The organism is Paraburkholderia sp. BL6665CI2N2 (genome assembly GCF_004366535.1).
Lineage (GTDB): Bacteria > Pseudomonadota > Gammaproteobacteria > Burkholderiales > Burkholderiaceae > Paraburkholderia.
Map to the genome: position 1 here is coordinate 1894746 of NZ_SORC01000001.1, position 57671 is coordinate 1952416.

Consider the following 57671-nt stretch of genomic DNA (forward strand, 5'->3'; position numbering starts at 1 on the left):
GATCCACCGTGGTCGAGAGACCGGATGTCGGATGCGGCGCGCCTGCAATTGGGGATGCTTTGACATGTCCGACTGGGTCGATGTCGCCGCGCTCGGGGATTTTCCGGCCGGGTCTGTTCGCAGCGTCGAGGTCGATGGCGCGCAGGTGGCTGTGTTCAACGTCGACGGCACCTGTTACGGAATCGAGGATGTCTGCCCGCACGACGGCGGCATCCTGACGGGCGGTGTGGTGGAAGGCGGCGTGGTCGTCTGTCCGCGCCACGGTGCACGATTTTGCATCAGGACCGGAAAGGTGCTGGCGCCGCCGGCATATGAGGATGTGGTGGCGTTTCCGGTGCGGATCGAGGCGGGCGTCGTTCAGGTGCGTGACGAGCGGTGGGATTGAGGTGCGCTGTCGACCGGCTCTCGCTCTCACGACAGCGCCGTCACGACGCGCCAGCCTGCTGATGCAGCTCGCCGCCTTGCATCAAGCGTCGGGCGATGTCGGCCGTTTGCAGCGTCCCGCGTTCAGTCGGCGAATGGGCGGCGAGATAGCGGGCGACCGCAATGAGAATGTGCCGGCCTTCGCCAGTATCGCTCCACACAGCAAACTGCCGGACTCCTGCCTCCAGCATCTGATAGACGTGGAAGCCTGCATCTTCGCGCAGCACAGCAAGCGCAAGCGTGGCGATAAGCGCCTGTGGCGGATGGCCGAGCGTGAGATGCCGCGCTACCAGCCGTGCTGCAAGATCAACCTGTCGCTGCCGGTCGAAGGCGTCGAGCAAGGCGGTGCGGATCGTCTCCGCATCGGCGGGGAGGTCGTCGAGCTGGTCGTTGCCATCGCCCGGGATGCGGGCCGCTGGCACATTCAGATAGCGGGCAAGGTAGAGCGCCATGGCTGCGTGCAATATGCCTCGAACGGGCGCGACGTCACTGTCGAAACCCGCAGTCCCAATGCGCCTGAGCATCTGATGGAGCGCGTTGGCATGGGTAAAGACGTGATGCGCCGTCTCCCAGTCGGCGTGCTCGTTGGCATTGCCAAAGCGGGCCACGCGCAGCGCCGCTCCATACGCGAGGGATTGTCCCAGGTCAGCAGGAGCGGCGCCGGCGACGATAGCCGCCTTCAGCGCGTCAATGATCTTCGCTGGATCGTCTCCAAGCAGCTCCCCGGCGAGCGCGGCGTGCTGCGACCAGCCTTGCAAGCTGCGCCCGGCGGCGAAAAGGTTCGCCATCTGGCTGGCTGCTTCATCACACAGCGCAACAAGATCAACGGGCTGGCGCCAGGCGGTCGACTCCTCGGCGCCCCGGGCCGCCACCATCTGAGCGACGATAGTAGGCAGCAAAGCTGGCGCGTGCTCCCAGCCGATCAGGTCGAGGCACTCGAAGGCCTTGTTGATGAAGTCGAGCGAATGACCGGCATCGGCGAACGCCCGTTCGGTCCCGGCCGAAAGCAGGGCATCGGCGAGCACAGCCGGTGAGGCACCCGCGGCGATTGCCGTCAGCAGCGTGCGCTCGGCCGCCTCGCGATGGCGCACGTTTGTCCAAAGGCGCAGCCAGCGCTTGAGCGCGGCTGACTCCGGCTGGCTCCCAAGCGGCGCACGTTCCCGCCGTGGCGCCTCGCCTTCGCAGTCCGCCGCCACACGGCGCGCACCCTGGAACAGGGCGAGATAGGTTTCGTCCTGTGGCAGCACGGGCAACAGATTGGTGAGCGCCGTCAGTATCGTGAGACCGACGCCCCAGCCGTCCCGGTTCTGCGCGCCGAACAGCGCCACCTGCTGCACGATATCGGCCACCGGTACCTCGGCCGCGAGTTGACCATGCACAGCCTTGGCGATGACGAGTCCGAGGTCGTGCGCGAGGCCGTCCGCAAGCCGCTGATGCCAGTGCGCCGCGGGATCGGGATGACCGAACGTAGTCGTCACCCAGACGTCGCCATTGCGCACCTCGACCGCGCAGATCGGTACATCGTCCGCCCACAGGTCGAAGGTGCAGCCGCTTTCGAGATCGAAGCGGGCGTGGTGCCAATGACAGGTCAGGATGCCGTCCCCGACGGTGCCGCGCTCGAGCGGGAAGCCCATGTGTGGGCAACGATTGTCGAGGGCGAAGACGCGCCCGCGGTCGTAGACGACGAGGATCGGACGATGGTCACCTTGCACAACGAGCCGCCCCTTCGCCTGCAACTCTTCAAGGCTCCCCGCGAGCACGAATTCCCTGTTCGACGCGTCCATGTATATACCCTCCGGCACTCGTCCCTTCAGGGACGTTGTCGACATAAGCATACTCTTGTGCAAAACGTGAAAAGCCGCCGTGAATTTCGTGCAAGTCCTCAGACGAGACTCACTCGTTCGTGATAACGAGGCGCGCGCTGAACGGCTGTGCTATCTGGTCGTCGCCGGGCTCGTCGCGACGGCGCGACGTGGCGAACGGCTGCGAACGGACCATCTTGTAGAGTCATCTGGCATCGGGTTGAAGGCAAATGGCGCGACGTGCGATTAGCAGGACCGCGTTGCACTCGCAGGCGCTGCGGCTAGTCGCGATCCACCACCTGTTTCGCCGATGTTTTGGGATTCGAGCTTTCGCGCATTTCGAACTCGACAGCCAGGCTATTATCGACTCATGCCAACTGTCTTGATGGCGTGGGCATTGGGATGCTGCCCTCAGAGCCAGTTGACGGCGCTTGTTTCTGAAAGGAGATTGCGATGGCTGAGTTCGTAACATGCCTGTGGTTCGATCAAGGTAGAGCGCGCGAGGCGGCGGAGTTTTACGCCGCCACCTTTCCCGACAGCCGTGTCGGTGCAGGTCATGTATCTCCGATACCGGGGATTGGGCAGGGTCCGGAGTTGACGGTCGAGTTTACCGTGCTCGGCCGACGCTTCGTAGGGCTGAACGGCGGCCCCAATTTCAAGGCAAACGAGGCGGTAAGTTTCATGGTAGAGACGGATAGCCAGGAAGAGACCGACCGATATTGGAACGCCATTATCGGCAATGGCGGAGCGGAAGCGCCTTGCGGCTGGTGCAAGGACCGCTGGGGCTTTTCGTGGCAGATCACGCCCAAGCGGCTGCTCGAACTCGTCAACGGGCCCGGTCGTGATGCCGCAAGGCGTGCGATGGACGCGATGATGAAAATGAAGAAGATCGATATAACCGCGATAGAGCGTGCAGCGGCAGCAGCTGATTGACACGCAGACGCGGCCGGTTGGCCAATCGATCAGTCAATCGATGTCGCTCGCCAGGAAGCCTTGACGATGTTGGCTATCGCGTCAGCGATCGAATGATCGCCAGCCATGTGTTTTCCTGGTCCCACGTCACGTGGCGTGTCAAATCCTTCAAAGGCGATCAGATGGAACGTTCCGATTACGCACATGACGACACAGGCAATCTGGTGCTGCTCGAGCATGTGAACCTCATGACACCGGACCAGCGTCTCCCGACAGCGTTTTATGTCAGCGGACTCGGACTCACGCGCGATCGCTATCTAATGACCGGCGTGACCAATATGTGGATCAACATCGGTCGTTCACAGATTCACTTGCCGCACGGCGACGCGCAGCGCCTGCGCGGCCACGTCGCGCTGGTCGTGGGCAGGCGTCAACCGCTGATCGCACGGCTGCGCGCGGTTCAGCCCCTGCTCGATGGAACCGCGTTCGGATGGACCGAGCGGGCCGACCGCGTAGCGCTCACCTGTCCATGGGGAAACCGTTACGACTGCCTCGATCCGGATGCGTACCAGGTGGATGCTCCGTGGTCGGGCATCGATCTCGGCATCGCTTATGTGCAACTTGTTGTGCCGGTCAGTTGCGCCCCTCGATTGCCGCTTTTTACCACGACGTGTTCAATGCGTCCGTCGAGATCCGCGATTGCAACGGTTCGCAGCAGGCGCTACTTGCCGGTGTGGGAGATTGTGAGCCTCATCTTGGGCAACTGTTTGCGCTGTGAGTTTGTACTTTAAACGCGACGCCGCGAGGCGGGGCGACAGCGTGCCGGGTTGAATAGATGCCCCTTTGGATTTCACTCAGGTCACTTCTGGTCCTCGGAACCGCCAGCACCGAGCGCTTCGAGCAACGGCCGCAGAGCATCCAGTTCCGTGCCGAAGCCGGTCCAGTCTCCCGCCTTCAGTCGCTCGATGGCTCGGTCATAGTGGGCAAGTGCCTCGCTGGCGCGCGCGTCCACCGTGCCTCGGGCCGGCGATGCCGCTCCCACTCGCGCGGTCTCCTTGAACAGCGCCGCCAGGGCTTCACCCAACGTTTCCTCCATCACCACACGGTCACCGTAGGCGGCAATCACCCGCTTCAATTCAGGTAACTGCCCGGACGCCGCGCGCAAATAGAGTGGAGAAACGTAAAGGATCGAGTTCTCGATTGGCACGACCACAAGATGACCGCGAATCACGCGTGAGCCCATCTGGTTCCACAGCGAGATCTGCTGCGAGATCTCGGTGTTTTGCTGTATACGCGCTTCGATCTGAAACGGCCCATAGACCAGCTTGTCCTTGGGAAACGTATAGACGATGAGTCTGCCATATCCGGACGGATCGCAGCGCGCCGCCAGCCACGCAATCATGTTCTCCCGCTGGCTCGGCACCATCGGCAGCATGAGGATGAACTCGGCGCGGGCGTCGCCGGGGAGTCGCATGATCGTGTAGTACGGCGGCATGGTGCTGGCGGCGCTTCCGCCATCCATTCCGACCAGCTCCCGGGGAAACTGCCACAGATCCTCGCGATTGTAGAAGACCTCCGGCGCATCCATATGATAAGCGCGGTAGACCTGTGCCTGGATCAGGAACAGGTCTTCGGGGTAGCGAATATGCTGCCGAAGCTCCAGTGGCATCGCGTCCAAGGGCTTGAACAAACCGGGGAAGGCGCGCTCGTATGTGCGCAGGAGCGGATCGGCGGGATCGCTGACGTAGAAATCGACCGTGCCGTTGTACGCGTCGATCACGACCTTGACCGCGTTGCGGATGTAATTGGCGCCGTCGCCGAAACCCGGCCGGGAGTAAGGAAACCACTGGCTGACGGTGTAGGTGTCCTGTATCCAGAAGAGGCGCCCATTGCTTGCGACAACATAGGGGTCGTGATCAAGAGTCAGGAACGGCGCGATCGTACGCACGCGGTCCTGAATGTTGCGGTGAAGCAGGATCCGGCTCTGGTCTGTGATATAGCCGCTCAACAGGATGTTGGGGTCGTCGAGCTGCCAGGCGAAGAGACTACGTCGCGCCACGCTGCCGACGGTGACGCCGTCGCGCCCGTTATACGTCGTGTAGGCATTGTCCGCCCCTTTTGGATAGTCGAATTCAGCTACATTGCCCGTCACGATGACGTAATCCTGCCGGCCTTCACTGAAATAGAGACGTGGTTCGCGAATGGCCGGGCCGCCTTGGGAGGCGGGCGGAATATCCCGCAGATAAAAGGAGGGCAAGCCCTCGGTGGATTTCTCGGTGACCGGTGACATCACGACGCCGATGCCGTGAGTGAAGATCAGATGCTGGTTCACCCAGGTTTGGGCGTTCGGCGGAAGCATCGCCGGTTCCAGTTCGCGCGCTGACAGCATCACCTGCCTGTAACCGGTGTCAAGCTGGTAGCGGTCGATGTCCACCGATAGAAATTTGTAGTAAGTCCTGATCTCCTGCAATTGTGCGTAGGTGTCCATCAGCGGCTGCACATCCCATAGCCGGATGTTGTCGATGGTCGCGCGATTGGTCTGCAGCGAGTCGAGAGTCAGTTCCTCCCCGGCCGCGAACGGTTGTACCGCAATCTGCGCGAGGCCGTAAGCCTGTCGCGTTAGCGCGATATTGTGCTCGATATAGGGAGTTTCCAGTCGCAACTCGCTCGGTTTGACATAGAAGCGCTGAAACAGTGCCGGATAGATCACGGCGGACGCAAACGAACTGCCGAACACGAGCAGCGCAACAATGGCCGGCAGCCGGTAGCTCCGCCGGCGCATGTTGATCCAAAGGGCGACGGATGAGGTCGCGGCAAGGCCGACAAGCACCCACAGGACCGGCAACTCAACATGGACATCGGTATAACTGGCGCCGACTACGACACCGTTGTCGCCATAGAGCAGGAGAAAGCGGCCGAGCCACCATGACCAGGCCTTCACCGCAAAGAACAAGCCGAGCAGTGCCGAACCGTGAGTGATGGCGGCGGGCGAGAGCGTCCGTGGTGGCCGCTCCAGTGCGATGTCGCCGCGCAATCCGTAGACAGCACCTGCTGCGATCGCGCTGCAGAAGACCACTCGCAGCAGCCAGTTCTTGAGCGTGACATACGCGGGTAGCGAAAAGAGATAGAAACTGATGTCCTTGCCGAAGATCGGATCGCGCTCGCCATAAGGTACCTGATAAACGAAGCGAAGCGCGATGTCCCAGCTCGAGATTTCGGTGGCAGCGATAACCAGCCCGAAGATGACACCAGCGCAGGCAATACTAAGGCGCCAGCGAACGCGAGGCCCGGCCAGTTCGGACAGATCGCGGGTGGTTTCCGTGGTACCCGACTGACTGGCCGTCGCGTAACGATGCGCGAGGATCCCCGACAGCCATATCGCGCCCGTCGAGACTGCGAACACGACGGTAAACAGCAGCGCCCTGGCCGAAAGGATTGTCCGGAAAACGCTGCCATAGCCGATCGAATTGAACCACAGCCAGTCGGCCAGGATGCCGGTGATGCGTCCGACGACAATCAGACCGGCGATGATGGCCATCGCCGTGATCGCATAACGTCTCAGGCGCACGCCGGACTTCATCTCCGAGCGCATAGTCCCTCCTTGATTGGCTCTTCGCACATGCCCTGCTACGATCGGATCAATTGCGCACCGCGGGCCTGCCGCGAGCGAGGCTGAACGATTTGTCAACGCAGCCTTGTTGACCCGCGGATAGCCGCTCAGTGACCTGCGCGACGCGAGCCCGGATGAGGCGGGTCCACACCAGTTGAATTATTGTAGTCCGGTGTGAGATGCGGCATTGGCGAAGGTAGGCGAGACGCGGTTGTCACCACGCATCGCAGTGAGGACGCTCACGTGTTTCGCCGGTTTGCTTTCTTGCGGCAGGCCGCCATGGCTTTTAATACACGGCGTGCGGCGCGCCGTGTCCCATCATCACAGACCTGGACACTTTGCCGGCTTGCGATTCGCACTCAACTCGTCGCCGGCAACGATTTCCCGCTCGACATCCTCGACCGTCTTGCGGCGGTTTCCGGCCCGACTGCGATCACGAGCAGGCATGACAGCAGCTGGGCGCTCGCGAGCATCACGAATACGGCAAACGACCGAGCCCGTGTGAAAACGCAAAAGCACTCGGTTTGCAGGTGTCGCTTTACCCTTCTCGAGTTGCTACCAAGCCGATACAGCGCGATCTGAACGGCCGTTTTTTAAAGCGCCACATTCAACGGGAGTTTTCGCACAGCCTCGGCCCGAAGCCGTCCAGCACGTCGTTTCGATGATCGTTGCTGCTATCGCGTCGTGAAATTCAAATGATTTCGGCCCTGTGCTGGCCACGATGTAAAGCGAATGTATTGCATACTAGAATTCCTCTAGGACACCGACGGAGGCCGCTATGTGGACCTGTCGAAACTGCAATGCGTCGTTCGACTTTGGACAGGTCGAACCGGAACTGGATGAACAAGGATTCTTTTTCCTCTGTCCGGCCTGTGACTACCGGAACAATCTGGTAGACACAGGTCGAGACGCGACGGGGCGTCCGAAACTTGTCCAGAGCGACGACGAGTAGAGCAATCTTTTAGAGACAGCCATGCAGTTGGACTACAAGGGGTTCGACATCAACGCGTCGCCGCTCGAACGAAGAGTGGAGCTTCGCGGCACTGTATCTAACGCTGTCGACTGGTATGTCATGGATGGTGTCCTGAGATCTGACTCTGCTTTCAGAAACGCGGTGTCATCCGCCTGTGCAGCCTTCATCGACGCCTGTGCCTCCTTGACCAGCTTTGTCGCCTGCGCTGGACGGCCGCTGAATATAGCAAGTCGCGCCTGCTGGATGTCTTCGAATGCCTGACTACCTTTGGGCCGAGAGCCGTCCCATGTCAGACACGGGAGTTCCGGAGCGTTGCACGGCATTCGCGCTTGTGAAGCTGCAGGCGCAAGTTGCAGATGCGGCGACGAGTATTGCCGTGCGTTTCATGCCTGGATTGAACATTTTGCCTCTCCTTGAAGAGTGACGGCGACGAGCGCTTGCGCATGCAAATGCTGAAGGCCCGGGTGAGCACTTCGGTGGACACCGACCGTTGTGCGCTGGTGATGCCGACGGGCGTGATCGACAGTTCAAAGGTAGAGGCAGACTCTTAAGTATCCCTTAAATGCAAATCGAAAATGTCAATCAAAAACCCCGATGGCAGTTCCTGCAGAAGGACGATTTGCACATGGCCGAAGCTCGAATATCTGATTTCAGGGTTCCGCGCCGGTAGTCGGGCGGGAGGTTGCCGTCGTATCACAATGACGGGTGGTTTCCCTCATGGTCGTCCATGCTGCTGGAATGTATCATGGAGTGACATATAGTGAGAATGCGGCCCGACACGTCAGATGACAATGTCCTGACGACACTGTCGTGGCGCCTTCGGGCGCTATGCCGCAATCTGGAGAAAGTCATGGTGATCAACAATGATTTCGAACTTGTCTATCTCGTGATCGCGTTTGCGTTTCTCGGCGTTATCCTTTTAGGCAGTCTCCTGGTCACGCTTCATCTCGACCGATGGCATCCGAAGCTGATCGGCGCCCTGGTTGGCGCGCTGCTGGGCGTCGTACTGATCGAAACAGTTCCGATGTTCACCTGACCGTAGCGATGCAAGGTGCAACACCCTTGAACACCAGAACCGCTCGCGAGGGAGGCGACAATGGCGCCGTTCGACCGGATTCTTCTTTGTTATGACGCGACGCCCGAAGGGCAGCGGGCATTACGTTGCGGCGCTGCACTGGCCAGGCAACTCGATGCGGAGACGCACCTTCTGGCCGTTCTCGATCTGGCATGGTGGTCAGCAGGCTACGACGCGTTTTCGTCCATGAAATTCGACATTGATGAGAATGCCGCGAAGGAAATTCTGCAGGAAGGTATCGCAAAGCTGCAGTCATGGGGGGTGAGCGCAACGGCGCATTCTGCGGTGGGCGACGCAGCCAAACAGATTTCAAATCTTGCCAATTCCCCTAACGCGGATCTGATCGTGATTGGCCACCGACACGGAGGATTTGTGACGCGCTGGCTGGCTGGCGGAAGTCATCTGGCGCTGCTGGACCGTGTATCGTGTGGCGTGCTGTTTGAAGTGATCGACTAGGTGGTGCCATGGCCCTTTCCTGGGACGATGGGTTACCCCGCAAAGCCGGAGGTTCACCTGAATGCGGGCTTGCAATCAGGTCTCAGGCCAGACGAACAGGACATGCTGGCCGCGGGCAGGGTAAAGTTCGTCCTGCTTGACGGGGTGCCATCGGCTGGGGTTCGACTCGACGTGGAAAGGGCGAATATGCCACCGCGGCAGGACAAAGGGCCCTTCCGCCATTATGCCTAGCGCACCCAGTCCATAAGCGCCCACTATTCTGGCTGCAATGCCTGTCGAATAGCGGGGACATCCGGGCATACTGTCATCCGGAAGGGCAGTCCGTTTGATCCATCGGGTAGCGGGCATCGGGCCTGGCGTGGCTGAAGTAACCTCGTTCTGGGACGTGGCGTGTGACTGGTCTGTACAGAGGCAGAATAGCGCGAGTAGAGCCGGGGCAACCGCTGCATGAGGAAGGGAAATCCGGGACATATGTTGGGTGAGGTCCGTTTTGAAGTCAGATCTGAAGGGCAGAAGACGACCGCATCGATGCCCCACGCATCGCGCTACAGAAACCGTCAGGTTGCTCTGAACCCGTCTGGCAACACCTGCGACCGCTAGAGACCCCAGATAATATCTGCATTGTGTCGGCTCGCTTCACGCATCATATCGAGCAGCGGCCACGCCCGCTGAGCAAGGCCACGATGATCTTCGCCTGCCGTGTGGCCATGCGCGTCCGGCACGTGATAGAGCGATTCAAGTGCGACGTCCGCCTGTGCCTCTTCAGAGATCGCGGTCTCCAGCCGATCAATTGCATGGGACAGTTCATCGTGCTGAATGACGCCTATAGTCCCTAGATGCTTGCCGATAAGTCCCAGCAGATACTGGGCGAGATTCTTGAGCATGATGACGTCGGGCGAGGCCGGTGAACGGAAAGTAACCAGCATGATGAGATCTCCCTGTACGTGCGGAAAGCTATGTAGCAGCCTGCCAGTCGGCGCACTCGCCATTCCCACCTGACGCGCTCGCGCAGGAGACCTCCAGCGTGGCTGGAACCGGTTGGCCAGGTAGTGAACGCCACCCCGTGGACGCTCCGCATGCCGCCGATCGTGAGTGCCGGCCTCGATGACTTCGCCTGAGTTCCAGCCGGAGGAGGCCTCATTTACAGTTTATGTCACATTGTGACTAATGCCAATAGCATTCGGCCCGGGCCGGTGCACAGGGACGGAGCAGCGTTTCAGCAGGTGCGGGGGTGATCGTCTCCGTTGTGCCGGTTTTCGCGCAAGGCGGCCGTTCAGGCTACCAGGGGCGGGTCGCTTCTGGCGACCCGGGTGCCGGCGGTGAGCGCCGGCAGACCGGGCGCCGTGGCAGAGCCCGGACGTTTCACGGACGTTGTGGTGCGCGCCGGCATCGCGCCACGCGGACTACTGCCATCCATCGCAAGGAGCCCATCCAGCAGGCCGCTGTGGCGCCGGTGGCCGCCGGTTCAGTATCATCCGGGATGAGGTGACACGGGAGAACAGGATCATGGTTTCAAGAAAACGCCCCGGGCCTGACGAGCTGACCAAAGGGGAACTGCAGGAGTTATCCGATTTCCGCTATCAGCTGCGGCGGTTCCTGCATTTCTCGGAAGAAATAGTGCACGCAGAGGGCATCACACCATTGCAGTATATGTTGCTGTTACATATTGGCGGCTTCGCGGGCCGGGACTGGGCGACCGTCGGGGAACTGGCGGAGCGTCTGCAGGCGTCTCCGCACGGAACAGTCGCGCTCGTTTCCCGTTGTGAGGCGGCCGGCCTGGTTGCGCGCAGGCCAAGCGCAGAAGACCGGCGGCAGGTGGAGGTGCACCTGTTAAAGAAGGGCCGACAGTGTCTGGGAAGGCTCGCGCTGCTGCACAAGACCGAAATCCAGTCCTTTGGATGGGCTTTCAAGTCTGACGCCGACACGCCTTGATGCCGCATTCGGGCGGCCATCATTTCTCTGGTAGCGACGAGTTTCGTGCCCTACGCTGTGTATAGATCAATTCTCGCTTCGACGGGGTCCGGACATGAGCCGTGGACAGGATCAGGCTGAAAGTACAGCGACTATCAATCCACGTCACGTCAGGGTGTCGGCGGTGCAGCCTGAGCAGTCAGCCCAGCTGGAAGACGATTCGGTTGCTCCGGTTGGTCTGCGCTGGCTGTGCGTGCTTGCTTTCGTTGTTGGTATCGTAACCGGCCTGGGCGCCGTTGTATTTCGCGCCCTGATAGGACTCGTCCACAATGCTTTCTTTCTCGGACGATTCTCGTTTGCGTACGACGCGAGTCATTTCACCGCAGCATCACCCTGGGGCGTGTTCGTCATTCTCGTACCTGTCGTGGGTGGCCTCGCCGTCACGTGGATAGTGAGCACATTTGCACCAGAAGCAAAAGGGCATGGTGTGCCAGAAGTAATGGACGCGATTTACTACAAGCGTGGTGTGATCAGACCCGTGGTCGCCGTAGTGAAATCGATTGCGTCGGCTCTCGCGATCGGATCGGGCGCGGCGGTTGGGCGTGAAGGCCCGATCATCCAGATCGGCTCGGCGCTCGGTTCAACATTCGGGCAACTGGTCCGGATGACCGCAGGACAGCGCATTACGCTTGTTGCGGCGGGGGCGGGTGCAGGTATCGCCGCGACCTTCAATACACCAATCGGTGGCGTGCTGTTCGCCACCGAACTCATGATGCCGGAGATCAGTGTCAACACGTTTCTGCCAGTGGCGCTCGCCACAGGCACGGCGACTTTTCTCGGTCGCCTGTTTTTCGGCGCGGCGCCTGCGTTTTTTGTGCCCGCACAGTTGGGCGCGATCCCGAACGAACCGGGTGGCGTCCTGACGCTCGTGCTTTATGCGCTGCTGGGTGCAATCACCGGAGCGGCGGCCGCATTGCTGATCCGTTCGCTGCATTGGGCAGAAGACGCGTTCGACCAGATACCCGGACGTTACCGGCGCCACGCGCTAGGCATGTCGATTGTCGGACTGACGATGTACCTGCTGTGGCGCTACGCGGGACACTACTACGTTGAGGGTGTGGGATATGCGACCATTCAGGCAACCCTTTACGGTCAGCTTCAGGGAGGTGGTTTTCTCCTGTTACTCGCCCTGTGCAAGACATTGGCGACGTCTGTCAGTCTTGGATCTGGCTCCTCAGGTGGTGTCTTCTCGCCGTCGCTTTTTATCGGCGCCGCGCTCGGCGCCGCATTTGCGTCCTTCATTACAATGGCCGTGCCGGCCGCTCCCGTCAGCGTGCCGGCCTTCGCAATGGTGGGCATGGGTGCCATGGTGGGCGGCGGAACGGGGGCGGCAATGACGGCCGTGGCCATGATCTTCGAGATGACGCGAGACTACGATATCGTGCTGCCAATGATCATCGCGGTGGCATTCAGCCTTGGCGCGCGTCGGCTGCTTTCCCCTGAAAGTATCTATACGCTCAAGCTGGTGCGGCGCGGGCATCCGATTCCCAACGCCTTGCACGCCAACATGTTTCTCGTTCAGAACGCCGCCCAGGTCATGGAAACTGATGTACTCGTGCTCGATGGGCGGGTACCTTTTCGTGACCTGATGGCCCATCTTGAAGGGCCCGCATTCCGGCATATTGTCGTGACGAGGCAGCAGGAGATCTACGGCGTATTGCGCATCAATACGGGGCTGCGGCGCGCGGTGAGTCAGAGCGACTCGGATATCGAGTTGGGGACGCTGGCCCAGCGCAATTTCATCGTGGTGCAGGAAAAGGATGTCGCCTTCAGCGTTATCTCCAGGCTCTGGAAACAACACGCGGTGATGGCGGTCGTGCTAGCGCAACGCGACGCGAATGCTCCAGCGCGCGTGCTTGGCGTCATAGCGAAAGAGCACATAGCGGATGCTGTGGCAGGGAGCATCAGGATCTTCCCGGGGTAAGCCTAGGAAGACCCGATATTCGCGTCCGTTTTGCTTTGGTGACAGCAGCCCGCATTGTGCTGCTGTCGAAGGAGGAAAATCGATGAAACTCGTACACGATACAGAGGCAGTGTGCAAACGTCTTGGCAAGGCACTGCATCTCGACATGTTCCGCCGGGCATTGGCCGCCCAGTCAGAGACCGGGACAATCGTGGATTCCGAGTGGGTGATTGTCTACCGGACGGCGCAGGGGTTCTGCTGCATGCATCACGGTGTTGCGGTGGAATTTGGAGAGATGCTTGACGTTCAGGTATGGTCGGAAGAAATGGAAGTGGAAACATATTTCATCGGGCTATGACCGCCGGCGGGTGAGGTCATTGGAATTCAGGGAGACACGACAGCAAGCGACAGTCATTGGAATGCTGGAGCCAGGTTTCGTTGCGCTTAAGCTGCATTTAATAAGGCATCACTAGTCTCGGTGATTCGATGCCGAATCTGCGTACAAGGGCGGGGTCGTGATTCACGTCAGGGCAGTCCCACACAATGTGGGGCAACCTTTCTACGGTCCGGCAGCAATGCCGGGCTTTTTTAACAGCCAGCAGGAACGCACTCCGACGTGGCGTGACGGGCACGGCTGCGCAACCCAGCTCCCGTCCGCTTGCGGCAACACCGGGGGCGTAGGCATCAGTTCTGGAACGCCGGGCGCCGTTTCGGAGATTGCCCCACTGCGCGAAGTGACGCTCCCGGAGCAGTGGCAACGTGAAGCGTGTGGGTTGGGAACGCAAATTCGACGCTTGCATCGGAAAACTCGCTCATCAGGGTGCGATTGATTTTCTGCTGGATGTCCATGTAGAGATTGAACGCCGGATCGGTGACGTAATAGACGACCTCGAAGTCCAGCGAGCTTCCCCCAATCTGCCTGAAGTGAGCACGATCAATGCGTGTATCACCCGTATCCTCTACTGCCTGCCTGACCTTGTCGGGGATCGTACGCAACTGATCCGGAGTCGCGCTATAGGTTACGCCAAACCCGAAGACACTGCGCCGCTCCGTCATGCGCTTGTAATTGTGGATCGTGTTTTTGAGTAATTCGGTGTTGCTGCAAATGATTTCCTCGCCGCTCAGGCTGCGGATGCGTGTGGACTTGAGCCCGATACGTTCAATGCTGCCCGCAATATCGCCGAAAACGCCCGCCACCCACGCCAAGGCGGGCGAGGAAGGCGGTGCTATTGACGCCCATGTTGGCAAGCACGGCGAGCACAGGACGGACCATAATAGTCCCTGAGCATCCAAGACAGCATTGTCGTGATGGCGGGATTATGCGCGGAGGCGCCCTCGGCCGTAAGCCGTCCGGCTGTGCAGATCGTCGCACCCCGGTTGTTCCAGATCGCAATCTGGATTCCCAGTACCCAGAAACCAGCCGTGATTGACGCGCGTGTCCCACCTGTCGTTCAACCCAAGAAATCCGGCGCCGAAAAGCAACGACGGAATCAGGATTGTCGCTTTCCGCGTGCTCTTGAGCTCCTCCACGATCATGTCGTCGAGTGTAGTCGAGGCCTTCCAACCAGTGCTTCGATGCGGGCTGTGACGAAGCGCAGCTGGACCGCCAGGAGGAAATAGCATGTGATTGCCGCAATTGCTGCATAAAGCCAGGCCGTCGCCGGCACCCCCAGAAACGCATTCCGATCCAGCCACTTTTTCATTGGAAAGCCCTCTCACTGGCGAAACTGATCAGCGTCGCAAATTGTTACAACTCCCTGTCCGGAGGCCGCCTCTAGAAAAGTTCCGTATTTTCTCGCTCGCCGTAGCCATCGTCAGTTCCGAGCAGTCCGCAAGTGCGTTTCTGCTCTTGTCAGAAGCGGCCTCTAGGCTCACGATCGGGCCGGCGTGAACGACGTAATCCAAAGTCGCGCGAACGCCGTTGCGCGCAGCGAGGGCTCTGGAGGATCGTCCCGCCCTGAAAAACGGTCAGGCGGACAGTCAGAATTCCGGCACGAGCAGATTGCCCATGCAGCCAGGGACAGGGGTGAAGGTATGCCTGCGGCCCGAAGTTCGCCATTCTCAGGTGACATGATCCAGTGCTTTGTCACTCGGCGCCTCGGGCTTCACGTAAAACTGAAACGCGTTCGCAGCAATTAAAACTGCTGCGGCGCAGACGATTCTGGCGCGCAACTGGGGACAAAAATCCGGGCCGTCGAGGAATTGCATCACATAGTGACATATAATGAGTTGCATGACGCGCGTCTGTCGGCCTCGATGACTGGTCGGTGAGGCGTCTGGCGGGCTGCTGGGCGCAGCGAGATGCGTCGGCGGCGATTTTCGCGGCAATGGATTGGGACAGGGTGTGAATGGTTTGACTGGCGTGATCGACCGGGGGAAATGTGATATCTCTGCCGGGAGACTTGAGAGGTTGACATCGGTCGCCGGTTTCGGGGTTGGGGGCTACATGAAAGACTCAGCTGTCTATGCTGATTTTGAAATCATCAGTGAAACATCAAAGGAAGAGTGCACCGCGGGATGCGTATGGGTCGACACCATGGCAAGGCATGCAGTGTCGGGCGAGACCGTGTATGCCTGCGTCGAACCGTTCACCACGTCGGGCCAATCCGGGGTGACTGAGCGAGTTGCGCTCGACCGGGCGCTCCAACATGCGCGTGCTTCGTTACGTCGCCGTTTAAGCAAACTCTAGGTCAGTGCTCGTAAAGCGATACGGAATGTTGGCAACCCTGTCAGAGCCCACGGGCACTCGACCCCATGTGACGATGATCGAGGCGCATCCGGGTCTTAGGGCATCGGCGTGCGACGGTCTTTGCCTGTTTCGGGCGGTGCGTGCTGGGGCTCACAACGGCGCCTGCGTGGGCAAAGGACGAGCGATGCACCTGCTGGATTTGTTTGAGATGCTGGTCGCGCAGCAATTCAGAGCTGGCCCCAGCTTCACGGCACGATTGAAGATTCGTCGGGCTCCGCGTAACTGAGGAACCCTTTTCGCATCGCATGAAGACGAAGGTGCGAAGCCAGCACAAAGGCTCGATGCGAATCCTGTTCGTGCTGAAAAAAATCTGACAGGCGATATAGTTCGCACAGGACGGGACATGCGCAGCCGGAGGTTACTTATGGAGTTGCTAGTGGCCGTTCAACAGTTGCTTCGTCGTGCTGCCAATGCTCTGGGCGCGGTCCAGGTCTGGCGCAAAAACCCTGTGACTGTAGAGTCCCGGCAGGAGCAAACACGGAATACCGATTACCGAACAGCCGACGGATTTCATTGTATCTATGTGGGAGCGCCTGTTGCGTGGCGAGCGCCCGACTGGACGTTGCCTGCTGGTGAACCAGTGCGATGATCCTTCCTACGCAGGTTCGTCGAGAAAATAGCACTGGTATGCAGCCACGTCGTCGTCAGACGGGGCGAATGGCAATTCACAGGGACGCGCCAAACAGATTCCCCAGATCGTTCTGGATCGAACCTAGAATCGAAACGTTACGCTCAAGGCTGGCCCCTTAAAACGCAGCGATTGAACGAGTTGATCGCTGGAACCGTAGAACGCGAGATAGCGGTACACCAGGGTGACGTCTCCCCATTTCATCGCGTACGCGATACCCGACATTGCCTGCCACGTAAAGTCTGATGTGCCGGTGCCCACATCGAGGTAGAACGGGACGTACCATCGGCCGTCGTCAGTCAGCGAGACACGACCGCGCACTCCCGCAAAACCGTCATAGATATCGGCGTTCTGTGACACATGAATTTCCGGGTTGAAATTCGGTCCGGGGGCTCCAATAGTAGCCTGGAGCGTCGCGTCGAGCGAACTACGTACGGCAAGATAGCGGATGCCGGTAACGGCATCGAGTGCCACCCGCGGCAACTGTACGATCGTGTAGCCGCCACCCAACTGAAACAGTCCACCCTTGAAGCTGGTCTCGCCGCTGCCCTCGGACTGGCGCTCAAGAACACCACTGCCCTTTGTCTGCACGGAAGTGGAGTGATTTCCGAAGTCCAGATAGATTGCGTCGGCGAAGATGCTCCAGTTGCCCTTACGCGCCTCGCCCTGCAGCATCGCGGCGAATCGGAGGTTCTGCCAATAGTTATACGGACCGGTCGATGCATCGGCTTCGCCGTTGCCCGGCAACGAAAAACGTAGCGACCCGTCGACGCTCGGCAACCAGATATAAGGCGTCAGCGCGAATTGCCATTGACTACTGGCGTTCACAAAAGGAGGCGCATCCGCCCACGACGGCGAACTTATGAATACAGCGCTCAAAAGCGCGGCTTGAAGCAGGCGACTGGACATAACAAGCGTCAAAACGTCGATTGACCTGCAAGCGCACTTCGTTCTTTCAACGCGGGCGTGGACATGAAGTTCCCGGAAATGATCCTTGCGCGGATGTAAGCCATCGAACCTCCGGAAGAGATTCGCGGCTATATCTTGTCGGGACGTGCGGAGCACAGTCAAGGTCAGATGCAATCTGCTCGTGCCCTTCTACTCGGAAACCTGTTGGTCGCGAACGACTGTTCGCGGATGCGCAGCAGTCGTTCACTGACATAACATGATAGGCCGTTCGGGGTCGTGAACACCCATTCGACGACGGTGCGAGCTGTCATTCGCCGCCGCCAGTTTGCGAATGTCTGCGACGGAATGTGCAGCAGCCGCACGCCGCCCATCACCGACCGTCAGCTATGGCCGATCAATTGTCCTTGAGCGGCGTTACCAAGCGTCTGCTCGACTCTGATACCCGCCTGCGCCTCAGCAGGAACCGGCAGGGTGGACCGCACCACCTAGGCAGCGTATTTGACCGAAGTATTCGTTATCGCGCAGGCACGGACTGCCGGTTGCGTCCTCGCAGAGCGCAGCGAGACCAACGCGAACGCCCTGGACACGAAAGATTCTCCGCACGGAGGTTCGTCGCTAACGCTTACCTACGCGGGCGGCGATGCCGACCGGTCACGCTACGCTGCAATCTGCGAGTCGGATCGCAGACCTTGCGGTTCGTCAAGTCTCGACGTGTTTTAACGTCCCCGGTATCGGGCGGGTCGGGCAATTGCGGTCAATCATGTTTGAGTGCCGAAACCCTGCGCAACTATCGATTGGCCTCTTCAGTGCGCGTCGATGAACGTTATGACGTCGGCCAGAACCGGCGAGACCGTATTCTGCGCCGCCGAAAACGACTCGACGATCGTATCGTGACCGTAACCCTGATATTTTTTCAGTTCGACGACGTCGTGATGCGCGCGCAGCGCGCCTGCGAAGCGATCACTGTTATGGGGATCGACATCGGTATCCGCCGTGCCGGTGGCGAGCAGCATCGGCGGCTCGTTTCCGGTGACGAATGCGATCGGCAGCGCGCGCTGGCGTAATGCTGCCGGAAAGATCTCGTCCATGTGAGGGTCGCTCGTCGGGATCGCGGCGTACGGACCCGCGAGTCCGATCATCCCGGACAGCGATGAATTCGACATGCCCTGCGCGGCCAGATAGCGCGGATCGGTCGCAAGCATCGCGGCGATATGCGCGCCGGAGGAATGTCCCATCACGAAAATGCGTCCGGAATCGCCCCCAAACTCGCGCACGTGGTCGTGCGTCCAGCGCACGGCGGCAGCAGGATCGTCGAGAAAGCGGGGGAAGACGGTCTCCGGATAGCTGCGGTAGTCCGCTGCGATCGTAACGATGCCTCGCGCGGCAAGCGCTTGCGCCACTCCGCGTGAATCCGAGCGGTCGCCACTCTGCCAGGCTCCGCCGTAGAAATAGACGACCACGGGGTGGTGGGTGCGGCTGCCGGGCTCGGGCATATATACGTCGAGCCGCTGGCAGGGTGCATTGCCGTAGGCGATACCGCCCGGCTCGTCGTGTTTGCGCGCCCGACAAGCGATCACGCCGGCCGCGCATGCGGTCAGTGACAGTGAAATGAAGCTTCGTCGCGCCATTACATGCATGTTGCAATCTGCGGTCGTTATCGAAAATCAAGGCTGCGGCGCGCTCTTCGCAGCGACAGTCCTGCGGTTGCGGATCAACGCGGCATAGGTCTTCGCGCGTGCCCGTGAGTGACGCATCGTCGAGCGGATGGAGCACGGCGTGCGATCTGACCTCAGGACCCGCGCCTGAGCGACGCCAATCGGCAAACGACGCGCCCTGTTCATTATTATCGCGCCAGGCACGTAAGACACGCGATTCGACAGGTGAGGGCAAGCCGTGGGCCGACCCGATCAGGACGCGGTCGATCTGCTTACCCGTTATTGAACAACACCTGCAACTTGCAGTACGTGCGGAAGACATCGTTCGCAACAGTGAGGTCCAGTGGACCAATAGGTCAAGGGCGGCCTCTCTTTATCCGGAATCGAACGCACGCGTCTGTGAAGAAATCCACGGGCCTGACAACCGATTGCCTTCAGAAGGCGGTTGCTCTCCCGTAAAGGCTCACCTTGCGGTCCCACTTGAACGAACTAATGCAACTAACGGTCTGTCGCCGTCGCGTGCCCGCCACACCGCAAACACGGTCTTCCATGAGGCTCGCACTGGGTTACACGGCAGGTCGCCTGTGCGACCACGTGGGAAGCGCTCGAAGCGCAATTCTGGTTCCCCGCCGGTGCTGACCAGGTCCGCATGCTTAAGGCTTTTGCCGCCGGCCGGGGCAGGGGATAGTGGCGCCGGAGTCGACCTCTCGCCGTCATCGTCCGGGTCGCGTCGAGCGTTACCGGTCAATCCGGTGTTTTCTCGTCGGTTTCGCGATGCCGGCGAGTGACTGGCCGACCGGCAGCACCAGCGGCGTGTCCTCACCCGGCGAGGACAGTGCTAGTAGTCCGTGGACCTGCCCGCCGGTACGTGCCAAGTTCCATCACCATTTCCGCAGTAGCCGGTACCAGTCGCTCCTCGCCACCTTTGCCCATCACTTCGAACCACCAGCGATCCTGGCCGTTTTCGTCGCTCCGACAGAAAAACCGGCCCATCGTGTTTGTGCTGACCTCAGTGATACGAAGGCCACCCAGATAGAGCAGGGTAAAAAGCCAGCGCGCGCGGGCGTGATGCTCACGCTCGCGAGCGGTCTGCGTGGGCATGCCGTGAATGTACGTTTTGACCTCAAGCCACAGGTCAGGCGACAGATACCAGACGATGCGTCGCCTGGCCCGACGTGCGCGCTGGCGCGACAGCGACAGGGGATTGCCGGCCAGATACCCCGCCTGCACCAGCCACGCAAACATGACGTTGAGGATCACCATGACCTGCCGCTGGCTCGACGCCGAGAGGAGGCCGTAGAACGGCCGCCAGCGCGAATCGTTGCGCGGGTGCTTGCGTCCGCCATCGGCGGTGCAGCGCGCTGCCGGTTGCGGATTGGCGAGAAAGTGCTGCTAGACAAGCAGGTTCTCGTGCGTGAGCGAGGAGAGCGGTTTGGCCACCTGCAGGGTGGACCACCGTAGCAGCCGTTCGGCTTCCTTGCGGTAGTTGTCGAACGTCGTCTTCGTCTCGACGAAGCGGGCGAGCCATGCGCGGATTGCGTCGAGGTCGGTATCAGCGGCGACCTGCATGTGGCCGGTTGCGCGGTTCGTGCCGTGGCGGCCATCGGGCGCGGCGGGCAGTTCTTCGAGCGTCTCGATCGGGCGCGGGGGCGGGCAGGGTGGTTTTCATGGTCGGGGACGCGGCGGATCTGGCTCAGGGTGTCACGCGATGGTCCATGACGAGACTCGCCTCGCCGTCGAAATCGACCGCCTGAAGGCCGCGTTTCCGAAGACGCGCGAGCTGTACCGCGAGGTCTGCGCGCTGCTATTCTTCCGCTTCGGCATCACGCCGACCGCGAACCGGCTTTACCAACTGGTGAAGCGGGGCAGCATGAGCACGCCCACGCAGGTGCTCGGTGAGTTCTGGACCGAACTGCGCGAAAAAAGCCGTGTGTGCATCGCGCATCCGGACCTGCCCGCCGATCTCGGCGCGGCCGCCGGCGAACTGGTCGTCCCGCTCTGGCAGCGCGCGAGCGCGTCAGCGGAAGCCGCGCTCGGTGCGTTGCGCGAAGGACTCGAGGCACAACGCGTCGAGGCGCAACAGTCGGTCGTCGCCGCCGCGACGAACTGGGTCGTACCGAGACCGCACTCGAGCAGCGCACCGCGGCGCTGCTGGCCGCGCAGGTCGAGGTTCGGGAGCTGGAAAAGGAGCAGGCTGAAGCTCACGGGCAGCGACAGTCACTCGAAGCGGAGCTCGCGCGACTCAGAGACGCGCTGGCGGCCCGCGATCGCGAACTCGTGGAAGTGAGGGAAGGCTTTTCACGGGATCTGGAAAAGCAGCGCGAAGCGGCCGACCGGGCCGAGGATCGGCTCAGGGCGTCCGAGAAACGTGCCCTGCTGGAGATCGACCGCGAGCGGGGCCATGCGGCGAAGCTGCAGAAAGAGATCGACGAAGCCGCGCGCCGCGCGGACCGCAAGGATGCGGACCACCGCCGGGCAGTTGACACCCTGCAGGCGCAACTGGGCGACATGCGTCATCAAACGGGCGTCCTGCAGGGGCGGCTCGATGCGGCTGAGGCGGAGAACACGCGGTTGCAGACGGAGCTCAACGCGGCCCGGGATGCTCAGGCGCGAGCGAGAGACCCGCATCGTTCCGCTGTTCCTTCCAAGAGCAAGAACTCCCCGCGTGCGACGCGCCCGTCGCGCGCTGCGGATGCGGCCAAACCGGGACTACGTCGCAAAAAAGCGGTATAAACAGAGATCACTGCATTCCGGAAAGTCGCTGCATGGCGGATATCTATCTACTCACCGGGCTGGCGCTCCCCGTGGGCATCGCGCATGAGTCGTTGCCTGGACCGTGAAGGCTTTCATCGCTGACTGCTGGCAGGGTATGAGCCGCACGCAGATGATTGCGCGTGCGAAGTCGCGCGGTCTGCGCCTGTCGTTTCGCGCGACAGGGCGGTGCGCGCATGGCGAAACCGGGCTGTTCGAGCTGCGTTTCAGTGATGGGGCAGCGGGCTGCCTGATGCTGGCCCACCTGCAGCGGGTGCGAAATATCCGTGGCCGCAACCGACGGCCTGGCCGTACGCCGCTTCCCGGCCGCCAGAGCGGGACCCCCGTCAGACCAGTCTGTTCTGAACGTAACGGGGCTGTTGCAGTGCCACGCAGCGCCCGATATGCTCGCTGCCATCAAGGAAGCGGGGGTCAGGAAGTGCGGCGTGTGACAGTCAGGAAATCTTCCATTCATGGGCGGGGCGTTTTCGCGCTGCAGGCTATCGCCGCTGGCGAGCGGATCCTCGAATATCGCGGTGAAGTCACCTCCTGGCGGCAAGCCGCTGCCAGGCACAGGCGTTCTGGAACGCCCGGCCACACGTTTCTCTTCGGCCTGGCTGACGGACGCGTGATTGACGGCAGCGCGGGCGGCAATAGTGCTCGCTGGCTGAACCATTCGTGCAGGCTGAACTGTGAGGCGATCGAGGACGAGCGCGGGCGCGTTTTCATCGAGGCAATCAGGAGTGTGAAACCGGGCGACGAGCTGTTTATCGCCTATGGACTCACGATCGATGAGGCGAAGTCCCCAGAAATTGTCGCTGACTACGTGTGTCGCTGTGGGGCGAAGAAGTACACGGACTCGATGCTAGCCTGACCGGGTCGTTGTTGTGAGGCTGAAAGCGCCTTTCCTGGCCGACGCAACGATTATCTCCGCGCTGCGGAGGGAATTTGACGTGCAGCCCGGAAAACACCCCCAGTTTGCCCTTCAGCCCCGGCTCCGGTAACGTATCTTTCTCTCACATTGGGCAACGCGATCGCAGTGCCCGTTTCAAAGGAAACGAAAACCATGAACAAGCAGGAACTCGTTGATACCGTCGCCGCCGCGACCGGAAACAGCAAGGTGGCCGTCGCAGGCACAGTCGATGCGCTCCTCGCGGCAGTGACGGGGGCGGTTGCCAAAGGCGAAGGCGTGCAACTGGTCGGATTCGGTACATTTACGACAGGCGCGCGCGCCGCACGGATTGGTCGTAACCCCGCCACCGGCGCGGAGATGCAGATTCCTGCGGCAACGACCGTGAAGTTCACCGCAGGCAAGGCGTTCAAAAGCGCCGTGAACGCAGTGTGAGTGGCGCGACGATGCATTTTCTCCTGCCAGCGGGCAGTGTACGGCCCGCATGAGTGCGCTGACGGCCGCACCACTGCTGAACGAAGTCCGGCTCCTGATCGATTCGGCACGTGAGCGCACGGCCGCAGCGGTGAACGCCGAGCTCACCCTGCTGTACTGGCGGGTTGGGCGCTGTATCCATGCAGAGGTGCTAGGCGGCGTCCGTGCAGAATACGGGCAGCAGGTAATTGCATCGCTCGCACATGCCCTGACCGCCGAATACGGCCGTGGCTGGAGTGAACAGCAACTGCGGCATTGTCTGCGCGCCGCGGAGATTTTTACGGACGAGGCAATTCTCTCCGCAGCGCGGAGAGAATTGAGCTGGACGCACATCAAGACGCTGATCTATATCGACGACCCATTGAAGCGCGACTTCTACCTTGAGCTCTGCCGGCTCGAGCGCTGGTCGTCCCGGCAACTGCAGGAACGGATGAATTCGATGCTGTTCGAACGCAGCGCGATTTCGCGCAAGCCAGCAGAAGCCATCCAGCATGACCTGGCGCAGTTGCGAAAGGAACAGCGTGTGCAGCCAGACGTTTTGCTGAAAGATCCGTATGTGCTCGATTTCCTCGGCCTGAATGATCACTACCTCGAAAAGGATCTCGAAGACGCCATCCTCCGTGAAATGGAGCAATTCCTGCTTGAACTCGGCGCCGGCTTTACGTTTGTGGCTCGCCAGAAGCGGCTACAGATCGATAGCGACGATTTCTACATCGACCTGTTGTTTTACAACCGGAAGCTGAAGCGGCTGGTGGCCGTCGAACTGAAGCTCGGTGCTTTCAAGGCCGAACACAAAAGCCAGATGGAACTCTATCTTCGCTGGCTCGCAAAGCATGAGCAGGAGCCGGGTGAATTGCCGCCTCTTGGCATTATCCTCTGCGCCGGAAAGAAACAGGAGCAGATAGAACTGCTCGAACTGGGCAAGAGCGGCATTCACGTCGCCGAATATCTGACCGCGCTGCCGTCGCGCGAGACGTTGCAGGCCAAACTTCACCAGTCAATTGAGACGGCACGGCTCAGACTTCCGAACAAGTCGTAGAAGCGATGGCGGCACGCGCTGTGTTTCAGCATGGGGACTAACGGGTTGCCCCGCCAACCGTTGGTGTAGCGGCTCAGCGTGGTTGCGATTTTCGCAGTAGCCGCTGCAATTTTTAGTTCGAAAACGCTCTCAATTTTCCTTCATTGGACGCCAGTGGACGGAACCACATGCCAACCGGATGCGCAGCGTCGGGCCGCTCCGCGGCGAGCGCGGCCGCCTGCTTGACCATCTTGAGGCTGACGGACATGAGCCGTGCGCTGCCGTGTGCGCGCGCCGACGCTTTCAGGTGGTCAGCGAGAACGGGTGAGCCGTGCTCGATGGCGAGGTCCATGAGATCGGCCTGCATCTGTCGCAGGTAAGTCGCGACCCAGCCCGCGCCTGGCGCGTTGCCGTCGCTGTCATCGGTGAAGTACAGACGCGCGGTCGTCGCCGGCGGCACGCGCTGAACGTAGGCGCGCAGCGCGGTGAAGTCGGTGCGGCTATAGGCGCGCGTCATGGCGAGGGGCAGCGACCGGTTGGCCATGATCAGGGACGAAAAGCGGTAGAGAGGTAAGTGGAGAGGCCCGCCGGGCCGGAGGTTGAGTGCAACGACCCCGGATTCCGGCCATTAAATGCAGTTTTGATAATGCAGAGGATTTTTAGCGAAGCGGAAGCGGCACGCCGGGATGGTCGCAGGCACGGCACGAAATCCACGTCCGCTTCGCTAAAAATTCTTTGAGCGAAACCGATGTGCCGGCGCCAGCAGCTATGGGCATTGAATGAGGGTGATGACCGCGATGGTGCAGATGGCGGTGCGGGATGGGTCGTGGAAGACGGTCCGCTGCTGCGCGTGAATTATGCGAGGACGCTGGTGTGATCGTGACGGGCGGTGGGCTGTTGGCGGTGGCGCCGCGACGGCCGCGGTGCGGCCAAAGCGCTGCCGCAACCGGGCGACCGGTTGTCCGGGCTGGTGCGCGGAGAGTGAAGGCGCGGGCGTCACGGCACACCAGCGGGAGGTGCCCGCGGTCGGTCGTGACGCGGGATGAGTTCGATGCATACCATGTGTCCGCGCGCACGCGCTGGACAGTCACACAGGGACCGACCGGTGAGTCTGGCGTAAAGGCCGAACGTCAACGCGTGCTCGGTGGTGGATCGATCGCATCACGGCGGGTGCAATCGCCGCGCTCGGCCCGCGGCTCATCCTGGCGGCGGCAAAGCGGGGCATCCGACATCCCCTTTCCTCGATACGCGACATTCGCACGCGCACGAATGAAGCCTTCCGGTCTTGTATGAACCGCTCCTGATTCGGGCCGAAGCATAAAGTTTTCCGTCAATCTGTCGATAGAACAGCGAAGCAATGCGAGCCGCGCGCCGATGCGCGTGGCTCGCCAGAGCCGGTTCGAAGCGCGGGAGGAAGCAGTCACACAAGACCGATAAGGAACAGGAGAGAGGGCCGATGACTGGTGTCTACAACCCGCTGCTGGTCTGCCTGTCGCTCGTGGTCGCATTCCTCGCGTCCTATACGGCGGTGGAACTGTCCGGCGGCCTGAATGCGCTCGCGAGCGAGAAACGGCGGCCGCTATGGCTCGTCGGTGGTGCCGTGTCGATGGGCGTCGGCATCTGGTCGATGCACTTTATCGGCATGCTCGCGTTTTCGCTGCCAATCGAGATTGGCTACGATTTCTCTACTACCGCGGTATCCCTGTTCCTTGCGATCAGCGTGTCTCTGATTGCGCTTGCCACTGCCAGCCGCGGCGCGCTGTCGCACAGGCGTCTGTGCGTCGCCGGGACAATCATGGGCCTCGGCGTCGCCGCGATGCACTTCACCGGCATGCACGCGATGCAGATGTCACCGGGAATCGGATACACGATCTGGAAAGTCGCGCTTTCGGTGGCCGTGGCGATCGCCGCTTCGGTGGCGGCGCTCTGGCTCGCCTTCACGCTGCGCACATCGGACGCCGAGAACCTCGTCGTTAAGCGGCTGGGCGCGGCCTTCGTCATGGCGATCGCGATTACAGGCATGCACTATCTCGGCATGAGCGCGGCCAACTTCGCCGCCGGCAGCCTTTGCCTGTCCGGCGATAAGCTCGACGCGAACTGGCTTGCGCTCGTGGTGACGGTGACGTCGTTCATCGTGCTGGTCGGCACGCTCGGATTGCTCGGCTTCCATACGAACAGCCTGTCCATCTCCCTCGGGCGCGCGAACCGGCAACTGCATTACCTTGGCACGCACGATGCGCTGACGGATCTGCCGAACCGCCAGCAATTATCGTTGCATATCGCGCAGGCGGTCGCCGAATGCGCGCGCAGAGCATCGCCATTCGCCGTGCTCTTCATCGACCTCGATGGATTCAAGTCGGTCAACGACTCGCTCGGCCACGGCGTGGGCGACGACTTGCTGCAAGTGTGCGCGGAGCGTCTGCGCAAGGACCTGCGCCATACCGATATGGTCGCCCGGCTTGGCGGAGATGAGTTCGTGATCGTGGTCGAGAACGTGGCCGAAGCGTCGTCCGCCGCGGCGGTGGCAAATGGCGTCCTGCGGCGGCTAAGCCAGGAGATCGTCGTCAACGGATTGCCGCTTCGCGTGAGCGCGAGCATCGGCATCGCGTTCTATCCCCGCGACGGCGGCAACGCCGACGAACTGCTGCATAGCGCGGATGCCGCGATGTACGCCGCCAAGCAAAGCGGGCGTAACACGTTTCGCGTGTTCGAACCGCAGATGAACCACACCGCGCTCAGGTCGCTGATCCTGCAACGCGATCTGCATCGCGCCTTGAGCGGCGGCGAACTCAGCATGTCATTCCAGCCGAAGTTTCGCGTCGAATCGCAGTTGGTGACGGGCGTCGAGGCACTGCTCCGCTGGCGTCATCCCGAACTGGGCGACATTCCTCCGCTCGAATTCATCCCCATCGCCGAACGCTCGGGCCTCATCGTCGAGATTGGCGACTGGGTACTGCACGAGGTCTGTCGCAATATTGCGGTATGGGACGCGCAAGGGCTGCCCCCAATTTCCGTGGCCGTGAATCTTTCGCCGATCCAGTTCAACGTGCCGGATCTGGTGGTCCGCATCGATGCGCTGATCGGCGCAGCGGGGGTCGATCCGTGTCGCCTGATGTTCGAGATCACGGAAACGACCGCGATGCAGAACATCGAGAAGACGAGCCGCACGATCGAAGCGCTGCAGTCGCGCGGCTACACCGTCGCCATCGACGATTTCGGCACCGGATATTCGAGCCTTGGCTATCTGCAGCGATTCAGATTCGACCAGATCAAGATCGACGGCTCGTTCATGCACGATCTCGACGCTGGCGGCGAGCGCGGCAGCGCCTTGCTGTCCGCCGTCGTGACACTCGCGCGCGCGTTGCAGATCGAGGTCGTGGCGGAGGGTGTCGAGACGGAGTCGCAATTCCGGACGCTCGGGAAACTTGCCTGCGATCAGGTGCAAGGCTTCCTGTTGAGCCGGCCGTTGCCCGCCGCCGAATTCCTTGCGTTCCTCCGGTGCGCCTCGGACCGGATCATCTGCACCGAGCGCGCCCGCGCCACGCCGACAGGGTGAGGGCGGGCACCGGTGCCGGCCCTGGTTCCGAGCTGGTATCGATAGCCTCAGCCTATGAGCCGCGACCGAGACGATGAGCAGGGCAAGGGACGTGCGCGATTCAGGCAGCGCGGGAAGCGACGCGGAGAGTTTTCGCAGCGCAACAAAGGGCCCGCCAACTGACCTGCCCGAGTGAATGCGCGGCGACCATACGCCAAAAGCTGCGGTCGAGGAGGCCGGGGCCAGAGAGTTCGAAACGGGTCTGGTGCCGCCGGTCGCCGTCAGGCAGAGCGCGGCCAGGAGTTGCCGTTCACTTTCCTCGTCGCTTAGTCATTCGAGTGGCCGCTCGGACTCTGTCAGAGGACCCTCGTAAAAGTCCAATGCTGGGCCGGTCATCGGCCACAGGAAACACTCGGTAAGGCCGGCAGAAATGACCGCATTCAACATCTGACCGGACCATCCGTGGTGGCTGATGGATTCGGAACTGGTCCGGCACCGAAACTTTTGCGTCGGAGATATGCCACGTGAAGTACGAGTGGCAACAGCGCGGCGACAAGTCCGAAGACGCATACTGCCGACCATCCTCCATGTACCCACGCTACGCTTGCAACCGCCGAGCCACATGCGCCACCCATGAAAATTGCCGTCACATACACCGCATTGATCCGGCTTCTCGCGCTTTCGTCTAGCCCGAGAATCTTCGACTTTTAGCTCGGCCTCCGGTCTCAGTTGGTTCAAGCGTTTCATGGCGACACGCAAATTGCGCACGCCAATCAGACACCACGGACAGATGAAATCGAGGAAAACTTCGATCTCCAAAGAAGGTTTTGGGCTATCGGCTAGGTGAATCCCCGAAGTTTGCGGAGGTTCAGCGACATTCACGACGCGCGCCGCTTGCTCTGACTCGCAAGCGATGGAGCGAATCTTTAGACTGGTCACGTCTGCTCCTCAACCGAGTTCTTCAAGTAAATTCCAAAACGCGAAACCATTTATCGCGCTCCGATGCAGGTTGAGACGGTGCTTCGACGCAAACGGCGTCGAGGTCAGCCAAGCGGCGGCTGCACGCGTCCCGGTGCCGCGTCCGATGCGAGCATCGCGGGACCGAGATGATGATGAGAGTTTCATCGAGCGCGCCGATCGTTGCCACGCAACCAGGCTGCCACACTCAAATGACGAAGATGGAGGAACCCGTCGTTTTTCGAGCCTCAAGATCCTGATGTGCCTGCACCGCGTCCTGCAACGCATACCGCTGGTTGATCTCAATGCGGATGCGCCCTGCCGCCACGTGGCCGAATAATTCATCGACCAGTTCTGCCTTTTCGGCTGGATCGGCGATGTAGTCGGCCAGCCCCGGACGTGTCAGGTAAAGAGAGCCCTTGCGCGCCAGAATCTGCGGATCGAATGGCGGAATTTTGCCGGATGCGGTGCCGACGCAGACCATCAGGCCGCGGCGCTTGAGGGAGTCTAACGAAGCCATGAAGGTCGCCTTGCCCACGCTATCGAAGACGACGGACACGCCTACTCCGCCGGTCAGTTCCCGCACACGCGTGGCCACATCCTCGTGGCTGTAGTTAATCGTGTGATCGCAGCCGTGCGCGCGTGTTATTTCAGCTTTGGCGTCGGTCGATACCGTGCCGATCACCGTGAGGCCAAGCAATTTGGCCCACTGTGAGACGATCAGACCTACGCCGCCTGCCGCGGCATGAAGCAGTACGGCGTCGCCAGCCTTGAAAGGGTAGATACGGCGAACCAGATAGGCAGCGGACAAGCCCCGCATGGTCATGGCCGCCGCCGCCTCGCAACTGATGGCCTCGGGCAGCTTGATCAGCAGCGCGGCGGAAATCAGGCGCTCCGTACTGTAGGCGCCGAGCGTGTTGATGAAGCCCGTGTAGGTCACACGGTCGCCGACCACCAGATGCGTCACGCCAGCGCCGATAGCCTCGATTACGCCGGCTGCCTCGTTGCCCAGGCCGCTGGGGAGGGGAACCTCATAGGTGCCTCCGCGAAAGTACGTATCGGCAAAGTTAACGCCCACTGCCACGTGACGGACACGCACCTCTCCGGGTCCTGGCTCTCCAACGTGGGCGTCCTCAAAGCGAAGGACCTCGGGGCCGCCGGTCTCGTAGAATTTGACGACTTTCGCCATGTTGTCTCCTGTCATGTATCGATGCCGCAGACTGCCTGCGACTAGTTCGCCGTTGCTTCACCCCTGATCGCACCAAAACCCTGGTCGATGTTGGGGGCGATTCGGATTGAATCCGTCTCCAGAAAATTCCGGGCGGTTCTTACAGCTTTGATGTCAATTCCCTTAGGACCTTCAGGCCGGCTTGCGCAGGAATCCCTGGTTGCCACCTTTACGATTGGGTGCGAAGCCGTTGGCTTGAAGCGTCTCTTCCGCGGTCTCGTAGAAGACCCCGATTTTCATGATCTCGCGTGCCTGTTGCGCTGTCGCTATAGGGCGACCAAATTCGCCGGCAATACGCACCAATTGCTTGATCTGCTCAACAGAGCTCATCTTGCCCGTGCGGGTCTGATTCCAGAGCACATCCTCGATGCCGCACCGCACATGCAGACCAAGAGCGATGCCGATCATATTGACGGGCAGCACATTCAGCACTGAACTCTCGACTGTAACCACCGCGCCGTCGGGGGCAGCGCGCAGGAAATTGGCGAGGTTATAAATGTTTGCCTGATCCATGCCGCCGCTAATGGCCACCCAGTTCATCACCAGTGGCCCCTTGTAGACGCCGCGGCGAATCATCCGCTCGATCGTTTCAAAGCTGTTGATGTTGTAACACTGAAACTCGCTTTGAATTCCGGCGGCTGTCAGGCGCCGGATGTGCTCTTCGGCCCAACTCGGATTCGAAGGCACGATCATGTCCTTGTAAGTCGCGTAGAGGTGCGGAAACCCTCGCGAAACTCCCTTGAAGTCGTCCATGCCGGCATGCTCTGTCACATTCATCTGCGTCGTGTTGACGGTGACAGTGACCTGGTCGGGCTTCGGATCGAGTTCGGCGAGCATATGCCGCGTGTCATCGCTGAGCCATTGGGCGGCCTGGCCCTCGGATTCCGGCGCGAAGCTGATGGAGCCGCCCACCTGGATGACCATTTCCGGCACGCGTGAGCGCACGCCGGCGATCAGTTCATTGAACATCGACAGGCGCTTGCTGCCCTTGCCATCGGGTTCGCGCACATGCAGATGCAGTACGGTGGCGCCGGCTTCGTAGCAATCCACCGCCTTCTGGATCTGCTCTTCCATCGTGACAGGGATGTCTTCCGGGAAGTCTGAGGGAATCCAGCCCGGCGCATAGGGAGCGGCTGTGATGATCAGGGGCTGTTGGTTCTCAGGATACAGGTGGCCGTCAAGGAAGTTCATGAGGAGTCTCCGGATTGGGATGTGAATATTGAGTATGTCGAACTAGATGAGAAGGCGCGATGTGGCGCCGGCGTGCCGTTGCGATTCGTCGGGAGCGTCTGGAATGAGCAGAGCCGGCTGGCTTTCGGGAAGCAGAGAATCGTCCATTCAATGCATTTACAACTTCTTTAAGCGATTGATGCATGAGTGCCTGAGTCGACCAGTAAATGATCTGGTCCGGCGTCACTTCCTGCTTTACTTTGCATGCCTTGCACTTGACCTTTCATGACAGTGATCCGCTAGCGCGAGGGTGCCGGAGCATCGACTGCCAAATCTCCGATCGCCATCCTGATGAAAATCGGCGTTCCACGAATGATCCTGTACTAAGTCAAGCGCTGCGTGATGAATCGCTCGTCCCTCAGCGCGCTTCCTTGCGGCTTCGCCAATGAGGCACATGCGCCGGCGAGGTCGCGGTCGAGCGGCATCACGATCCCAACCATGCACGCGTAGCAAAGCGCTTCGTGGGTCATTGGAGCGAGATCTCGCCTCGGGACAAACTCTGAAGCAATCCATGCCGCAATGCGTCGAACGGTACGGGCTTTGTTCACCCATTTTCTTGAAAATGGCGGTGCAGGCAACATCGGAATTCCTCCATTCATCCACTTGCATCAGCCGCGGGCAGCAGTGCACGGTGACCGTGATTCGCAGTGTATCTCCTTGAGTTAATAATGTCGACAAAAATAGATTTCGCGAACTCGTGCGCCGACTGCCGCATGTCCGTGCTTTCCGTGTCAGCGCGGTTTGAGGGTCCGAACGTGATCGCCTGCTGTGACGCCTTATACCGTTCTGGCTTGCAGGTCGACTCAGTATAAGTATTAATGTCGACAACAAAAATTTCGGAGGATGATCGGGCTTGTCAGTGTTCAGTCGGTAAGCCGGGCCGTTGCAGAACAGCCAGGAAGTGGCAGCGGACGATCTTCAAGTCCGGTCTCTCGCCACGGAACATACGCAGGCGCCGATTGCGGTGGTAGCGGGGATCGAAGACTCCGCGCCTCCCCTTAACAGGCGGGGCATCTGGCCGGGCTCGTCCAGTCATCATAAAAAGCAGAGGAGACGTCGATGAAACTGAAGTGGAGCGGAGTAGCGGTATTCGCGATATTCGCCGGCGCGGTGCATGCGCAGTCGTCAGTCACGTTTTACGGCGCAATCGATTCGGGCGTTTTCTATCAAAGCACGGCAGCGTCGTCGTTCGCGCCGAAGGCTCGTAACAACGGGCACCAGTTCGGCATCAAGGACGGCAGTCTCTATGGGAGTTTCTGGGGCATGAAGGGAACCGAGGACATCGGCGGCGGCTATAAGGTCAACTTCAGGCTGCAGGGAGTGTTCAACAGTAGCAGCGGCAAGCTCGGATTGCCCGACACGACGGGCGCCGCTGCAGTTTTCAATCAGCAGACGACGGTCGGCCTCTCGGGACCATTCGGCACGTTCGACGCCGGGCGGCAGTACACGCCGATGATCTATGCAATGGCCGACACCGACGTGCGCGCGGCGCAGTACTTCGGCAGCATTTTGGGCGCATGGCTCGGTCTGAACCAGGCTGCGGGCTGGCCCGGAACGAACACGAACGTGCCCATCGGTGCGCTGTACGACAGCAACGCACTCGTCTATCAGACGCCGAAGTTCTACGGCGCGTCGGTGTCGCTCGAGTACGCACCGGGCGGTGTGCCGGGCCAGATTCAAGGTGGCACGCGCGAATCGGCGGTGCTCCGGTATTCGAACTACGGCCTGAATCTGTCCGCCGTCTACTACAACGCCCACGACACGAACCTTGCGGCGGCCGCGCCGAGCGGACTCGACAACAACCGCTTCTACTATTTTGGCGCGAAGTACACGATCCGCGGCGTATCGGTGTCGGCGTCGTACGGTATCGGCAAGAATCCGTCGAACTCGAGCCTATCAGACTACGAAATGATTTCTGGCGGTCTTGGCTATCAGTTCGACCCGTTCCTGAAGATCACGTCCGGTTTCTATTACCTGAAAGACCGCAACCACTCAGCGAACCAGTCGAATGAATACGCTGTGGGCGCGGAATACAGCCTGTCAAAGCGCACGATCGTCTCTGCGCAGGTCGGGTATGTCGCGAACCGCGGAACGATGAATCAGACGATCATGTACGGCCAGATCGTCGCACCGGGCGTATCGACCACGGCCGCGATGATCGGTCTGCGTCACAACTTCTGACGCAACGGAATCGAAACGGAGATCAACAATGAAAGCGATGAATGGACTCAGAATGGCACTCGGCGTTGCAATTGCGGTGGCGTCGATTGGTGTGTGGGCGCAGGGCGGCGCCTCGGCATCGGCAGGCGAGGCAGTGACAGCTTCTGGCGGCACGACGGCCAAAGGCGCGCGGCAAGCGAATCGCGCGCTACGACGCACGGTGTACGCGGCGCTTGCGAAACACAAGGAAATCGACGCGGGCGACATCAGTATTACCGCGAAGGGCGGCGCGGTGATGATCAGCGGCACGGTCCCAGACGCGTCGCAGATCAGTACCGTCACCGAGGTCGCGAAGAGCGTCCCGGGCGTGACGGCGGTAACCAGCAAAGTGACATTGCAGCGGCCTTTCGGCCAGTAGCGTGTCGCTCGCCGCATTCGGAGAAATCTGTCATGAAGGTCATCTCCCACCTCGACAAGGTGCGACGCCTGGCGATGCTTCGACAGCACCTCGACCCCTTGGCTGACTTCGAATTGTGGTTCTGGACGACTCTGACCGCGAGTACCAACGTTTTTAACGCTACGCTTCATCTCGCGGGTCTGACACGTGACGACCCCGTGTTTTCGACCATTCCCGGCGTGCACGTTGCGAAGCAGCCGAATGGCAGCTATGCGCGCGAGTTGCGCGGGCTCGGCGATGTGAGCCACGTCGATTGGCCGGAAATCGAGGGGGACGTACCTCAGGCCATTCGGCAAATCGAGCAAGCGTTGCGTGTCATCGAGAGTCACCGGGACCCATGCATTCGCGGAGATCGTGTTCCAGTGCAAGCGATCGTCGATGAATGTGAGCAAGCATTCGGAGAGATCACGTTCCTATTCGAACAGGCGTTGAAGGGCACCGCGTATGAAAATTGCGAATCATCACCTCAAAGCTGAACGCATTGAGACGTCACTGAATTGCCTCGGCGAAGACGACTGGGAAATGAAAATCGAGGCAGCGATGCTGGCTGGAACACACTGGGCGAACTGCGCGCTGCATCGCCGTGGCGTTACCTCGGAAAGCGAGGACATCGTCCACAACTCGATGCTGGTCGTCAGCATGCTGCGGAAGTATTCCCTTGCGGAGGGTGAACTGCTGGGTGCGCTGACCGAAATCGAAGGGTCTCGCGCCGCAGCGCGTGCGCTGGAGTTGCTTCGGTTTATCGGCGCACTCGCCAAGCGCTCAATCTGACTGTTCCGGTGAACTCGTGCTTCCCAACGGCACGTCACAGCATACATTAAATTAATGTCGACATGAATTGATCGGTCTGCTATCTTGCTTATACAGATGCGAGCCAACATTCTTTTATGGTTTCGTAAAGTTGCGGATACGCAGCGACGGCGGGTGAATTGGCGAAATTCCCGCCAGATACAGAGGAGATATCGCTCATGATTAAGGTGGAAAGACTGACCGCTTGCATTGGGGCCGAAGTGTCCGGTGTGAGTTTGGGGGATGCGTCTCGCGATGCATCGCTGTTCGCAGAAATCAAGGCTCTGTTGCTTCGGCACCGTGTCCTTTTTTTTCGCGATCAGGATATCTCTCGCGAAGAACACATCTCCTTTGCGCGCCGTTTCGGGAGATTGGAAGATCATCCCGTAGCGGGAAGCGATCCGGAACACCCGGGGCTCGTGCGGATCTATCGTTCGGAAGAAAAGAACCCTTACGAGAACAACTATCACAGTGACGGACTTTGGCGGCCGAACCCGTCTATGGGCGCCGTGCTGCGCTGCGTCGAATGTCCAGAAGTCGGGGGAGACACCATTTGGGTGAACATGGTGGAGGCTTATAAGCAACTGCCAGAAGACGTCAAGAAGCGCATCGACGGATTGAGAGCAAAGAGCAGCATTGAGCACTCGTTCGGTGCGGCAATGGATCCTGAAGAGCGAAGAAAATTGGCGGCGCAGAATCCGGAGGTGGAGCACCCCGTCGTGCGGACGCATCCGGAGACTGGGGAAAAGATTCTATACGTCAGCAGTTTCACGACGCATTTCATCAATTACCATAAAGTTGAAAATGTGCGTTACGGCTTGGATAAGACGCCAGGTGCGAGTCTTCTGCTGAGTTATTTGCAGAGTCAGGCATCGATTCCTGAATATCAGGTTCGTTTCCGCTGGAAGCCGAACAGCATCGCAGTCTGGGACAACCGGCCTACGCAGCACTACGCGGTAATGGATTACTGGCCTGCTCCGCGTAAGATGGAGCGAGCAGGAATCGAAGGCGACCAGCCATACTAGGCATTGGCTTCTCCTTGCGAGATTCGAGGTGATCGAATTCCAGCCGGCGGTCACGGTTCGGTTTTATATGGAATATTGTTCGCCTCGATCAGCGCGTCGTCATGGGTGTCATCCTTACTGCCTCCACCGAATGTTCGCTGCGGCCGTCGACCGGGAGTTTTTTGTCGACATTACAATGCCGGAGACTATAATGATCGAAGGATTAAATTCGACCAAAATTGTTTCCGCTATACGCCATGGCCCGAAATAAAACGCAAAACCTTCCCGACCTTTCCGCGCTCCTCACGCCCAAAAATCCGCTGATGCTGGCAGTCGAGCGGGCTGTGTTGCGCGGGCAGGACTGGGCCTATGCCTCGGTGCCCATTGCCGAACAGATTGCTGCACGGCTGGCCGGGGTCATTACGCTCGATCTGGTGAAGTCGGGACAACGCTTGCTGGAGAAAGATATCAGTGAGGTGCTGCACGTCAGCCGCGCTCCGGTCCGCGAAGCAATGCGAATACTGGAACGGGATCGCCTGGTTGAATTTCAGGCGAGACGTGGGGCGATCGTTACGGCACCCGACGAGAATGAACTGCGGGACATTTTCCGCGTGCGTAGCGTTCTTTACGTCACGATGCTTGAGCAGGTGGCGCGCGAAAACCCAGCCGAGCTCGAGGCGTTGCTGACCGCGCATATGCCGAGACTGACCAAGGCGGCCGAGGAGTCGGTAGACGCCTATGCCGTGGAAAGCTTCCTGCTCAATTTCAATACGGTCGACCTGTGCCGCAACCGGCTTCTGGTCGATGTCTTGCATTCCATCTCGTTGCGAACCCTGCGCTACGTCCGGCTAGGATTCGTCGCTAGGCCTCAATCGGTTCGCGCCTCTTTAAAAGTCTGGCACGCGTTGCAGAAGGCCGCGATCAAGCGGGACAACAATTTGCTGCTTTCTCTTGCGGCTTCGCGCCTGGACGATGCCCGAGATGCAGCCGTTCGCGCAATCGTCGCAAAACCGGCGGAGAGTCAGCGGGCACGCACCACAAAGGCAGCGCGAACCGCAGTGTCGGCCGCTTCTACAAAGTAAGTCGGTCCGTACGTGCCTGGAATGTCATGTCGTCGCAATCGACTTTGCTTCCCGCGCATCATCCTCTCCTCGACGTCGGGTAGGCCGACCGAAGAGCAGACACCGCACGCGGGAGCCGCCGGTTGATTGCTGCGCGCCGGCCGCGGGGATCTTGCGCCCAGTCATCCCTCTGCAGGCCGGTACACTGCGGGCAATAGTCCTTCATCTTCTGCGATTCGATGCGTGGCATCAGATCGCACGTCACATATCAAACGTTCATCAGGATCCGACGAAACGGCCTGCGGTGGCCGTGGACCATTTCGTCATAAAACCAATCAATAGTACGAACCATCGCTTCGCCCCGAGTTTACGAAACTTAAGAACGAAGCGTCTGCGCGTCCAGTTATGACGTTCGCTAACACGCATTAATAATTAATGTCGCCAAAAATTGTTGTCAGTGCTATCCTGAAATTAATGCGTGTTGTCTTGAATTCTGCGACCGCAGGGAGGACCTGGACGCAACGCTTATGCAGCGCTTGTTCGTGCTCGCGAGCATCGTTCTTTTTTCAGTGCGGTTCATCGTCCCAAACCCTTCGCGCGGCAGCGACAGTAAGCAACGGACTGATGAACGCCAGTCCTGATCGAGGATCAGACGAGCGACGGTTTGGCGTTACCCTACAAATGATCCGATGCCTGAAATAAGCATCGAAATGCCATGCAGACGGTCAAAATAGACCGCTGCCGGCTCTGACGTAGAAGGAATTGCTTCCCGCAGGCCGGACGGCATCAGGTGGCAAGATTCAATATAAATTTAGCGAAGCATCGGAGGAGACAGAATTGAACCTTTCTACAAGCAACGCAATGCCGGCCGAGCCGGCGGCGGCGACCAGTAGCGCCCGGGTCTACGCGTGGGTCGTATTCGCGCTGATGTTCTGCCTTTTACTGTCCGACTATATGTCGCGGCAGGCGCTCAATGCCTTGTTTCCAATCTTGAAAGTGCAATGGCAGCTTTCAGATACACGGCTTGGTTCGATTAGCGGCGTGGTGCCGTTGGCGGTCGGCGTGCTGACCCTCCCGTTTTCCATCGTCGCGGACCGTTGGGGGCGCGTCAAAAGCATTGCGCTGATGGCAGCGCTGTGGAGTGTTGCCACGCTCGGGTGCGCGATTGCCAGCAGCTACCACGAGATGTTCGTTGCGCGCATTTTCGTCGGTGTTGGTGAAGCTGCGTACGGAAGTGTCGGCCTTGCGATGCTCATGAGCATTTTTCCAAAGCATCTGCGCTCTACGATTGCCGGCGGTTTTACGTCTGCTGCTGCCTTTGGGTCCGTGCTCGGAGTTTCGCTTTCCGGCATCATCGCGACCCACTTTGGCTGGCGCTGGTCGATGGGGCTGATGGCGATCTTCGGCTTTGTACTGGTGATCGTTTACTTCTTTGTAGTCACCGAAAAGAGGCTTGCGCGAGCGCATCCGGACAATTCGAACGGAACGCAGCAGTCCCAGCGGATCAAACTGACGCCCCGCGCGCTTTTCGCTGGCCTGTTCCCGTGCCGTTCCGTCCTTTGTGCATACCTCGGCAGCGCTCTGCAGATTTTTATTCAGGGCACTCTTTTCGTATGGCTACCCAGCTACCTGAATCGATACTGGGACATGCCTGTCAGCAAGGCTGCAGTAGTGGCGGCCGGCCTTGTCCTTGTCAGCGGCATGGGCCAACTCCTGTGCGGTGTGATCACCGACCGGATCAGCGGAGGCTCGTCGCTTAAGCGGTGGAACATGGCGATTGGTTATTGCCTCGTGCTAGGCCTCCTGCTGGAGATCGCGTTCCGCTTGCCGCCGGGCAATCTGCAACTCGCGCTACTTGCACCCGCGGTATTTTTCCTTGCGAGCTCATTCGGCACATGTAGCGCGATTATTGCTGGAGCCACACCGCCAGCTATCCACGGCTCGGCGTTTGCCACACTGACGCTGTTTAACAATATATTAGGCCTCGCTGCGGGCCCTTTTTTCACCGGTGTGATAGCGGACGCCGTTGGTCTTCAAGGCGCGTTGCGCTGGCTTCCGCTTGCGGCCGTTCTGCCCTTGACGGTGTACGTCCTCGGCCGGCGGTGCCACATTGCAGAAGCGCGCCGCTGCTGAGCGTGCTTGCCGCCGCGCACTACGCTACGCGTTTCGTCACGATCGAAGCGATGCTTGCACATCGAGTGGACGCAGGCCGGGTTTTTCGCAGCCGTGCGTCGCGATCCGACTGCTCATTCGCGTCATTAAAAGCATCTTCCTTCGCAATTCACTAAAGACTCCTGCCAATACGGACTTGCCATGGCAACCCTTCATTCTTCGCTGCCGCTCGCGGGCGTGCGCGTGCTCGATCTTTCCCGCGTGCTGGCGGGTCCGTGGTGCGGCATGGTGCTGGGCGATCTAGGTGCGGAAGTCATCAAGATCGAGCACCCGATACGCGGCGACGATACGCGCGATTGGGGCTTGCGCGTCGGATCGACCGAAACGGCCTATTTCAATAGCGTCAACCGCAACAAGCGCTCCGTGAGCCTCCATCTGCAAACCGCCGAGGGCCAGCAGATCGCACGGGATCTCGCTCAGAAGAGCGATGTCGTGATTCAGAACTTCAAGTTGGGCGGGATGGAGAAGCTCGGTCTCGGATACGAGCAACTGAAGCTGAATCACGAGAGCTTGATCTACTGCTCGATCTCCGGTTATGACCGCACGGGCCCGGAAGCCGCACGTCCCGGCTACGATCTGGTTGTTCAGGGTGAGGCCGGGCTGATGGCGCTCAACGGCGAAGCCAGCCAGCCCCCGCTGAAGTTCGGGATCGCCGCGGTCGATATGTTCACGGGCATGTACTCGGCCCAGGCCATTCTGGCGGCCCTCTTTGAACGTCAACGGACCGGCAAGGGACATCACATCGAAATGGCGCTGTTCGATTGCGGGTTGATGATCACCTCGTATTGCGGGATGGAAGCGCTGATCACGGGCGAGGACACACCGCGGTACGGAAATGCGCACCCCTCGATCGTGCCATACGGTGTGTTCGACGCCGCGGACGGTCCGCTCGTCATCACCGTCGGCAACAACAATCAGTTTGTGCGTTTCTGCCGCGAGGTGATCGAACGTCCCGATCTTGCCGAGGACGATCGCTTCCAGACCAATATCGGCCGCGCAGCGAACCGGGAGGTGCTGGTGCGCGAAATCGATCGCGAGATCGGACGTAGAGCGCGCCGCGATCTGCTCGATCGTTTAATGCGGGCCGGCATTCCATGCGGTGAAGTCCTCGGGCTCCACGAAGCGTTGACCTCGAAGCGCGCGACGGATGCCGGACTCGTGACGACGCATCCGCATCCGGAGGTTGGCAGCACACAAGTCCTCGCTCCGCCCTGGCGCTTTGACGGCGCGCGCATGCCGGTGCGAAGCGCGCCGCCTCGATTGGGGGAGGGCACGGAGGACGTGCTCCAGGCGTTGCTCGGGCTATCTGCTGAACGAGTTGCGCGATTGAAGGCTGACGGCGTCATTTGACATTCCGCGCGGACGGAGCATCACGCCCGTCACTACGCGATCCGATGTCGGGATGCTCCGCTACCGGATCGGGCCTCTGCAACGGCACCGAGCGTGCGCTGAGATGTGACCTCTCAGCCGCAGTGATGAATTAACCCTCGTGCCACCGCAAAATGGAGTGCACCGCCATCGTCCGTGACACGCTACTGAATGATCCACATTAACGCTATGACACCAACCATTCTCATTGTCCCCGGCCTGCGCGACCATGTATCGGACCATTGGCAGACCCTGCTGGCGGCGAAGCTGCCCCGTGTATGTAGCGTCGCCCCGCTTGAGCACGACAAGCTCAGTTGCGCGGCCCGCGTCGACGCGATCGACCGTGCTCTTGCCGCCATCGAGGGGCCGGTGATCATCGTGGCGCACAGCGCGGGCGCAATGATGGTCGCCCACTGGGCGGCCAGGAGCGCAACCCGCGAGATACGCGGCGCACTGCTTGCGGCCCCTGCGGATCTCGAGACGCCCATGCCACCAGGTTACCCGACGACCGACACACTCAAAGATCACGGCTGGTTGCCGATCCCGCGCGGGACATTGCCGTTTCCGAGCATCGTCGCGGCAGGCAGCAACGATCCGCTGACGCGTCTTGAGCGCGCCCGCGAGTTCGCGCTCGGCTGGGGCAGTCGCTTCGTCGAACTCGGTGAAGTCGGGCATCTGAATCCAGCCTCGGGGCATGGCGAATGGCTGCAGGCCGAAGAGTTCGTTCGCGAACTCTCGTGGCCGAGCGATGGCAGCGCCCAAGCCTCAAACTATCGAAACGGGTGATCACCAACGGTGAAGATCTTCCCAAGGTGCCTTGGCGCCGTTTCACCTGAGCGCAACAGCGTGGCTGTCGAACTGTCGCCATGCGAGCCACCTGAGCGTTCGCTTATCCGGTGGTACTCGTCAAACCATGCATCCTGTCTGGCGAGTGCGCCCGAGTAAGCGGAGCAAGATCGAACCGCTTGTCGAACGCATCGACGAGATAGGCGCCAATCGGCAACGCTGAAGTTGCCGCTGGAGAAGGCGCGTTGCACACGTGCAGGCTGCGCTGAGACGAGCGGATCAGAAAGTCATGCACCATGCTGCCGTCTGCCATTACGGCCTGCGCGCGGACACCGGACGGATAGGGCTCCAGATCGGACAAGATGAGTTCCGGACAATATCGGCGGCACAGTTCCAGATAGCCACGTTTCCACAGCGAATTGCGCATCTCGATGAGGCCCGACGCACCGTGTTGTCCAAGCATTTTCCAGAAACCCGGGAAGGCTGCCATACCGGCAAGATCCATCAGATTTGCGTCGCGCCAACGGTAACCCTCGCGCGCCAACGCCAGCACGGCGTTTGGGCCGACCGTGATATATCCGCCGATCATGCGCGTCAGATGCACGCCGAGAAAAGGCAGAGCGGGATCCGGTACCGGATAGACCAGATGCTTCACAATGTCGTTCTTCTGCGCTGGCAGCCGATAATATTCGCCCCGAAACGGGACGATCCGAAAGTCAAGATCGACATTGCACATCTTCGCCAGGCGATCCGCCATCAGGCCCGCACAGACGATGGCATGCCTTGCACGGAAACTGCCACCCGAGGTTTGTGCCGTAATGCCGTTCTCATCCTCGTGCAACGCGTCGACACGCTGGCTCAGCAGGATCTGCGCACCTCGCTCCTGCGCGAGCCGTGCCATCGTCTCGGTCATGGCCGGATAGTCCGCAATGCCGCTGGTTGCCACACGGATCGCAGCGCGACCCGCGATACGAGGCTCGAGTTCCCGCAATGCTGCTGCATCGAGCATTTGCGGCTCGAGCCGGTTCTGCTGGCAACGTGCGTACAGCGCATTCAGTCTTTCGACTTCGACCTCTTTGGTCGCGACGATCAGCTTGCCGCATTGCTCGACCGGCACGTCATGGCGGCGCGCGAACTCATAGGTCGCGGCAGCGCCTTGCCTGCAAAATTCGGCCTTGAGGCTTCCCGGCGCGTAATACACGCCGGCGTGAATCACGCCACTGTTGTGCCCGGATTGGTGCGCCGCGAGCGAAGCCTCCTTCTCGAGCAGCAGCACGCTGAGACCCGGATGACGTTCGATCAGTTGCATGGCCGTCGATACGCCGACGATGCCACCGCCCACGATCAGTACGTCCGCGTCATACCTTCGGTGATGCCGGACGGTAGTCATTTAGCGAACACTCCGCGTTGGCGCATCAGTTCACGATGAAGCGCCGGGTGCTTCTGGAACGGCGCCCGGCCGTGCAACCAGAAATAGTTGTTGAGCACGACGAGATCGCCTACAGGAAGCGGTACCTCGCGCGTCGCCGGTGACGCTTCCATCGACGCCGACAGGTCATGCAGATAAATGGCTTCGTCTGATGATCGGGGTTGCACGAATTGATCGATGAACGACATCGCCAGACCATATTCGCTCTGGAAGAACACCGGGCGCTCGACCTGTGCATCAACGTTCTTCGAACCGGGTGCCTTGTAGAGAAATGGTCGCGTGCCGAGCGGATCGTTGAGGAACGTGTCGCGCTCGCTCCAGTCGTCGATGTGCATGAAGCGTGACTCGCCTCCGATCGCGTTCTCTTCCGCGAATTTCATCATGAGCAGCCATTCGGTCGGCTCTTCGACAAAGGTGCCGTCGGTGTGCAACGTGAAGAGCCGGTATGCCTGACGCAGATAGGAGTCGCTGTCGTCCGTGTCTTTAACGAGGAAGCGAGCGTAGTACGTGCCGGACATGGCGTCGTGATTCGGCGGTCCAAGCAGGCATCCGACTGCCGTTCCGAAACGGACGAAGTCGCGCGGGTCGGCGCTTACGCCCTGCACGCCGAGGGTAAATCCTCCCGCGGATCGATCCCGCACGAGTTGCCGGAGTGTCGATGCGAAACCGTTACCAACCACGCGCTCGAGCGCGTCCGCGAGCATGAAGCGCATGAATGGCACGTATTCGAGGTTCTGAACGTCGATGTCTTTGACTGAGGAAAAGAATTTTCGCAAAGCGTCGGCTTGCACCGTGACGTGACGCAGGCGTTCGTGATGCGGATGACGCTCGATCGAAAACTTGAATTGCGAATCGGCCGATCCGGTCATGGGTAGTGCGGTGACGGAACTCATGAAGTTGTCCTGGGGAAGAAAGTTTGGCTATTTGACTCCTTCACCGCGTTTCTTTAAATGCGTTTAAACTGGATTTTTATTCGCAAATCGAGATTAAAGATGGTCGATAGCCGGCAGCTCATGCTCTTTGTCGCATTGGCGGAAGATTTGCATTTCGCCCGCACTGCCGACCGGCTCGACATTGCACAGTCGGTGCTCAGTCAGCAGATCAAAAGGCTTGAAACCGATCTCGGTGTACGGCTGCTCAACCGCAATAAGCGCGCGACGATCACGCTGACCAACGCAGGCGACGTCTTTCTAGTCGAAGCGAAGGCAGCGCTGCGGCAACTGGAGCGTGTCGACCGCATTGGCCGTCTGGCGGCAAGAGGAGAAGCGGGTCACGTTGCGCTCGGTTATATCGGCTCGGCTGTGACGGCCGGGCTGCTGCCGGACACGCTCACAGCATTCAGGGCAAGAAGCCCGGACGTGCGCGTGCACATCGTGGCGATGGAAACGCCGACGCAGCTGGAACGTTTGTCGGACGGCACCATCGACATTGGTTTTATCCGGCCTCGCGCGCACTATCCCGACGGCGTCACGGCAAAGGTCGTGCAGAGTGAACGCTTGCTGATTGCTCTGCCGGCAGATAGCCCACTCGCACGCGCGAAAGTCGTGAAGGCTGCGCAGTTACGCGGGTTATCTTTCATTGCGCCACAGTTCAATGAGGCTGCCGGCTTCGCGGAAGATCTCGCCAGGCTCGGGCGCGTCGGCGGGTTCGATGCGCAACCGGAATATCGCGTCAATGATTTCATTACTGCGGTCAGCATGGCGTCGGCGGGCTATGGCGTCGCGCTCGTGCCGCAATCCATTCGGCGGTTCGCTCAACCCGGCGTGGTGTTCAAGCCCGTAAGCGACTTCAAGGATCAGGTTGAACTCGCGGTGGCATATCGTGCTCGCGAGCATTCGCCTTGCGTGCGGGTGTTCACCGATACAGCGCTGTCATACGGCGGCCTCGCGAAGCGTCAGGGAAGCACCGTGCATCGCGTTAGCCAACCGCGTGTGTCGTCTGGCAGCCGCTGAAGCTACATAGATTCGAGCTGAGTCTTTTTTATCTTTTGTTGTCGTCGGGCCGCGCCGCCAGCATGTACGTGGCCCAAGGCCTCTCGCCTGCGAGGGTGTCGTCTATAGGCGCATCGTGCCGCGTGCCGCCCGGCTTTCCTTCGCGCTGCAGCCGAATTGCCCGTGATACCAGCGGGAGAATGCGCTCGGCGCGGAAAAACCGAGCAGGGGAGCGACCTCGGTCAACGGCCGGTCACTTTCGATGACATGACGCGTGCACAATTCCTTGCGGATATCGTTCACGATCGACGAGAAGCTCTGCCCCTGTTCCGCCAGTCTGCGCTGTACCGTGCGGCACACCACGCCCAGGTGCTCGGCCACCTGTTCGATGCCACAGCGACCACTGGGCAACAGCAGCAGGATCGTGCGCCGTACGTCTTCGAGCATGGTCCTTTGCTGCGACATGACGGACGCGTCCAGCAACTGCTGTGCGTAGCGGACCATCGCCGGATCGGCGGAGGGGTTACGAGTATCGAGATCCGACTTCGCGCAGATGATGCAGTTGAAGTCATAGCCGAACTCGACGCAACCGCCAAAGAACCGCTGGTGCGCACTCGTGTCGCGCGGCGCGGGGTGTTCGAAGCATACGCTGCGCGGTTGCCACTCGGTTTTGAGGAGCTGGCGTATCAGCTGGACCATCACGCCCAGTGCCAATTCAACCCTTTGACGCGTAGGCTGATCCGCGTGGCCAGCGATGATCGCCTCGCGAATGATGACCAGTTCCCCGCATTCCTCGACAGCCATCGACAGTGCACCGTTCAGCAAGGTCTGGTAACGCATCAGCATGTCGAGCGAATCGCGCAGCGTCGCCTGGTCGCGAATCAGCAGTCCCACGGCTCCAAGGTTGGACAGGAGGCGCGACTCCGCCATGCACAGCCCGAAACTCTCGTTGCCTGACAGGGTTGCGGACGCCTGAAGCAGTTGTCCGACACGCTCGGCCGGAATCATGAGGTCCGGCTCGCGCAGCACACTTGGGCTCAACCCGGCGTCAAGAAGCATTCGCACCGGGTCCAGTCCGGCTGCACGAGCAACCTCGCTGAAGTTGGTCAAACTCGCGGCGCGAACAAGTGACGACATCGGAAACAAAATAGAAGAATGGCACGAAAGGATAAGTCCCTGTCATGTAATGTCAAGCGGGGGAAACCCGTCATCTCCACACTGCGGAATGCTAGGCATGCCGGTGCGAGCTGCCGGTTCAGCGCGCAATCTGTTTATGAAGGATCACGACCGCGATTGTGCCCGCGTTGATTCGCGCTGATATCAACGTGCCGATGCCCTGTCATGAAATGTGAAGTCTCTGGCGCGAGTTGCAAAGCGCCCGGGAGGCACGCTCTTTATAGTCGATTCCATTTGGCGAGTGACGGGTTTATCAACCCGGTCCGCTGCTTCATCTCCCTAAACTTACTTGCTTCCGGAGATATGACATGCATTTTCTCGACGGCTCCCTGTACCCTGAAAACCAGCAACCTCTCGTCATTACGGCCGCGCCTTACGCACCGTCGTGGGTGCCTTCCGACTTCCCGGAAGACATTCCAGTGACGATTGACCAGCAGATCCAGAAGGCGGAGGACTGCTACAACGCGGGCGCTACCGTGCTGCACCTGCACGTTCGAGAACTCGACGGCAAGGGCAGCAAGCGTCTGTCGAAATTCAACGAGCTGATCGCCGGCGTGCGTAATGCGGTGCCCGAGATGATTATCCAGGTGGGCGGCTCGATCAGCTTCGCCCCCGAGACGGAAGGGGCCGCGGCCAAATGGTTGAGCGACGACACACGCCACATGCTCGCCGAACTGGATCCCAAGCCCGACCAGGTGACGGTGACGATCAACACGTCGCAGATGAATGTCGTGGAGCACTGGGAGGACGAAGACGTCAAGGGAACCTCGATGGAGGACCCGGGGGTTTACAACGCGTACAAGGAGATGACGGTGCCCGCGCAGCCTGGTTGGGCCGAAGAGCACATTTGGCGCCTGAATGAGGTCGGCATCCAGAGTGCTTTCCAGTGCTACAACATCAACAGCTTCGAATCGGTTGAGCGGTTGATCAGGCGCGGCGTTTACAAAGGTCCGCTGGTCATGAACTGGGTGGCGATCGGCGGCGGTATGGATGCGCCGAATATCTACAATCTGGCCAACTTCGTGCGCGCGACGCCAGACGGCGCGGTGTTGACCGTGGAGAGCTCGATGCGCAACGTGCTGCCGGTCAACATGATGGGCATTGCGCTGGGCCTGCACGTGCGCTGCGGCATCGAAGACAACCTCTGGAACCAGGCGCGAACGAAAAAGATGAGCACGATCGAGCAGATCGAGCAACTGGTGCGCATCTCACGCGAGTTCGGCCGCGAGGTGGCCACTGCTCAGCAGGCGCGCGATATCAGCAAGATCGGCGTGTTCTACGACACAGCGGAAGAGACGCTGCTGGCCAATGGTTTCGCACCCAACCGTAACGGTGGCAATCAGGGCTTCCTGCGCAAGGCCGTGTGAACCGCCGAGACAGCGAGCCATATCGCACGCCCTGAGAAACGGCGGCGTTAAGTCTGACGATGCAGACACGGTCCGGCGAGTCAGCTAGCGTCCCTAGCCGCAGCCGGTATTTATAAAAATATCAGGAGACAGACATGAACGTGATGCCCGACGGTCCGGAGGCTGTCGGCAACGACGACTACCTGACGAGCAGGCGGCAGGCCTGGTTTGCCTTTGCGATGACCTTCGCACTCATGTTGTTCGATTTTATCGACCGACAGGTGATCGTCTCGCTATTTCCCCACATCAGAGCCGAGTGGAATCTGAGCGACAAACAATTGGGCTCGCTGGTTTCCATCGTCTCCATCGTGGTGGGCGCGGGTGGATTGCCCGTAGCGCTGGTGGCCGACCGCTTGGGCCGCGTGAAGAGCATCGTCGTCATGGCGATCGCATGGAGCCTGGCCACCGTCTCATGCATGTTCACGGCCAATTACAGTCAACTGTTTGTGGCGCGAGCGGTCGTAGGCGTGGGTGAAACCGGCTATGGATCGGTGGGAGCGGCCCTCATTTCGACGCTGTTTCCAAAACGCTTGCGGAGCGCCGTGCTCGGCGCGTTCTTCGCCGCTCCGTCGCTAGGTTCGGTGCTAGGCGTAATGCTGGGCGGCGTGATTGCGGCAAGGTGGGGCTGGAAGGCAGCGTTCGGTGTGGTCGGAGTGCCTGGGCTCGTACTGGCATTGCTTTACCTGTTCGTGCGCGACTACAAGACTGTGGCGCTGAAGCCGAACCTGAACCAGCCGGCCACGTCGCTGGGCGGCACGCTGAAGCACATCTTCGGCACGCTGGCGCGCACGCGCACGCTGCTGTGGGTCTGCGCCGGAGCGGCGAGCCAACTGATTACCGTGTCGGCAATCTGGTCGTGGCTGCCCAGCTACCTCAACCGTTTCCACGGCATGACCCCGGAGGCGGCCGCCAAGGCGGCAGCGGCGGTGGTACTCGTCGGCGCCTTTAGCTGCACGTTCTGGGGCATCGTGGTGGGCCGGCTTGCGCTTCGCAAGCCGCGCAACAAGCTGCCGGCGCTGTCGGTATTGTGCCTGATCACTTCAGTGATCTTCATGGCGGCGTTCGGTGGCACATACACGGGGAATACCCAGTTCAAGCTGATCCTGCTTGGCGGCTTGTTCATGAATTGCACGGTGGGCGTGGTTGCCGGCGTCGCCATGGACGTCATCCATCCCGGAGTACGTTCTACCGGCGCGGCGGTGCTTTCCCTGTTTCAAAACCTGTTCGGCCTGGCGGTGGGTCCGTTCCTCGCGGGTGTCCTGTCCGATCAATGGGGTTTGCAACGGGCACTCACGGTGATTCCTTTGTGCAGCATTCTGGCTGCGGTGCTTTTCATCATCGCTATGCGCAGTGACGACGCGGATGCAGCACAGATCTCCGATGTGAAGCTGGTTGTAGAGCCGGCGCTCGCCGACACTTTGAGCGCCAGCACCGCGGCCTGAGCGGGGAGTGTTAAGCCCGGACGACGCATCGACAACGGAGCACTTTCTCCTTCACGGACGGCGGGCAGCTTATTCCTTTCCTTGCCCCCAACTTGCCTTTAAAAACACGACATGAACTTTCTCGACGGCTCCCTGTACCCTGAAAACCAGCAACCGCTCATCATCACTGCTGCACCCTATGCACCGGGATGGCTACCCTCCGATTTTCCCGAGGACATTCCAGTGACGATGGAGCAGCAGATCCAGAAAGCCGTGGACTGCTACAACGCGGGCGCTACCGTACTGCACCTGCATGTGCGCGAACTCGACGGCAAGGGCAGCAAGCGTCTGTCGAAGTTCAACGAATTGATCGCGGGCGTGCGTGCCCGGGTGCCCAAGATGGTCATCCAGGTAGGCGGCTCGATCAGCTTCGCGCCCGAGACCGAAGGGGCCGCCGCCAAATGGCTGAGCGACGACACGCGCCACATGCTGGCCGAACTCGATCCCAAGCCCGATCAGGTCACGGTGACGATCAACACGTCGCAAATGAACGTCACGGAACATGCGGAGCTGGCGGATTTCAAGGGCACGTCAAGGGAAAATCCCGCAATCTTCAATGCCTACAAGGAGATGACGGTGCCGGCGCAGCCCGGCTGGGCCGAAGAACACATTCGGCGCCTGAGCGAGGCCGGCATTCAGAGTGCTTTCCAGTGCTACAACATCAACAGTTTCGAATCGGTTGAACGGTTGATCCGGCGCGGCATCTACAAGGGTCCGCTGGTCATGAACTGGGTGGCGATCAGCGGCGGCATGGACGCGCCGAATATCTACAACCTTGCCAACTTTTTGCGCGCCACGCCCGACGGCGCGGTGCTGACCGTCGAGAGCTCGGTGCGCAACGTGCTGCCGGTCAACATGATGGGCATCGCGATGGGTCTGCATGTGCGCTGCGGCACTGAGGACTGCCTGTGGAACCAGACACGTACGAAGAAGATGAGCACGGTCGAGCAGATCGAGCAACTGGTACGCATCTCGCGCGAGTTCGGCCGCGAGGTGGCCACTGCCCAGCAGGCGCGCGAAATCAGCAGGATTGGCGTGTTCTACGACACCGCGGAAGAGACGCTGCTGGCCAACGGTTTCGCGCCGAATCGTAACGGCGGTAATCAGGGCTTCTTGCGCAAGGCCGGTTGAACGATTGAACACGAGTTGGTCTGGCGGCAGCGCGTACGGGCTTGGACGCCCCTCGTCGATCGCCGCGCACTGTCGGGAACAACCCTGAAAAATCTAACTGGTGGATTGGTCCACGGCCCGACTTTTATCATTCAATCGTAAGGAGAGTCATGGTAAGCACGCGTGATGTGGTGGTACTCGGAGCGGCCCGGTCGGCGATCGGAGCCTTCGGCGGCACTCTCGCCGACATTGAACCGGCGGAACTCGCTGGCACCGTCATGAAAGAGGCCGTCGCCCGCTCCGGCGTCGAGCCGGCCGTGATCAACTACGTCAGCGTCGGTAACACGATTCCCACCGAAGCTCGCTTCGCTTATGTGGCTCGGGTGGCCGCCATCCAGGCCGGGCTTCCAATGGACTCGGTGGCGATGGCGGTGAATCGGCTTTGTTCGTCAGGTCTGCAGGCCATCGTGACGACGGCGCAAAGCATCCTGCTTGGCGATTGCGACTACGGCGTCGGCGGAGGGGTCGAAGTAATGAGCCGCGGCGGCTATCTGTCCACCGCCATGCGCAGCGGCGCACGCATGGGCGACGCCCGAATGATCGACACCGTGGTCGCCACGCTGACTGACCCGTTCGGTGTGGGCCACATGGGTATGACCGCTGAGAACCTCGCGGCCAAATGGGGCATTACGCGCGAGCAGCAAGATGCGCTGGCGGTGGAGTCGCACCGCCGGGCGGCGCATGCGATCGCCGAGGGGCGCTTCAAATCGCAGATCGTCCCCATCGTCAACCACACGAAGAAGGGCGAAGTGATATTCGACACCGACGACCACGTGAAGCCCGGCACGACGATGGAGACGCTGGCGAAGATGAGGCCGGCATTCAGGAAGGACGGCTCGGTGACCGCGGGCAACGCTTCGGGTATCAATGATGGCGCAGCGTTTTTCGTTCTGGCCGACGCCAGAGTCGCAGCGGCCGCCGGCCATCAGCCGATGGCGCGACTAGTCTCTTACGCGGTGGCTGGCGTGCCCAACGACATCATGGGCGAAGGTCCGATCCCGGCCACGAAAATGGCGCTCAGCAAAGCCGGCGTAACGCTCGACCGAATGGATGTAATCGAGAGCAACGAAGCGTTCGCGGCGCAGGCTATCGCGGTGGCGCGTGCGCTCGAACTCGACATGGACAAGACCAACCCGAACGGCGGCGCGATCGCGCTGGGTCATCCGATCGGCTGCTCGGGTGCTTTTCTCGCCACCAAGGCGATCTACGAACTGCAACGGATCGGTGGACGCTATGCGCTCGTGACGATGTGCGTCGGCGGTGGCCAGGGTATTGCGGCCGTGTTCGAGCGACTGTGAGGCCTAAGACGGGATAGGCGCCACAAAACGCGCGTCTTTGATGTCTATCGTGGCTATTGATCTCGCTGTGTGGGTAGGATGATGGGTATGGCGCGGTTCAGCAGCGTGGGAGTCAAACCTGGCGGGGATTTGCGGTCAACTGTTGGAATCGGCTGCCTTCCGCCACATGAGCCCTTCCGGGCTATTCCGACCTCTTCCGAAAACGTCCGCTAGATCGCTGATTTTAAAGCGGTTTATGGAAGTTCCCGCACGGAGCGCGTCACGGCTGATTGCGCGCGAAAGAGCAACGCCGCTGCCCGGCTTGCACTGCCATTCGGCAACGGTAAACACACGCAGTTAGGCGAGATTGAGCAGTTCGGCGGTCAGGGATGTGGAGTTGGCCAGGAGAGCGGACATGCGATCTAAACGCAGGGTCACGCAGCGGTGCCATAGAGCGGCAATATTTTCGATTCGAGCATCGAGATCGCCTGAATGGCGAGTTGCGACAGCGTGTGTTTGCTACTGGTTGCAATCGCGAGACGGCTGAAGAGCGTCGGCTCGGTAATGCGGATCACCTGGAAGCGCCGCTTGAGTGCATCGCTCGTAGTCGCATTGAGCGATAGCACTGCATAGCCGATACCCTCGCTGACCAGATCGAGGATCGAGGTCACTGCATCGACCTCCAGTTCGATCCGCAATCTTACGCCCTGTTCCGCAGCAGCCGCCTCGACCATCCGTCTGATCGCGTGCATGCGGCCGGGGATGATGAGCGGGTAGCGCACGATTTCCCGCAGCGTGATCGTTGTAGTGGGCTCGCGTACTGCCTCTGTGAGTGTATCGCCGCTGTCCGGGCCGATCAGAAACAGTTCCTCAGTAAAGATGGTTCGCTTGTCGATCAACGGCGTATCGAATGTGTCGTACAGGACCGCGACGTCGATGCGACCCATCATCAGCCATTCGATCAGATAGGTGGACAAGCCTTGTGCCACCGAGATAGTCGCCCCGGGAAAGGAGGAACGAAAGCTACGGACGAGTTCATGCGTGGCGACTCTCGCGAAGCTGGGAGTAATGCCGATGCCGAAATGACCGCCGGGCGCGCCATGCAACTCGTCCAGATCCTGTGAGGCGCGCTGCACCTGCTGCAGGATACCTTTGGCATGCGCGAGCATCCGCTGGCCCGCCGGCGTCAACGTCACGCCGCGGCCGGTGCGCTCGAGCAGCGTATGCCGCAATTCCACTTCCAGATGCCGCACCAGCCGGCTCAGGGCGGGCTGATTCGAGTCCAGCGTGATCGCGGCACGTGTAAAGCTGCCGAGTTCAGCGACGTGAACGAATGCCTCGAGCTGCTTCAGGTCCATTTTCGACAATTCATGTGAAATTCACATATCAGCTAGTTGAATATGGCGATTGTATCCATCCATCGTCACGGCCACAATGCATTCAACCCAGCAATCCGCCCCCTGCGGCAATGACATCGAGACGACGTGCCATGAAATCCTGCCTGCCTCCGGATCCCCACCCCGTTCGACCCTCTCAGCAACTTCCTGCCGGCGCGTGTGACGCGCATTGCCACGTATTCGGCCCTGCCGCTCAGTTTCCTTACGCGCCGGACCGTAGCTACACGCCACCCGATGCCCCTTTCGAGCGCCTTGTTGCGCTGCACGATTTTCTCGGCGCGAGCCGCGGCGTGATCGTGCAGGCAAGTTGCCACGGCACGGACAACACCGCGATGCTGGATGCGATTGCGCGCGGCAACGGACGCTATCGCGGCGTCGCGATTGTCGACGGCGACGTCACCGACGAACAGTTGGCTGATCTCGACGCGCGCGGCGTGCGCGGCGTGCGCTTCAATTTCGTCGCGCATCTGGGCGGTGCGCCCGATCTGGACGTTTTCGACCGCGTGCTCGAACGTATCGAGCAGCTTGGCTGGCACGTCGTGCTGCATCTCGATGCACAGGACATCCTCCAATACGCCGAGCGGATCGCGCGTATCAAGGTACCGTTCGTGATCGACCACATGGGTCGCGTACGCGCGGACGCCGGAGTCGATCAGCAGCCGTTCCGCCAGCTTCTGGAACTGATGCGCAATCCGCTCGCCTGGGTCAAGGTGTGCGGGGCCGAGCGCGTGTCCGCGGGCCGCCGTCCGTTCGACGATGCGATTCCGTTCGCGCGCACCCTGATCGAAGCCGCGCCCGACCGCGTGCTATGGGGTACCGACTGGCCGCATCCAAACATCAGCAAGGACATGCCGAACGACGGCGAACTGGTCGATCTGCTGTTCCGCTTCTGTCCGGACGAGGCGCTGCGCGAACAACTGCTCGTGACTAACCCGGCGCGGCTTTACCGGTTCTAGCGGGCCGTTCGGCTAACAAACTTTTGAACTGCCACACCGAGAATGGCAGTCAGGCGGAAATCCGGAGTCGACCGGCTTTTCGTTCACTGTTCGAATCAGGAGACAACGATGACCGGTATGCATCGCCATGCGGATAATGCGGCCCCCTCGGCCGATCAGGAAGCAGCGTCATGAACAATATGCTGTCATGACGTCCCCCGCGCCCAGCGCGAAGAAACCCTTCTATCGCACGCTGTATTTCCACGTTTTACTCGCGATCCTGCTCGGCGTGCTGCTCGGTCATTTCGCGCCATCGCTCGCCGTGCAGATGAAGCCCCTCGGCGACGCCTTCATCAAGCTGGTAAAGATGGTGATTGGCCCGATCATTTTCTGCACCGTCGTCACCGGCATCGCCGGCATGGGCGACATCAGGAAGGTCGGGCGTGTCGGCGGCAAGGCGTTGCTGTATTTTGAAATCGTATCGACGGTGTCGCTCGTCATTGGGCTCGTGGCCGGACATCTGTTCCATCCCGGCAAAGGCTTCAACCTGAATCCCGCGACCATCGACACGAAAGCGCTCGCCGGATTCACGACCGCCGCGCATGAACAGAACACGGTCGACTTTCTGATGCACATCATTCCCGACACCGTAGTCAGTGCATTCTCGACCGGTAACGTGCTGCAGATTCTGCTGATCTCGGTGCTGTTCGGGGCGGCGCTTGCGGCTACCGGAGAATATGGCCTGCCGCTGGTTCGCATGATCGTAGTCGTGGCGGTGCCCGAAGACATGCCAGAACGCATGGTGCGCGCCGCGTTCGTGGCCGGTGGGGAAACGGTCGTCGGCCATGGGCGGACGGGAAAAACGGTGGTGGTGACGCATGGTTGTGCTCCCGTTTGTGTCTTAAGATGTGTCTTAAGATGTGTCGTAAGATATATATCTTAAGATAGTTTGTCAAACTTCTTTTTGCGTCTTATCGGTAGGCAACAAGGTTCGCGGGAAGCGGAAAGGGCCGTTTCAGAAACACTGATTTCCTGTCTGCCCGATATGCGCCGGACGATCGCGGTCATTACCTGTGTTATCTCAGCCGCGAGCATCTGCCAGCCAGAATCCGCGTGTTCATCGACTACATGGCGGAACAAACGCGCGCGCTCGACCAGCAATGCCTGACCAAGAGGATGGCGGTGCCGGCACGCTGATTGGTGCTTTGGAGGCAACACGGTGCATCGCGGCGCAAGCCTTCCCGACGGACCGTCGCGCGCCTACGATCCACCTATACGCTGACGGCCCATCAAGGCCGGTCCGGCACACCATTCACAGAAAAAAACAATGAAGATCGTTTCAATCGGCGGTGGCCTCAGCGCCAGCGGGCTTGTCGACGAGTGGTCTGCGCCGAACCAGAACGCACAACCTGAAGACAACACGCCGGCGGCACAGACCATCCCGTGTTCGGAGACTGCGAGCTTGCGCGCACAGTTCAGCCGGTCACGAGCCGCAGCGTAGGCCAACGGCTGTCAGCTGTCAGACACACACATGACGAGTCCTTTGTTTCCACCGCCGCTCACCCTGCTCGACAAGTACTTCGGGCAGGACTTTCAGACACTGTATTCGACGACCGTAACCGTCTCGGGCGGCGAGGCGCGTCACGGTCGAGCGTCGGGTATCGTCCGCTCGGACGATGGTGAACTCGACCTCGGACTGCGCATGCCCGAACCGCTCGGCGGGCCGGGTGGCGGGACGAATCCCGAGCAGTTGTTCGCTGCCGCTTTTGCCGCATGTTTTCACGGCGCTCTGAACCTGCTCGCCGCAAAGGCGGAGATAGCGATTGCCGACGCAAAAGTGGAAGTTACTGTTGATTTCGGCCGCGATCCCGTCGATGGTCTGTTCAATCTGGTTGCGCGGGTTCGCATTCATTTGCCGGGCGTCGAACCTTGTATTGCGGAGGAACTCGTGCGTAACACGGAACGCTTCTGTCCCTACGCGAAATTGGCGCGCGAGGGGATCGTGAGCGTCGTCGCGCTTGCGCGGCCGAATGGCGCAGCAAAGCCGTAATTTCGCGCGCATTTCGTGCGAACGTGCGGACCGTTGCGACAGCAGGTTGAACCAATTATGGGGCGCCTGTGCTGCAGCCATGAGACTCGAAAGCTAGACGTGATTCGCGATGCACGCGACTGCTCCCGAAAATCGCATGAGAACCGGAGATGTGTGGACTCGACCCGTGGTCGCAGATTATCGGACGCCTAAGCTCGCATTGGCACGAGGCCGCTTCGACGGTTCGCCAGGCTTCGGAGCGCCGCAAGCGACGCAGTCGCGCAGCGGCCGCGCGTGCGGTATATGGCGTTGCGCCGATCAGGCGCATCGAATGGCAGACCGATACGACCGCGCTCGTTTCCTGGAGCGACGCTACGCGCGGCAGTTTGTTGGTCACGGACATCACCCCAGGAACGCCTCTGGCGATTTCTGCGACTTTATCGATCGGTGACACGTCCGACAGACGCGTGCTGTCACGCTGAAGGCTTGAACCGTTTTCAGGCGCAACTATGCTGTAAGAGTCTAGGGCCTGTACGCAAAAAACCCCGAAAGCTCAGATGATTTCGTCCGTGTAATGCCGGTCCAAACGGACCGGGCGCAAGGCTCAATACGAAAAAATTCGGTGTTTATGATGCGTTTCCCTCGTGCATGGCCGCTATCATGCTTGTTTGGAGCTTGGATTTACTTACTGAGCGCACATTGCGCCGCGCTGCAACCGGCATCCGCGCCACCATCTGCGTCTGCACCACCGACAGCGTCCGCGCCGATTCCTGAGAGTGCGGCACGCAGCATCGATCTGACCAACAAGCCTTGGCGCGGCGATTTCGACGCGATGCTCGAGCGTCGCGTGATTCGAGTTCTCGCCCCCTTTAGCCGCACGCTGTACTTCAATGATCGCGGACATGAGCGTGGGATGACCGCGGACACCGTGCGCGACTTTGAGCAATTCGTCAACAAGACGTACGCCGATCGCCTCGGCAACCGCCCGGTTACGGTCATCATGATTCCGACAACACGCGACCGGCTGCTGCCCGGGCTCAAGGAAGGCATCGGCGATATCGCAGCCGGCAATCTGACGGTAACTGAGGACCGCCTGAAGCAGGCCGACTTTGTTACCGCACACGCGCTTAAGCCGACGCGCGAACTCGTTCTGACCGGTCCGAAGTCACCTGCGCTTTCCACGCTCGATGACCTGAAGGGCAAGACCGTCGAGGTTCGCCGCCATAGCAGCTATTACGAAAGCCTGATTGCACTGAACAACCGCTTCCGGCAGGCCGGCAAGCCACCGATGCGGATCGTGCTGCTACCGGATGCGCTCGAAGACGAAGATGCGATGGAGATGCTGAACGTCGGCCTGCTTCAGATCCTGGTCGTCGATGACTGGAAGGCGCGAATGTGGGCGCAGATGCTGCCGAACGTCAAGGTGCACGAGAACATGGCGGTGCGGGAGGGCGGCGTCATCGGCTGGGCCATTCGCAAGAATAGTCCCCAGCTGAAGGCGGTGATCGGCGGCTTCTATGAGAAGGTCATCAGGAAGCAAAGCGTGACGGAGATCCGCCTCAAACAATACGCGCAGGGTGCGAAGCAAATTCACAACAACACGGAAAGTGCCGAACTCAAACGTTTCAGACAGACGGTGGCATATTTTGAAAAGTATGGCCAGCAGTACGATTTCGATCCATTGATGCTCGCTGCCCAAGGGTTTCAGGAATCGCAGCTCAATCAGGATGCGAAGAGTCGGGTGGGCGCGGTCGGCATCATGCAACTAATGCCCGCCACAGGGAAAGAACTCAACGTCGGGGACATCAAGGTTACCCAGTGGAACATTCAGGCCGGCGCGAAGTATCTTGATCAACTGATGACCCGCTACTTCCAGGACGCCCATTTTTCTGAGGTGGACCGGCCGTTATTCGCCTTTGCCAGCTATAACGCCGGGCCGGGGAACATCGCGAAGATGCGCAAGGAGGCCGCTGTCCGCGGACTCAACCCCGATGTCTGGTTCAACAACGTGGAGATCGTGGTGGCCGAGAAGATCGGCATCGAGACGACCACGTATGTGCGAAACATCTATAAGTACTACGCGTCCTACCGCCTTCTCAAGGAAGCGCAAGCGCAGCGAAGCCGCGTAGTTCGGCAGCAGAGCGGCTGACCGGGGGCAACGCAAATCGTGTGGCCGACGGTTCCGCCGACACGCGGCGAGGCTGCTTCGCGTCTGGTGGAATGCGGGGATCGCGCGACGTGATTTTCGCCACTCCTCAAAGAACCCATATCACATGCCAAACAATCATTAAATAAATGACATTCATGCTCTCGTGAAATTGATCGGAAACACCGAGAATGCCTCTCAGCGCGGCACGGGCCGTAATCGAGGAGCGACAAACATGTTTGCAATTACCGGTGTGACAGGGCAGGTTGGCGGCGCGGCGGCACGCGCGCTATTGGACGCGGGGCATGCCGTGCGCGCCGTACTGCGC

General features: G+C 60.3%; 46 protein-coding genes and 4 pseudogenes (2 of these 50 cut by a window edge). 35 read left to right on the forward strand and 15 right to left on the reverse strand.

Annotated elements, in window-relative coordinates:
• Together B0G81_RS08535 and B0G81_RS08540 are read left to right on the forward strand one after the other, a co-directional pair.
• Positions 1 to 63: the 3' end of an SUF system Fe-S cluster assembly protein gene (locus tag B0G81_RS08535; protein ID WP_134134431.1), read on the forward strand. Its footprint begins 306 nt before the window's first position; 63 of the gene's 369 nt are visible here — the last part of the coding sequence; the start codon falls outside the window, past its left edge; it ends in the stop codon at positions 61 to 63.
• Position 64: 1 nt separating this feature from the next.
• Positions 65 to 385, forward strand: coding sequence for a non-heme iron oxygenase ferredoxin subunit (locus tag B0G81_RS08540; RefSeq protein ID WP_134134433.1), 321 nt, complete (start codon positions 65 to 67; stop codon positions 383 to 385).
• A gap of 40 nt (positions 386 to 425) precedes the next feature.
• On the opposite strand, the gene B0G81_RS08545 is transcribed toward B0G81_RS08540, so the two are convergent.
• Positions 426 to 2207 (reverse strand): Rieske (2Fe-2S) protein, encoded by a 1782-nt coding sequence (locus B0G81_RS08545; RefSeq protein WP_208328517.1) that lies wholly within the window; start codon positions 2205 to 2207, stop codon positions 426 to 428.
• Positions 2208 to 2678: 471 nt separating this feature from the next.
• On the opposite strand from B0G81_RS08545, the gene B0G81_RS08550 reads away from it, so the two are divergent.
• Both B0G81_RS08550 and B0G81_RS08555 read left to right on the forward strand, forming a co-directional pair.
• The gene (locus tag B0G81_RS08550; protein WP_116120011.1) at positions 2679 to 3158 is read left to right on the forward strand and encodes a VOC family protein; all 480 of its coding nucleotides are present in this window, start codon (positions 2679 to 2681) and stop codon (positions 3156 to 3158) included.
• A gap of 161 nt (positions 3159 to 3319) precedes the next feature.
• Positions 3320 to 3928 (forward strand): hypothetical protein, encoded by a 609-nt coding sequence (locus tag B0G81_RS08555; RefSeq protein WP_134134436.1) that lies wholly within the window; start codon positions 3320 to 3322, stop codon positions 3926 to 3928.
• Between the two features lie 68 nt (positions 3929 to 3996).
• Here the strand turns inward: B0G81_RS08555 and B0G81_RS08560 are convergent, their stop codons facing one another.
• Entirely contained in the window at positions 3997 to 6729 is a 2733-nt protein-coding gene (locus B0G81_RS08560; RefSeq protein ID WP_134134440.1) for a UPF0182 family protein, read from the reverse strand.
• Positions 6730 to 8570: 1841 nt separating this feature from the next.
• Between B0G81_RS08560 and B0G81_RS08570 the strand changes: the two genes are divergently transcribed.
• Entirely contained in the window at positions 8571 to 8756 is a 186-nt protein-coding gene (locus B0G81_RS08570; protein WP_116123670.1) for a hypothetical protein, read from the forward strand.
• Positions 8757 to 8816: 60 nt separating this feature from the next.
• Positions 8817 to 9251: a universal stress protein gene (locus B0G81_RS08575; protein ID WP_134134450.1), complete on the forward strand. Its 435-nt coding sequence runs from the start codon at positions 8817 to 8819 to the stop codon at positions 9249 to 9251.
• Between the two features lie 596 nt (positions 9252 to 9847).
• Here the strand turns inward: B0G81_RS08575 and B0G81_RS08580 are convergent.
• On the reverse strand, positions 9848 to 10177 hold the full coding sequence (locus B0G81_RS08580; RefSeq protein ID WP_116123669.1) for a DUF1840 domain-containing protein: 330 nt from the start codon (positions 10175 to 10177) through the stop codon (positions 9848 to 9850).
• A 580-nt stretch (positions 10178 to 10757) separates the two neighbouring features.
• On the opposite strand from B0G81_RS08580, the gene B0G81_RS08585 reads away from it, so the two are divergent.
• From B0G81_RS08585 to B0G81_RS08595, 3 genes are all read left to right on the forward strand, one after another.
• Positions 10758 to 11183 (forward strand): MarR family transcriptional regulator, encoded by a 426-nt coding sequence (locus tag B0G81_RS08585; protein ID WP_116119997.1) that lies wholly within the window; start codon positions 10758 to 10760, stop codon positions 11181 to 11183.
• Between the two features lie 94 nt (positions 11184 to 11277).
• A complete protein-coding gene (locus tag B0G81_RS08590; RefSeq protein ID WP_134134455.1) occupies positions 11278 to 13146 on the forward strand; it encodes a chloride channel protein in 1869 nt (622 codons plus the stop codon).
• Positions 13147 to 13228: 82 nt separating this feature from the next.
• Positions 13229 to 13483: a hypothetical protein gene (locus tag B0G81_RS08595; protein WP_134134460.1), complete on the forward strand. Its 255-nt coding sequence runs from the start codon at positions 13229 to 13231 to the stop codon at positions 13481 to 13483.
• Positions 13484 to 13809: 326 nt separating this feature from the next.
• Here the strand turns inward: B0G81_RS08595 and B0G81_RS44495 are convergent, their stop codons facing one another.
• Positions 13810 to 14322, reverse strand: coding sequence for a mechanosensitive ion channel domain-containing protein (locus B0G81_RS44495; RefSeq protein ID WP_243856396.1), 513 nt, complete (start codon positions 14320 to 14322; stop codon positions 13810 to 13812).
• 864 nt (positions 14323 to 15186) lie between these two features.
• Positions 15187 to 15360, reverse strand: a complete 174-nt coding sequence (locus tag B0G81_RS43530) for a hypothetical protein (RefSeq protein ID WP_166678939.1) — start codon at positions 15358 to 15360, stop codon at positions 15187 to 15189.
• Between the two features lie 211 nt (positions 15361 to 15571).
• On the opposite strand from B0G81_RS43530, the gene B0G81_RS08605 reads away from it, so the two are divergent.
• Positions 15572 to 15814, forward strand: a complete 243-nt coding sequence (locus tag B0G81_RS08605; RefSeq protein ID WP_134134464.1) for a hypothetical protein — start codon at positions 15572 to 15574, stop codon at positions 15812 to 15814.
• 772 nt (positions 15815 to 16586) lie between these two features.
• Here B0G81_RS08605 and B0G81_RS08610 read toward each other — a convergent pair.
• From B0G81_RS08610 to B0G81_RS44505, 3 genes and pseudogenes are all read right to left on the reverse strand, one after another.
• Positions 16587 to 17411, reverse strand: a complete 825-nt coding sequence (locus B0G81_RS08610; protein WP_134134469.1) for a hypothetical protein — start codon at positions 17409 to 17411, stop codon at positions 16587 to 16589.
• 803 nt (positions 17412 to 18214) lie between these two features.
• Positions 18215 to 19039, reverse strand: coding sequence for an alpha/beta hydrolase (locus B0G81_RS08620; protein ID WP_134134473.1), 825 nt, complete (start codon positions 19037 to 19039; stop codon positions 18215 to 18217).
• An 812-nt stretch (positions 19040 to 19851) separates the two neighbouring features.
• Positions 19852 to 20704, reverse strand: a pseudogene (locus B0G81_RS44505) (integrase); the annotation flags it as partial.
• Positions 20705 to 20774: 70 nt separating this feature from the next.
• Here B0G81_RS44505 and B0G81_RS08630 point away from each other — a divergent pair.
• From B0G81_RS08630 to B0G81_RS08650, 4 genes and pseudogenes are all read left to right on the forward strand, one after another.
• Positions 20775 to 21799 (forward strand): annotated as a pseudogene (locus tag B0G81_RS08630) (DNA-binding protein).
• Positions 21800 to 22256: 457 nt separating this feature from the next.
• Positions 22257 to 22691: an SET domain-containing protein-lysine N-methyltransferase gene (locus tag B0G81_RS08640; RefSeq protein WP_134134477.1), complete on the forward strand. Its 435-nt coding sequence runs from the start codon at positions 22257 to 22259 to the stop codon at positions 22689 to 22691.
• 192 nt (positions 22692 to 22883) lie between these two features.
• A complete protein-coding gene (locus B0G81_RS08645; RefSeq protein ID WP_134134481.1) occupies positions 22884 to 23162 on the forward strand; it encodes an HU family DNA-binding protein in 279 nt (92 codons plus the stop codon).
• 49 nt (positions 23163 to 23211) lie between these two features.
• Positions 23212 to 24240 carry a PDDEXK nuclease domain-containing protein gene (locus B0G81_RS08650; RefSeq protein ID WP_134134485.1) on the forward strand — a complete coding sequence of 343 codons (1029 nt, stop codon included), beginning with the start codon at positions 23212 to 23214 and terminating at the stop codon, positions 24238 to 24240.
• Positions 24241 to 24352: 112 nt separating this feature from the next.
• Here B0G81_RS08650 and B0G81_RS08655 read toward each other — a convergent pair whose 3' ends face one another.
• Positions 24353 to 24763, reverse strand: coding sequence for a hypothetical protein (locus B0G81_RS08655; RefSeq protein ID WP_134134489.1), 411 nt, complete (start codon positions 24761 to 24763; stop codon positions 24353 to 24355).
• Positions 24764 to 25675: 912 nt separating this feature from the next.
• Between B0G81_RS08655 and B0G81_RS08665 the strand changes: the two genes are divergently transcribed.
• Positions 25676 to 27775, forward strand: coding sequence for an EAL domain-containing protein (locus B0G81_RS08665; RefSeq protein ID WP_134134493.1), 2100 nt, complete (start codon positions 25676 to 25678; stop codon positions 27773 to 27775).
• Positions 27776 to 28919: 1144 nt separating this feature from the next.
• On the opposite strand, the gene B0G81_RS08670 is transcribed toward B0G81_RS08665, so the two are convergent.
• Positions 28920 to 29900, reverse strand: coding sequence for a quinone oxidoreductase (locus B0G81_RS08670; RefSeq protein ID WP_134134498.1), 981 nt, complete (start codon positions 29898 to 29900; stop codon positions 28920 to 28922).
• A gap of 171 nt (positions 29901 to 30071) precedes the next feature.
• Positions 30072 to 31130, reverse strand: coding sequence for a 3-keto-5-aminohexanoate cleavage protein (locus B0G81_RS08675; protein WP_134134502.1), 1059 nt, complete (start codon positions 31128 to 31130; stop codon positions 30072 to 30074).
• A gap of 1098 nt (positions 31131 to 32228) precedes the next feature.
• Here B0G81_RS08675 and B0G81_RS08680 point away from each other — a divergent pair.
• The 9 genes from B0G81_RS08680 (at position 32229) to B0G81_RS08720 (ending at position 40966) form a co-directional block, all read left to right on the forward strand.
• Positions 32229 to 33350: a porin gene (locus B0G81_RS08680; protein ID WP_134134506.1), complete on the forward strand. Its 1122-nt coding sequence runs from the start codon at positions 32229 to 32231 to the stop codon at positions 33348 to 33350.
• A 28-nt stretch (positions 33351 to 33378) separates the two neighbouring features.
• The gene (locus B0G81_RS08685) at positions 33379 to 33747 is read left to right on the forward strand and encodes a BON domain-containing protein (protein ID WP_134134510.1); all 369 of its coding nucleotides are present in this window, start codon (positions 33379 to 33381) and stop codon (positions 33745 to 33747) included.
• 32 nt (positions 33748 to 33779) lie between these two features.
• Positions 33780 to 34262 carry a hypothetical protein gene (locus B0G81_RS08690; protein ID WP_208328520.1) on the forward strand — a complete coding sequence of 161 codons (483 nt, stop codon included), beginning with the start codon at positions 33780 to 33782 and terminating at the stop codon, positions 34260 to 34262.
• On the forward strand, positions 34231 to 34557 hold the full coding sequence (locus tag B0G81_RS08695) for a hypothetical protein (RefSeq protein WP_134134514.1): 327 nt from the start codon (positions 34231 to 34233) through the stop codon (positions 34555 to 34557). Before B0G81_RS08690 ends, B0G81_RS08695 begins: the two co-directional genes overlap by 32 nt.
• A gap of 200 nt (positions 34558 to 34757) precedes the next feature.
• The gene (locus tag B0G81_RS08700) at positions 34758 to 35600 is read left to right on the forward strand and encodes a TauD/TfdA family dioxygenase (RefSeq protein ID WP_134143031.1); all 843 of its coding nucleotides are present in this window, start codon (positions 34758 to 34760) and stop codon (positions 35598 to 35600) included.
• Positions 35601 to 35836: 236 nt separating this feature from the next.
• A complete protein-coding gene (locus B0G81_RS08705) occupies positions 35837 to 36661 on the forward strand; it encodes a GntR family transcriptional regulator (protein ID WP_134134518.1) in 825 nt (274 codons plus the stop codon).
• Between the two features lie 816 nt (positions 36662 to 37477).
• Positions 37478 to 38773 (forward strand): MFS transporter, encoded by a 1296-nt coding sequence (locus B0G81_RS08710; RefSeq protein WP_243856397.1) that lies wholly within the window; start codon positions 37478 to 37480, stop codon positions 38771 to 38773.
• A 180-nt stretch (positions 38774 to 38953) separates the two neighbouring features.
• Complete coding sequence (locus B0G81_RS08715) at positions 38954 to 40162, forward strand: CaiB/BaiF CoA-transferase family protein (protein ID WP_134134520.1); 1209 nt, start codon at positions 38954 to 38956, stop codon at positions 40160 to 40162.
• A 189-nt stretch (positions 40163 to 40351) separates the two neighbouring features.
• Positions 40352 to 40966, forward strand: a complete 615-nt coding sequence (locus tag B0G81_RS08720; protein WP_243856398.1) for an alpha/beta hydrolase — start codon at positions 40352 to 40354, stop codon at positions 40964 to 40966.
• 103 nt (positions 40967 to 41069) lie between these two features.
• Here the strand turns inward: B0G81_RS08720 and lhgO are convergent, their stop codons facing one another.
• Positions 41070 to 42356 (reverse strand): L-2-hydroxyglutarate oxidase, encoded by a 1287-nt coding sequence (gene lhgO / locus B0G81_RS08725; RefSeq protein WP_134134521.1) that lies wholly within the window; start codon positions 42354 to 42356, stop codon positions 41070 to 41072.
• Positions 42353 to 43288, reverse strand: coding sequence for a glutarate dioxygenase GlaH (gene glaH, locus B0G81_RS08730; RefSeq protein WP_243856399.1), 936 nt, complete (start codon positions 43286 to 43288; stop codon positions 42353 to 42355). Before glaH ends, lhgO begins: the two co-directional genes overlap by 4 nt.
• A 99-nt stretch (positions 43289 to 43387) precedes the next feature.
• On the opposite strand from glaH, the gene B0G81_RS08735 reads away from it, so the two are divergent.
• A complete protein-coding gene (locus B0G81_RS08735) occupies positions 43388 to 44347 on the forward strand; it encodes a LysR family transcriptional regulator (RefSeq protein ID WP_134134523.1) in 960 nt (319 codons plus the stop codon).
• A 102-nt stretch (positions 44348 to 44449) separates the two neighbouring features.
• Here the strand turns inward: B0G81_RS08735 and B0G81_RS08740 are convergent, their stop codons facing one another.
• On the reverse strand, positions 44450 to 45463 hold the full coding sequence (locus B0G81_RS08740) for an AraC family transcriptional regulator (RefSeq protein ID WP_134134525.1): 1014 nt from the start codon (positions 45461 to 45463) through the stop codon (positions 44450 to 44452).
• Between the two features lie 347 nt (positions 45464 to 45810).
• On the opposite strand from B0G81_RS08740, the gene B0G81_RS08745 reads away from it, so the two are divergent.
• From B0G81_RS08745 to B0G81_RS08760, 4 genes are all read left to right on the forward strand, one after another.
• Complete coding sequence (locus B0G81_RS08745; protein ID WP_134134527.1) at positions 45811 to 46869, forward strand: 3-keto-5-aminohexanoate cleavage protein; 1059 nt, start codon at positions 45811 to 45813, stop codon at positions 46867 to 46869.
• Between the two features lie 134 nt (positions 46870 to 47003).
• Entirely contained in the window at positions 47004 to 48350 is a 1347-nt protein-coding gene (locus tag B0G81_RS08750; RefSeq protein ID WP_134134529.1) for an MFS transporter, read from the forward strand.
• Between the two features lie 111 nt (positions 48351 to 48461).
• Positions 48462 to 49520: a 3-keto-5-aminohexanoate cleavage protein gene (locus B0G81_RS08755; protein WP_134134531.1), complete on the forward strand. Its 1059-nt coding sequence runs from the start codon at positions 48462 to 48464 to the stop codon at positions 49518 to 49520.
• Between the two features lie 149 nt (positions 49521 to 49669).
• On the forward strand, positions 49670 to 50857 hold the full coding sequence (locus B0G81_RS08760; protein ID WP_134134535.1) for an acetyl-CoA C-acyltransferase family protein: 1188 nt from the start codon (positions 49670 to 49672) through the stop codon (positions 50855 to 50857).
• A 413-nt stretch (positions 50858 to 51270) separates the two neighbouring features.
• Here the strand turns inward: B0G81_RS08760 and B0G81_RS08770 are convergent, their stop codons facing one another.
• Positions 51271 to 52194 (reverse strand): LysR family transcriptional regulator, encoded by a 924-nt coding sequence (locus tag B0G81_RS08770; protein ID WP_134134539.1) that lies wholly within the window; start codon positions 52192 to 52194, stop codon positions 51271 to 51273.
• 131 nt (positions 52195 to 52325) lie between these two features.
• Between B0G81_RS08770 and B0G81_RS08775 the strand changes: the two genes are divergently transcribed.
• The 6 genes and pseudogenes from B0G81_RS08775 to B0G81_RS08810 all read left to right on the forward strand — a co-directional run.
• Positions 52326 to 53189, forward strand: coding sequence for an amidohydrolase family protein (locus B0G81_RS08775; protein WP_134134543.1), 864 nt, complete (start codon positions 52326 to 52328; stop codon positions 53187 to 53189).
• Between the two features lie 187 nt (positions 53190 to 53376).
• Positions 53377 to 53943, forward strand: a pseudogene (locus tag B0G81_RS08780) (cation:dicarboxylase symporter family transporter); the annotation flags it as partial.
• Positions 53944 to 54200: 257 nt separating this feature from the next.
• Positions 54201 to 54365: pseudogene (locus tag B0G81_RS44515) on the forward strand (LysR family transcriptional regulator); the annotation flags it as partial.
• Positions 54366 to 54699: 334 nt separating this feature from the next.
• On the forward strand, positions 54700 to 55218 hold the full coding sequence (locus B0G81_RS08795) for an Ohr family peroxiredoxin (protein ID WP_134134546.1): 519 nt from the start codon (positions 54700 to 54702) through the stop codon (positions 55216 to 55218).
• A gap of 607 nt (positions 55219 to 55825) precedes the next feature.
• Entirely contained in the window at positions 55826 to 57346 is a 1521-nt protein-coding gene (locus B0G81_RS08805; RefSeq protein WP_134134550.1) for a transglycosylase SLT domain-containing protein, read from the forward strand.
• Positions 57347 to 57578: 232 nt separating this feature from the next.
• Positions 57579 to 57671, forward strand: partial view of an NmrA family NAD(P)-binding protein gene (locus tag B0G81_RS08810; RefSeq protein ID WP_116121005.1) — the 5' end (the start) only. The gene runs 777 nt beyond the window's last position; 93 of the gene's 870 nt are visible here — the first part of the coding sequence; its start codon is at positions 57579 to 57581; the stop codon falls past the right edge of the window.

Bases quoted from the DNA above. Each gene is read 5' to 3' on its own strand.
- B0G81_RS08575 (WP_134134450.1), top strand. From the start codon at position 8,817: ATGGCGCCGTTCGACCGGATTCTTCTTTGTTATGACGCGACGCCCGAA.
- B0G81_RS08585 (WP_116119997.1), top strand. From the start codon at position 10,758: ATGGTTTCAAGAAAACGCCCCGGGCCTGACGAGCTGACCAAAGGGGAA.
- B0G81_RS08580 (WP_116123669.1), bottom strand. From the start codon at position 10,177: ATGCTGGTTACTTTCCGTTCACCGGCCTCGCCCGACGTCATCATGCTC.
- B0G81_RS08655 (WP_134134489.1), bottom strand. From the start codon at position 24,763: ATGGCCAACCGGTCGCTGCCCCTCGCCATGACGCGCGCCTATAGCCGC.
- B0G81_RS08680 (WP_134134506.1), top strand. From the start codon at position 32,229: ATGAAACTGAAGTGGAGCGGAGTAGCGGTATTCGCGATATTCGCCGGC.
- B0G81_RS08650 (WP_134134485.1), top strand. From the start codon at position 23,212: ATGAGTGCGCTGACGGCCGCACCACTGCTGAACGAAGTCCGGCTCCTG.
- B0G81_RS08750 (WP_134134529.1), top strand. From the start codon at position 47,004: ATGAACGTGATGCCCGACGGTCCGGAGGCTGTCGGCAACGACGACTAC.
- B0G81_RS08770 (WP_134134539.1), bottom strand. From the start codon at position 52,194: ATGGACCTGAAGCAGCTCGAGGCATTCGTTCACGTCGCTGAACTCGGC.
- B0G81_RS08595 (WP_134134460.1), top strand. From the start codon at position 13,229: ATGAAACTCGTACACGATACAGAGGCAGTGTGCAAACGTCTTGGCAAG.
- B0G81_RS08775 (WP_134134543.1), top strand. From the start codon at position 52,326: ATGAAATCCTGCCTGCCTCCGGATCCCCACCCCGTTCGACCCTCTCAG.
- B0G81_RS08760 (WP_134134535.1), top strand. From the start codon at position 49,670: ATGGTAAGCACGCGTGATGTGGTGGTACTCGGAGCGGCCCGGTCGGCG.
- B0G81_RS08740 (WP_134134525.1), bottom strand. From the start codon at position 45,463: ATGTCGTCACTTGTTCGCGCCGCGAGTTTGACCAACTTCAGCGAGGTT.
- B0G81_RS08690 (WP_208328520.1), top strand. From the start codon at position 33,780: ATGAAGGTCATCTCCCACCTCGACAAGGTGCGACGCCTGGCGATGCTT.
- B0G81_RS08610 (WP_134134469.1), bottom strand. From the start codon at position 17,411: ATGTCCAGTCGCCTGCTTCAAGCCGCGCTTTTGAGCGCTGTATTCATA.
- B0G81_RS08670 (WP_134134498.1), bottom strand. From the start codon at position 29,900: ATGGCGAAAGTCGTCAAATTCTACGAGACCGGCGGCCCCGAGGTCCTT.
- B0G81_RS08695 (WP_134134514.1), top strand. From the start codon at position 34,231: ATGAAAATTGCGAATCATCACCTCAAAGCTGAACGCATTGAGACGTCA.
- B0G81_RS08540 (WP_134134433.1), top strand. From the start codon at position 65: ATGTCCGACTGGGTCGATGTCGCCGCGCTCGGGGATTTTCCGGCCGGG.
- B0G81_RS08590 (WP_134134455.1), top strand. From the start codon at position 11,278: ATGAGCCGTGGACAGGATCAGGCTGAAAGTACAGCGACTATCAATCCA.
- B0G81_RS08735 (WP_134134523.1), top strand. From the start codon at position 43,388: ATGGTCGATAGCCGGCAGCTCATGCTCTTTGTCGCATTGGCGGAAGAT.
- B0G81_RS08605 (WP_134134464.1), top strand. From the start codon at position 15,572: ATGAAAGACTCAGCTGTCTATGCTGATTTTGAAATCATCAGTGAAACA.
- B0G81_RS08555 (WP_134134436.1), top strand. From the start codon at position 3,320: ATGGAACGTTCCGATTACGCACATGACGACACAGGCAATCTGGTGCTG.
- B0G81_RS08685 (WP_134134510.1), top strand. From the start codon at position 33,379: ATGAAAGCGATGAATGGACTCAGAATGGCACTCGGCGTTGCAATTGCG.
- B0G81_RS08645 (WP_134134481.1), top strand. From the start codon at position 22,884: ATGAACAAGCAGGAACTCGTTGATACCGTCGCCGCCGCGACCGGAAAC.
- B0G81_RS08675 (WP_134134502.1), bottom strand. From the start codon at position 31,130: ATGAACTTCCTTGACGGCCACCTGTATCCTGAGAACCAACAGCCCCTG.
- B0G81_RS08545 (WP_208328517.1), bottom strand. From the start codon at position 2,207: ATGGACGCGTCGAACAGGGAATTCGTGCTCGCGGGGAGCCTTGAAGAG.
- B0G81_RS08620 (WP_134134473.1), bottom strand. From the start codon at position 19,039: ATGGCGCGACGAAGCTTCATTTCACTGTCACTGACCGCATGCGCGGCC.
- B0G81_RS08665 (WP_134134493.1), top strand. From the start codon at position 25,676: ATGACTGGTGTCTACAACCCGCTGCTGGTCTGCCTGTCGCTCGTGGTC.
- B0G81_RS08550 (WP_116120011.1), top strand. From the start codon at position 2,679: ATGGCTGAGTTCGTAACATGCCTGTGGTTCGATCAAGGTAGAGCGCGC.
- B0G81_RS08805 (WP_134134550.1), top strand. From the start codon at position 55,826: ATGATGCGTTTCCCTCGTGCATGGCCGCTATCATGCTTGTTTGGAGCT.
- B0G81_RS43530 (WP_166678939.1), bottom strand. From the start codon at position 15,360: ATGCAACTCATTATATGTCACTATGTGATGCAATTCCTCGACGGCCCG.
- B0G81_RS08705 (WP_134134518.1), top strand. From the start codon at position 35,837: ATGGCCCGAAATAAAACGCAAAACCTTCCCGACCTTTCCGCGCTCCTC.
- lhgO (WP_134134521.1), bottom strand. From the start codon at position 42,356: ATGACTACCGTCCGGCATCACCGAAGGTATGACGCGGACGTACTGATC.
- B0G81_RS08715 (WP_134134520.1), top strand. From the start codon at position 38,954: ATGGCAACCCTTCATTCTTCGCTGCCGCTCGCGGGCGTGCGCGTGCTC.
- B0G81_RS08745 (WP_134134527.1), top strand. From the start codon at position 45,811: ATGCATTTTCTCGACGGCTCCCTGTACCCTGAAAACCAGCAACCTCTC.
- B0G81_RS08570 (WP_116123670.1), top strand. From the start codon at position 8,571: ATGGTGATCAACAATGATTTCGAACTTGTCTATCTCGTGATCGCGTTT.
- B0G81_RS08755 (WP_134134531.1), top strand. From the start codon at position 48,462: ATGAACTTTCTCGACGGCTCCCTGTACCCTGAAAACCAGCAACCGCTC.
- glaH (WP_243856399.1), bottom strand. From the start codon at position 43,288: ATGAGTTCCGTCACCGCACTACCCATGACCGGATCGGCCGATTCGCAA.
- B0G81_RS08720 (WP_243856398.1), top strand. From the start codon at position 40,352: ATGATCCACATTAACGCTATGACACCAACCATTCTCATTGTCCCCGGC.
- B0G81_RS08795 (WP_134134546.1), top strand. From the start codon at position 54,700: ATGACGAGTCCTTTGTTTCCACCGCCGCTCACCCTGCTCGACAAGTAC.
- B0G81_RS08560 (WP_134134440.1), bottom strand. From the start codon at position 6,729: ATGCGCTCGGAGATGAAGTCCGGCGTGCGCCTGAGACGTTATGCGATC.